Origin of the sequence: Roseibaca sp. Y0-43 (genome assembly GCF_020667835.1) — a bacterium.
In the GTDB taxonomy this organism is placed as follows: Bacteria; Pseudomonadota; Alphaproteobacteria; order Rhodobacterales; family Rhodobacteraceae; genus Roseinatronobacter.
In genome coordinates this window covers 332,391-384,375 of record NZ_JAFMPR010000002.1, presented here as the reverse complement: position 1 = coordinate 384,375, position 51,985 = coordinate 332,391, and the positions used below count along the sequence as shown (strand labels likewise).

Here is a 51,985-nt window from a genome sequence, read left to right as displayed (position 1 = left end):
GCTGTTCATCATGGCCATTCTCAACGCTTTCAGCCAGCGCCCAGACAACCAGATCACGCCTGACGCCGTCTGAATGGATTGTTCAGAACGAACTATTTAGGGAAAATCGTTTTAATCTGCATTTCGCGGGATTTTCTGCTTAATGTCTCAACCTGTGCGCGCAGGTCTTTGATATCCCTTAAAACTTCACTCTGATCAGATCCATTTCCTGCTTTTAACGCCTCTTCAATTTCTTCAAGCTTGCTCATCACGTCTTGGTTTGCCTCTCCGAGGTCCGATGATTCCTTCCCTTCAACCCAATGGGTTATAGCTCGATTTATAATCTCCGAGATACTACTCTGAACGCCGCCCACGAGTGCTTCAATCTTAGTTACAGTCTCATGTGTCTTTTCACTTGCTTCAACAGACTTTGTATAGAATTGCCAAGACAACCAAGCCATAAAGAAAGAAATGAGTAGTGCCGTAATTGTCAGGCCGAACGAAAGCAGTGAAAAAATATCAAATGAGTATAGCTTTGGAGCCGTATCGATGGCTGGATTCTCGGCTTTCGCTCCAGTGGCGATGAATATGTATAATACGGCAAGAGACGTCGCCAGAGAATGCCTATTCATTTCCGTATTTTGTATTTTTTTGGACTAAACATCAAATCGCTGCCCTCTCTTTCATCGGAGTCTCTTAAATTCTTAGAAGCCTCGTGCTCTTGGCCTCAAAAAACATGGACACTATGGCATCACGATATTCAATAGAAAAGTTCTAAAAGTGGTGTTCGTAGAGTAACCGGTCGCTTTTTGACTGGGCGCTTCAGGTGCATTTCAGCTGCCCTGATCGATACCATAGGTTCTTCAACAGCGATCGAAGTCCAGAGAAAAGGGCGGCGGTCTGTTGCGCTTGGCTTACAGGTCAGCTTAGGGCTAAGCCCAGATATCATGTTCGCGCGGTGTGGCCGGCAGCTCAGCGCCGAAAATTTGCAAACGATGCGTCAAGCAGCGTCACCGGTCGCCACCGCCACCTTCCCCTAGGTCAACCGCCCCTTTTCTGCCCCGCGCCGCTTGACTCTCAGCGCCCGGCGTCGTCCTCTAACCCCATGGGGCGCATGGTCGCAGGGGCAACCCTGCCCATCCGCGCGCCTTGAAGCCGCCCGCTCAGTGGTGGCGCAATCAACCTGGAGGATATGATGAACAAGCATCTTACAGCCGGCGTTTTCGCCTTTGCCACCGCATTCGGTGGCGCAGCCGTGGCGCAGGACCAGACATTCATTTCCATCGGCACCGGCGGTGTGACGGGCGTGTATTACCCCGCGGGCGGCGCGATCTGCCGTCTGGTCAACCGGGACCGCGCGGAACACGGTATCCGCTGCGGCGTGGAATCGACCGGCGGGTCGATCTTCAACATCAACGCCATCCGCTCGGGCGAGCTGGAATTCGGCGTGGCCCAGTCGGACTGGCAGTTCCATGCGTTCAACGGCACGTCCAGCTTTGAAGAAACCGGCGCGTTCGAAGACCTGCGCGCGGTCTTCTCGCTGCACCCCGAACCCTTCACCGTGGTCGCGCGCGCCGATGCGGGCATCACCAATTTCGAAGACCTCGCCGGCAAGCGCGTGAATATCGGCAACCCCGGCTCCGGCCAGCGCGGCACCATGGATGTGGTGATGGAAGCGATGGGCTGGACCACCGACACCTTCGCCCAAGCCACGGAACTGCCGCCCGCAGAGCAGTCGCTCGCGCTGTGCGACAACAACGTGGACGCGATCATCTACACCGTCGGCCACCCCTCGGGCGCGATTCAGGAAGCGACGACCGCCTGCGACACCGTGCTGGTGAACGTGGACAATGACGCCATTCGCGGGCTGGTGGCGGATCGCCCCTATTACCGCATGGCGACCATCCCCGGCGGCATGTATCGCGGCAACGCCGAAGACGTGACCACCTTCGGTGTGGGCGCGACCTTCGTGTCTTCGACCGCCGTGTCGGATGACGTGATGTATAATGTCGTCAAGGCGATCTTCGAGAATCTTGACCAGTTCAAGTCGCTGCACCCGGCGCTGGCCATTCTGGACCCGGCCACCATGGTCACGGACGGCAATTCCGCCCCGATCCATGACGGCGCGGCACGCTACTACCGCGAAGCGGGCCTGATGGAATAATCGGGCATATGCCAAAACATCGCCATGGCCCCGGTTGGGGCCATGGTGCGCGGGACTCGCGCCAAGTCACGATAGCGAACCGGGGGATGGACCATGTCGCAAACGCCAGACACAGAACGCCGCTTTTCCGATGAAGAGTTGCAGGATCTTGTCGCCAGCACGGATTCAGGCGGGCGCGAGCCGACGAACCGCTCCGTTGCCCTGCTGATCGCGAGCGTCGCCTTCATCTGGTCGGGCTTTCAGGTCTGGATCGCCGATCTGCAATTCCAATTCGCCCAATATATTCCCGGCGCGCGCATCATCGGGTCTGACCAGACGCGGCCCATGCATCTGGCCTTCGCGCTGTTCCTGGCGTTCCTGGCCTATCCCGCCTTCAAGAATTCCCCGCGCAAGCATATCCCGATCCTCGACTGGATCATGGCCATCGTGGCGGGGGGCTGCGCGTTTTATGTGCTGTGGTTCTCCAGAGAGATTTCCGACACCGCCCGCGCGGGCCTGCCCACGCAGACCCAGATCTGGGTCGGGATGGTCGGGCTTGTGCTGCTGCTCGAGGCCTCGCGCCGCGCGCTCGGCCCGGCGCTGACCATCGTCGGCGGTGTGTTCCTGGCCTATAGTTATTTCGGCACCGGCTGGCTGATCCCGGACCTGATCGCGCATGAGGGCCGGTCGTTCGACGCCATCATCAACACGCAATGGCTGTCCACCGAAGGGGTGTTCGGCATTCCGCTGGGGGTGTCGACGGCCTTCGTGTTCCTGTTCGTGCTGTTCGGCGCGCTTTTGGACAAGGCGGGCGCGGGCAATTACTTCATCAAGCTGGCCTTCGCGGGCCTTGGCCATTTGCGCGGCGGACCTGCCAAAGCGGCCGTGGTCGGCTCTGGCGCGACGGGGCTGATCTCTGGCTCGTCCATCGCCAACGTGGTCACGACCGGCACCTTCACTATTCCGCTGATGAAGCGCGTGGGCTTCACGTCGGAAAAAGCGGGCGCGGTCGAGGTGTCGTCTTCGGTCAACGGGCAGATCATGCCACCCGTGATGGGGGCGGCGGCCTTCCTGATGGTCGAATTCGTCGGCATCTCGTATCTCGAGGTCATCAAGCACGCCTTCATCCCGGCGATCATTTCCTACATCGCGCTGATCTACATCGTGCACCTTGAAGCGCTGCGCAACGGGATCCCGGCGCTGGGGCAGGGCGGCTCGCTTCTGGTCATGCTGGGCAAGGTCGCGATCGGCTTTGTCGGTGCGGGCGTGATGTTCTACGGCGTCATCCTTGGCGTGAACGGATTGCGCGCGGCGGCGCCCGGTATCTCTACCCCGGTCATTCTTGCCGTGCTGGCGGCGGTCTATTTCGCCTGTCTGTGGGTTTCCGCAAAGCGACCAGAGCTAGAAATGGACGACCCCAATGCCGAAGAGGTCAAGCTGCCCAAGATGAACGAGGTCGTCCCGACCGGGCTGCATTACCTGCTGCCCATCGTCGTTCTGGTCTGGTTCCTGATGGTCGAACGGCAATCGCCGTCGAAATCGGCCTATTTCGCCGTGCTGATGATGCTGTTCATCATGCTTACTCAGCGCCCCATCAAGGCCATGCTGCGCGGTGAAGGGGATTTCATGACCCATCTGCGCGCAGGCTTTGCCGACCTGATCGAGGGCATGATCGCGGGCGCGCGCAACATGATCGGCATTGCCGTGGCCACGGGGGCCGCGGGCATTATCGTGGCGACCGTCACGCGCACGCCCATTGGCACGGAACTGGCGGGGCTGGTCGAACTTCTGTCCATGGGCAACCTGTTTCTGATGCTGCTCTTGGTTGGCTTCTTTTCGCTTGTCTTGGGTTTGGGCTTGCCGACCACGGCCAATTACATCGTGGTGTCGTCGCTGATGGCGACCGTGGTGGTCACGCTGGGGGCCAGTGAAGGGCTGATCGTGCCCCTGATCGCGGCGCATCTGTTCGTGTTCTATTTCGGGCTGATGGCCGATGTCACGCCGCCCGTCGGTCTGGCCAGCTTCGCCGCCGCCGCCGTGTCGGGGGGCGACCCGATCAAGACCGGCTTCACCGCGTTCTTCTACAGCCTGCGCACGCTCGCGCTGCCCTTCCTGTTCATCTACAACCCGACACTCATCTTGTATGGGGTCGATCTGGGCACCACGGCGGGCATCTTGCAGGCGGTGTTCATCTTCGTGATCGCAACCTTCGCGATGCTGCTCTTCGCCGCGGCAACGCAGGGCTATTTCCTTGCCCGCTCGAAGCTGTGGGAATCGGCGGCGCTTCTGCTGGTGGCCTTCACACTGTTCGTGCCGAATTTCTGGCTGGACCGCATTCAGCCGCCGTTCGAGGATTTGCCGGGCACCCAGTTCGAGGAGTTGCTGACAAATGCCCAGCCGGGCGATGAGTTGCGCCTGTTCGTGGAAGGGCCGGATTTCAACACCGGAGAGCCGCGCTCGACCACGCTGCGCCTGATCGTGGATGACACAGCCCCCGCGCAACGGCTGCAAAACACCGGTCTGTTCCTGCTGCCCTCGGAAGACGGCATCGCCATGGAAGAGCCGATGTTCGGCACGCCCTATCAGGAAAAGCTGGCCGATTTCGACTTCTACGCCGACCAGCAAGTTCAGATCACGACCGTCGCGCGCGAGGCGGACCGCCTGCCGCAACAGATTTTCTACATCCCGGCGCTTCTGTTGCTGGGGCTGGTGATCGTGCTGCAACGGCGGCGGCAGACCCAACCGGCGTTCTAGGCAGGGCGCAGGACCAAGGCACCGGGGGCATGTCGGTTTCTGTGGCCATGTCCCCGGCTTTTGGATATAAAGGCCGAAAAGCGCAGTCATAGCGCGGGTTTGCGGGGGGAAGTTGGATGATCCGGTCGGAACTGATCCAGAAAATCGCGGAAGAAAACCCACATCTGTTCCAGCGCGATGTCGAGCGCATTGTCGCCACCATCTTTGACGAGATCACCGAAGCGCTGGCGCGTGGCGAACGGGTCGAATTGCGTGGTTTCGGAGCGTTTTCGGTCAAGAAGCGCGACGCCCGCGTGGGCCGCAACCCGCGCACTGGCGAAAGCGTTGAAGTGGCCGAAAAGGCCGTGCCTTTTTTCAAGACCGGAAAGCTTCTGCGCGACCGGCTCAACGGGATCGAGGAGTAATTCCAAATGATGGCATATCTGCGAATCGGCCTGTCCGCCCTGCTGGCGGTGCTTCTGGCGACCATCGCGCTGGCCAACCGCGAGATGGTCACGGTGCAGTTGTTCCCCGAAACGATCGGCAACCTGATCGGGTTCAATTTCGGCTTCGGGCTGCCGCTGTTCATCCTGCTGGGTCTGGCCATCGGCTTGGGGCTGATGCTGGGCTTCATCTGGGAATGGCTGCGAGAGCATAGCTACCGTGCCGAAGCCGCCCGCCTGCGCCGTCGCGTGGCCGCGTTGGAAAGCGATATGGCCAAGCTGGAAAAGGCCGCACCCGCCGCCGTTGCCCAGAAGGACGACGTTCTGGCGGTTCTGGAAGCGAAATAGTCCTCGAATGCCGTTACCGACATGTGTGAAGATCTGCGGGCTGACCAGCGCGCAGGACGTGGCCCATGCCGCGCAGGCCGGGGCCAGCTACGCGGGCTTCGTGTTCTTCCCCAAATCGCCCCGCCATCTGGAAATTGCCGCCGCACGCGCGCTGGCGCTCTATGCGCCGATCGGGCTGGCCAAGGTCGCGCTGGTGGTGAACCCAGAGGATGCGGCGCTGGATGCGATCTTGGCCGAGGTGCCCATCGACATGATCCAGCTGCACGGGGCCGAAACACCCGCGCGCGTGTCGGAAATTCGAACGCGCTACGGCCTGCCGGTGATGAAGGCCGTGGGCATCGCCTCCGCCGACGACCTGCCGAAACTTGCGCAATATGAATGCGTGGCCGACCAGATACTGGTCGATGCCAAACCCGCCCAAGATGCAGTGCTTCCCGGCGGCAATGGTCTTGCCTTTGACTGGCGGCTGATCGCCGGGCGCGACTGGTCCAAGCCGTGGATGCTGGCCGGCGGCCTGACACCCGAGAACGTGGCCGAAGCCATTCGCCTGACCGGCGCGCGGCAGGTGGATGTGTCCTCTGGTGTGGAAAGCGCGCCGGGCGTGAAGGACGGCGCGCGCATCGCGGCTTTCGTGCAGGCCGCGCGCGCCGCCTAGCGTCCGCGTGACCAGTCCTTGTCGGCAAAAGGTTTGCCCGCGCGCACCAACAAGGCCACCAGCGCATAGGTTGCAAATCCGGTCGGGTCGGCCTTGGCCAAGGCCATTATGTCAGGCCGGGCCTTGCCCTCGTTCGGCAAAAGCTCTGGGTAGCGCTTGGCAATCTCTGCCGTGCCCATGTCCTGCCTGCGCCGCACGCGCACCAGCCGCGCCAGCCCTTCGACCATGGGCCAAGTGTAGTCGGCGGCGACCTGCACGCGCTCTTCGGGGGCGAATTGAAGCCGCACGAAAGTGTCATCGGCAATGACATGCGGGAATTTGCCCCAGCGCGCGCGCCCGGTGGCATTGACGGCAAACAGCCCGAAGCCGGGGGCGTTGCTTTTGTTGAAGGGCACGCTTTGCCAGAACCGCGCATAGGCGCGGGTCACGCGGCTTTCGGGCGGGGCGATACGCGGCGTGCCGGTCGCATAGCGCGGGTTGGGGTTGCTCAGCACCTCGATCAATTGCCCCAGCAGCAACGGCGAGACGCGCACATCGGCATCCAGATAGACCCGGTAGCGCCCGATCGCCGCCACATCGCCCGCGTTCAGCGCCTTGATCTTGGAGCCTTCTTTCAGATCGAGCACTTTCAACGTCCAGCCGCGTTCGCGCGCGGGCATGTCGTAGCGGCGGGCCACCTTGACCGTGTCATCGGTGCAGCCATTGGCGACAACGATCAACTCCAGCGCGTGGCCCGGCACCGGGTCGCTGTCCAGAAGCGCGGTCAGGCATTGGCCGATATAGCGCGCCTCGTTGCTGGCGGGAATGATGATCGAGATGACGACGCTCATCGTGACACCTGTTCGGGGTTGAAGCTGACCAGTGCATCCCAACGCGGGTTGTGGTCGGTCAGATGACGCAACGCGCCGAAACTGCCCCAGCGGCCCGGCGCGCGAATATCGGTGAAATGGGCGAATAGCCCGCCGCCGCCGCGCACCCAGCCTTCCAGCAGCATGGTGTAAAGCTCTGCCATGCCCTGCGAATAGTTCACGTCGATGAACAGCGCAGTCAGCGCCGCATCGTCCATATGTGGCCCCACGCCCACCAGATGCGTGCCGCCTTCATAGGCGACCAGCTCCAGCCCCCAGCGGTCGGCCACGGCGCGGTGATAGGGCAGGTCGGTGTCAATAAAATGCGCGACCGTGTTGCGCCGATCACCGCTGATGGACCCGTCACGCAATTCCGCGATCATGCGCGGCCGCAGGATGTCATGGGCGCGGCTGCGTGTGAAATCGGCCAGCGCGTCGCCCGACAGCCCTTGCGCGCGGCCCTCTTCCTCGGCGAGTGCCGTGGCCTCGCGCAGCCAGCCTTGGGTCATGGCGATCTTCTCGTCATTGCCCAGAAGCGCGCTGAAATAGCCGGTTATGGCATAGGCGTCGAACAAGGTGGGCGGTGCGGGGTTGGCGGGGCTCTCGGCCTGCCAGCTTGGCGACAGTAGCTGCTCTTCCAGCCCGTGCCAGCCGGTCTGCGTGGCCAGAACGCGCATCAGGCGGTCCTCTTGGCCTGCGAATTCGCGGTTGAAGATCTGCACCATCTGCGCCGCGCGCATGGCGTTCCATTCCTGCCAGCGATTGCCATCGCCCCAGCGCGCCTCTGCCTGCGCGCGGGCATGGTTTGCTTGTGGGAAGGACCAGTTCCATGTCTCGTTCGAATACTCGATCCACGCGCGCAAGCCGGGGTCCAACTGGTCGCGTATCAGCCGCGCCATCTGCGCGATGAAATCGTCGCTGGCCAGATGCGGGATTGTGAACCACGGCTCGGTGCCGGTTTCATTGGCCAGCCGGATCATGACCTCCAGCGGCACACCGCGCGGAGTGTAGGTGTAGTCAGAGGGCAGGGGCCGGTCGGCCCAGTCGGAGAGCGTGGTGTAATTGGTGTTCATCCATTCCATGACGCGGAACACCGCCATGCCCTCGACCCGCGCCAGCCAGTCGGGGTTGAAGATCTGGCCCGCGTCATGCGCGTTGACATGGCGCTGATGGACCACTGAAATATCGCGGATCGGGTCGGCTGGGTCGATGTCGCGCACCTGCAGTTCTACCAGACCGGGGCCGGGCGATGTGCTGAACCACAGCTCGCGCGGGCCAATGCGGCGCGTGCCGCCCACGCGGCCTGTGATCTGCACATCCGCTTGTCCCGCCCATGTCACGCGGTAATTGCCCGCAACACCACCCGCATCTTCGGCCAGATCGACCAGCATCAGGCTGGCCAAGGCGCTGGCACCTTCGGGCACGAACAGGGGCCAGCCGTGCGCGTCCAGTGCGCCCAGCGCAATCAGGTCGCGTTCCTCGAACCCACCCCATTGGCCGGTCCGGTGTGCCATCCACGCGCGCGAGGTTTTCATGATGTCGATAAAGGGCAGCTGTGGCTGGTAATCGCGCAACTCCGTCATGTTCATGCCCAGCCAGCGCGGCGCGCCCGCGTCGCGGGGCGAGAGATAGCCCTCGGCCCATGCCGTGACCGGAAGCAGCAGCGCGAGCAGGGGGGCAAGCCACCGCATCAGCTTTCCCCCGCCGTTTGCGCCACGCCGCTGGAGCGCGTGGCGCGCACCACGTCCCATGCGATCTGCTGCATCAGCGCCGCCACCCCTGGCGCAGGCGCATCCGCAAGGGTGCCATCGGCGCGCAAAAGCTGATGGGGCAGGCCGCGAGGGTCGGCGTGGTAGAGCGTTGCGTAATGCACCAGCGCGATCAGGTAGGCGGCCTTGTCGCTGGGGTGAATGGTGTCGCGGGTGCCATCCTCGGCCAGTGCAAAGAGCGCGTCAGTGTCGGGCATACCGGGCAGGCCGCCGCGCGCGCGCAATTCGCGGGCAAACGCGGCCATTGCGCGCCCGGCGGGGATGACATGGATCGTGCCCACGCCGGGATAGGCCTTGGCCTGCGCCAGAATCGTGCCTTCCCAAAGCGCCTCTGCGTCGCGGTCGATCCGGTCCAGCCAATCGGCTGCGTCATGGTGGTTATGCCAAGTCTCGTATTTGTAAATTCGTATCTGGGGCGCATGTTTTCGGGCCAGTTGCGCCCAAAGCGCGGTGTAGCGCCCCGAATCGTGCCAGCGGATCGCGTCTTGCAGGTCGATCATCTCTGTCAGCACCAGCGCATCGTACTCGCCGCTTTCCAGTGCGGGTTTGGCGGGGCGGTAGGCGGGCGGCTGGTTCATGGCGTCATAGCCCGCGATGGCCTCGTCCGGTTCCCAATGGGTGCGCAGGCTTGCCCCCCAGCCAAGTTGGCTGTTGTAGAAAGCGCGCGCATGGCCTGCGGCTTGCGCCAGTTGCGTGACAAAGGCGGGAATATCAGGCCCGATCAGGCTGTGGCCCAGGTAATAAACACCCAAACCTGCCTCCGGCGCAGGCAGCGGCGTGTCGTAATGCGACAAACGTTCGGCCCGGTCCAGCGGGGCCGGGGCGCGCAAGGCCCAGCCAGCCGCAGCCAGCGCGGTGGCAAGCACCACGGCCATGGCCAGCAGCTTTTTCAGGTCAAATCGCATTTCGCACCAGTATAGAGGACGGGCCAGATTTGCCCAAGGATTGCGGCAAGAATGCGGAACTTGTGGGGTATCTTCGCCTAACGATCGCGTGAGCGGCCGTGGCGCAGCCGATGACGCAGCGCGCGCACCAGAAAGCTGGCATTTCCCAGGATGTAGCGCGCGAACATGCGGCGCGGTTCCAGCGCCAGCCGCCACAGCCATTCCAGCCGCGCGCGGCGCAGCCACAGCGGCGCGCGCGACACGCGGCCCGACAGGAAATCGAACAGCGCGCCCACGCCCATGACATAGCGCGCATCGAGCGCTGCGGCGTGCTGCGCCAGCCACAGGTCTTGATGCGGCACGCCCGTGGCCATCCAGACCATATCGGCCCCGCTGGCATTGATCGCGGCAATCGCGGCTTGCGGGTCGTGCAGCCCCGCGAACCCGTCGCGCGTGCCGGCAATGCGTAGACCGGGTGCCAAGGCTTGCAACTTGGCCGAGGCACGCTCTGCCACGCCCGGCGCAGCCCCCAGAAGGAATAGCGACAGCCCGCGCGAGGACAGCGCGCGCGCCAGTTCCGGGCCAAGATCGGTGCCGTTCAGATTGGCGACAAAGCGTGCGCCATGCAGCTTGGCCGCCAGTTCCAGCCCCGCGCCATCGGGGAATAAAAGATCAGCCGTTTCAAGTGCTTGACGATAAGCGCGGTCCCGCGCGGCGACATTCACGCAATGCGCATTCACAAAAGCCACACGCGCGCTCGGACGCGCCAGCAGGGCCGCAATCGCATCGGGCATGGGGGCCGAGACGAGGTTCAGGTCGAACAGGCGGATCGTGGGCAGGTCGGGCACGGGCGGCATATCTGGCTAGGGTCACATCAGGCCTAGCCACCAAACCCCCTTGGTTCAAGCAAAGAACGCGCGCCGGAGTGAACAGTCCCGGCGCGCGCTGGCTGTCTGGGCAGCGTGTTACATGCCCGGTGCCATGACAGTCATGTCGCGGAGCGCCACGTCCAGACCGTCAATCTCCCAGCTTTGCGTGACCATGCCGCTGTCCAACGAAACGGTATGGATCGCGCCATTGGCCGACAGCCACGCGGTGTTGGTGCCCATCGCATCTGTGGCGATGTCGAAAGCGACCGGCCCCTCCAGCATCGCGCCCAGCTCGCCAATCATCACGTTCGTGCCGTCATTCGGCGCGGTCTGGCGCAGCAGGGCATGGGCATTCGTGTCGATGTTATACATCGCCGTGGCCTCGGGCCGCCCGAAAGAGTTGCTGTAGGCCGTCGCCCCCACCATCGGCGCGCCATCCATGCCGTCCCAATGCAGGCTGCCATCGACCATGACGGCCCCGGTGCTCAGGTTCACGCGGTGGTTGGTGGTCCCGGACATGAAGCGCAGCGCATCGGCGGCGGGGTTGATGTCGACGATCACGGGCGCACCATCGGCAATGGGCAGGGGCGTGTCCATGGTCACAAGCGGCGTCACCATGCCGGTCATGGCATCAATGTTGACGACCTCGAACGCCTCGGTCACGCCGATCAGCGTGTTGGTATTGGGGCGATAGTCGATGCCCAGCAAGCGGCCTTCGACCATCACCTCTTGCATCCCGGTGACGGCGCCCGCGCCTAGGTCGATCATCGTCAGCGTGCGATCGCCGCTCAGCCCGATTGCCGTTTGCGCGGCCAAGGGGGCGGCGGTTGCACTCAGAAGGCCCGTCAGAAGAAGCGTGTGTTTCATCAGTCTCTTTCCCTTTTGTCAGTAGACATGCAGGAAACGAGACCGTGTTCAGGAAAGTTTCGCAGCCGCGTATCACGGCTGCGTGAGGGTGTGGATCAGGCGGCTTCCGGCGCTTTGAACGTGCGAGAGCCGGGCTGGCATTGCTGCGGCAGATGCGGCCCTTCCAGTTGCAGGATATGCTCCAGGCCCGAATTGCACTCGACAAGGTCGGACAGGTACAGGTCGTCCAGCGCGCTGTAGAAATTGTCCACCGCGCGTTTCAGATAGCTGCCCATCCGGCAATGATCTTTCAGCGGGCAGGTGTTCTTGTCCGAGAAGCATTCGATCAGCGGCAACTCTGCCTCGAACGCGCGAAACACTTCGCCGATCCCGATGGAACTGGCCGCTTTCGCAAGGCCAAACCCCCCGTGGCGGCCGCGTTGCGTGGTGATAAACCCGTCCTGCGCAAGCTTGTTTATGACCTGCGCCAGGTGGTTCTCAGAGGCGTTGATCGCCTGCGCCACATCCTGCTTGCGCACCAGCCGGTCAGTGTTGACGGCGCAGACCATCAATGTGCGAAGCGCAAGATTGGTTCGTGTGGTCAGACGCATACTTACTCCTTCCGGGCCAAATCCGCCCGTCGTTCCGAAAATGTCCCTGAGAAACACAATAATCGACATGGCCGGTCGCGAACCTTGATCGAAGTCAAGTCACGGCATGGGGCGTCATGGCATTATGTCGCAGGGATGATTCATGTTTGCCCGCTTGAATGCGCACAAATTCAGATGTAGTGATGTGTTCAAGTATCCAGATGTATACCGACCTTGTGGGGACGCTATGAACAAATTCGAACTGGGCCAGCTAAGCCGCCGTGGCTTCATGAGCCTTGCCGCCGGTGGCGCGGCCCTTGCCACCACTGGCGCGTCTGTCAAGGCACAGACCGTCAAGACCTCTGCCCGGATCGTGATCCTTGGCGCGGGTGCGGGCGGGGCGGCCATTGCCAACCGTTTGGCCGGTCGTCTGGACGGCGCGCAGATCACCGTCATCGACGGGCGCGCGGAACATTGGTACCAGCCGGGCTTCACGCTGATCGCGGCGGGTCTGCAAGGCGCGAACTATTCTGTCAGCCGGACGACCGACTGGCTGCCCAAGGGCATCAATTTCATTGCCGATTACGCCGCTGAAATCGACCCAGAGGCCAACCGCATCACCACCTTGGGCGGCGAGCGGGTGGAGTATGATTACCTGATCGTCTCGACCGGGCTTGTGCTGGATTGGGATGCGATCGACGGGTTCGACCTGGACATGGTCGGGCCGGAAACCGGGATTACCGCGCATTATGCCGGGCCGGAATATGCCGCAAAGACTTGGGCCGCGCTCGACAAATTCACCACCGAAGGCGGCGTCGGCCTTTTCGGTCGCCCCGCGACAGAGATGAAATGCGCGGGCGCGCCGCTGAAGATCACCTTCCTGGCCGAGGACATCGCCACCCGCAAGGGCAACCGCGACAAGGTCGAGCTGATCTACAACAGCCAGGCCGACAACCTGTTCGGTGTGCCCGTCGTGGACCACCGCGTGCGCCAGTTGTTCGACGATCGCGGGGTGGAGTATCGTTGGAGCCATGTGCTCAAGGCCGTCGATGCAGGCGCGAAAACCGCGACCTACGCCACGCCCGAGGGCGATGTGACGACCGCGTTCGATTTCATCAACGTCATCCCGCCGCAGCGTGCCCCGCAGGTCGTGCGCGACTCTGGCCTGTCCTGGGCCGATAAATGGACCGATCAGGGCTGGATCGAAGTCGATCAGCAAACCCTGCGCCACCTGCGCTATGCCAATGTGTTCGGTATCGGCGACATCAACGGCGTGCCCAAGGGCAAGACGGCGGCCAGTGTGAAATGGCACCAGCCGGTGGTCGAAGATCACCTTGTCAGCGAGATCGCGGGCCGCGAAGGCACCAAGACCTTCGACGGCTACACCTCTTGCCCGCTGATCACCCGCATCGGCCGCGCCATGCTGATCGAGTTCGACTATCACAATCACCTTGTCCCGTCCTTCCCCGGCGTCATCGCGCCGCTGGAAGAGCTGTGGGTGTCGTGGCTGATGAAGGAAGTCGCGCTGAAAGCCACTTACAACGCCATGTTGCGCGGGCGCGCCTAAGCTCGCGAAAGGAGTTTCACCAATGGAAGAAATGACGCTGGGCACGATCCTTGCCGTGTTCGAAGAAATTTTCGGCAAAGGCCTGTTTTGGGCGATGGTCGCGGTGGCCGTGGTCATTACCGTGGCTTATATCTACGTGCTGATCCGCGACCGCGAGATGTCGATGCGCAAGTTCCTGCTGGCACAGCTGTCCATGCCCATCGGTGGCATCGCGGCGGTGTGGTTCGTTCTGGCCGTGACCCGCTCGGGGTTGCAGCATATGGGCGGGCCGATTGATGCGCTGCTGCTCTTGGGCATTTTCGGCGCGGGCGCGGTCGGTTTCGCGATCCTCGTCTATGTCGCGCAATCGCTTGTTCGTGGCAAGCAGACCGAGAATTAGGAATATCACGGGCGGCGCGCGCCTCCCCGCAAAGCCCACCCGTGATCTTTGGCCCGCGCTCCTCCCAGGCGCGGGCCGTTTTCGTCTTGGCAGGGTAGGGCGGCGGCGTTAGGGTCCGGGCCATGACCCGCTTGACCATTACCCTTTGCTGCTGCATGTGCCGCTGACGGCTTTGGCGGGTGGTTTTTGGTATCTGATCCCTCCCGCCACGGCATCGCGCCCGAGTGGACCGCCCGAGAGACCCAGATGACCCAGATCACGCTGCACAACACCCGCACCCGCCGGAAAGACCCTTTCGCGCCCATCGACCCCAAGAATGTGCGGATGTATGTCTGTGGCCCCACGGTCTATGATCGCGCGCATCTGGGCAATGCACGGCCCGTGGTGGTGTTTGATGTGCTCTATCGGCTGTTGCGCCATGTCTATGGCGCGGATCACGTCACCTATGTGCGCAATTTCACCGATGTGGATGACAAGATCAACGCGCGGGCGCGGGATATTCAGGCGCAGGACGGGGGCGACCTGAACGCCATCATCCGCACGCTGACGGATGAAACCATCGGCTGGTATCATGCCGATATGGACGCGCTTGGCGCGCTGCGCCCCAATGTGGAGCCGCGCGCGACCGAGTTCATCGTCCAGATGGTGGCGATGATCGAAGGGCTGATCGCCAAGGGCCATGCCTATGCCGCCGAAGGGCATGTGCTGTTCGATGTGCGGTCATATCCCGAGTATGGCCGCCTGTCGGGCCGCTCGGTCGATGACATGATCGCGGGCGCGCGGGTCGAAGTGGCCCCCTACAAGCGCGACCCGATGGATTTCGTGTTGTGGAAGCCCTCGGCGGCGGATGAACCGGGCTGGGACAGCCCTTGGGGGCGCGGGCGTCCGGGCTGGCATATCGAATGCTCGGCCATGGCGGATGAACTTCTTTGGAAGAGACCGCTTTCTGAGGGGAACCTCAGCGTAAGCGCCCGTGAGCGACCACACGAGTTTGACATCCACGGCGGCGGGATAGACCTGCAATTCCCCCACCACGAAAACGAGATCGCCCAGTCTTGCTGCGCCCACCCCGATGCGGGCTTCGCGAATTTCTGGCTGCACAATGAAATGGTGCAGGTCGAGGGCAAGAAGATGTCCAAAAGCCTGGGCAATTTCTTTACCGTGCGGGATTTGTTGGAACAGGGCTGGCCGGGCGAGGTGATCCGGTTTGTCATGCTGTCCACGCATTACCGCAAGCCGATGGATTGGACGGAAGAGAAGGCCAGACAGGCACAACGGACGTTGCAGAAGTGGCGATCCCTCGTTGAAGGTGTCAAACCGGGTACAACCCTAGCTATAGAAGCAGCGCCTATTTTTGACGATTTGAACACACCTGACGCAATCCAACGGTTGCGATCAGTTGCTAGAGCGATTGAGCTTGGGAAGAACAATCCGGAAGGTACCATTACGAAAGAGAACTTTTTGGCCACAGCGCGCCTTTTGGGCTTGCTCGAAGATGGCGTGGAAAACTGGAAAGTACCGAGTTTCGATTTTTCTAGCTTGGTTGACCTAGTTTCTGAAGAGCGCGAGAAGGCAATGCAGATTAAAGACTTTTCGCAGGTCGATCTTCTCAAGCAATCCCTCATTAATGCTGGTGTCGAAGTCCGTATGTCGAAAGCGGGGGTCGAGCTTGTCCCCGGCCCCGATTTCGACCCGTCCAAACTGGAGGGCTTCGAATGACACCGAAGCCTGCATTGCGTGCAACACAGGGCAGCGCCCGGCCCGCGCGGGGGGGAAGCGAAGCGCCCGCCCCGCGGGGGGGCGGGACGGGCGCTGCCCGTTTCGCAAGCGAAACGGGCTTTGGGGTCAACCGTTCACCGTTCGACAATAACGCTATACCCGCCCCGGGCTTGACCCGGGGCCTCGCGGCTGATCGGGACACCACCCCAGAGGCCCCGGGTCAGGCCCGGGGCGCGGGGTGCGCATGACCCGCGAGCGCCTCTACCTCTACGACACCACCTTGCGCGACGGGCAGCAAACGCAGGGCGTGCAATTCTCGACCGCCGAGAAGCACCAGATCGCCGCCATGCTCGACCACCTTGGGGTCGATTATATCGAAGGCGGCTGGCCGGGGGCGAACCCCACCGACAGCGAGTTCTTCGCAAGCCCACCGCAGACCAAAGCCACGCTCACCGCCTTCGGCATGACCAAGCGCGCAGGCCGCTCGGCGGAAAATGACGATGTGCTGGCCGCCGTCCTGAACGCGGACACGCCTTCTGTCTGCCTTGTCGGCAAGACGCATGACTACCATGTCACCCATGCGCTTGGCATCACGCTGGACGAAAACCTTGACAATATCCGCGCATCGATCACCCATTGCGTGGCCCTTGGCCGCGAGGCGCATTTCGACGCCGAACATTTCTTCGACGGCTACAAGGCGAACCCTGACTACGCGCTGGAATCCCTCCACGCCGCCCATGACGCGGGCGCGCGCTGGATCGTGCTGTGCGACACGAATGGCGGGACGCTGCCCTCTGAAATCCACACCATCACGCAAGCCGTCATCGCCAGCGGCATCCCCGGCGACCGTCTGGGCATTCATTGCCATGACGACACTGGCCAAGCCGTCGCTTGCTCGCTCGCGGCGGTAGAGGCCGGCGCGCGCCAGATACAAGGCACGTTGAACGGCTTGGGCGAGCGGTGCGGCAACGCCTCGCTGACCACGCTGATCCCCACGCTGGTGTTGAAGCCCGCCTATGCGGAGCGCTTCGACACGGGCGTCAGCCCGGACGCGGTGCGCGGTCTGCTCCGCATCTCGCGCAAGCTTGACGACATCCTGAACCGCGTGCCGCTGCGCAGCCTGCCCTATGTCGGCGCCTCGGCCTTTGCCCACAAGGCGGGGCTGCACGCCAGCGCCATCGCCAAAGACCCGGCCACCTATGAACATATCGACCCCGCGCAGGTCGGCAATGCCCGTATCGTTCCCATGTCGAACCAGGCGGGGCAGTCGAACCTGCGCATGGTGCTTGCCGATATGGGCGTGAGCGTCGCGCGCGACGATCCGCGTTTGCCGGCCATTCTGGAAGACATCAAGGCGCGCGAGGATGCAGGCTATGCTTATGACAGCGCACAGGCCAGTTTCGAGCTGCTCGCGCGGCGCGCCTTGGGGCAGGTGCCGCAGTTTTTCGAGGTCAAGCGCTACCGCGTGACGGTCGAGCGGCGCAAGAACAAGTATGACCAGATGGTGTCCTTGTCCGAAGCGGTGGTGGTGCTGAAGATCGGGGATGAAAAGAAACTGTCCGTGTCCGAGTCGATGGATGCCGAGGGCCATGATCGCGGCCCGGTCAACGCGCTTGCCAAGGCGCTAGCTAAGGATCTCGGCCCCTATCAGGGCGCGATCGACGACATGAAGCTGGTGGATTTCAAGGTCCGCATCACCCAAGGCGGCACAGAGGCCGTGACCCGCGTCATCATCGATTCAGAGGACGGGCAAGGGCGGCGCTGGTCGACCGTGGGCGTGTCGCCCAATATCGTCGATGCCAGCTTCGAGGCGCTTCTGGACGCCGTCACATGGAAACTCTTGCGCGATGGGGTGCAACAATGTCCGAACTGACCCAAGACGAAGCCTTCCTCACGCTTTACAGCGACCTTGCCCGCGAAGGGCCGGGGGCTGCGGCCGATCTGGGCTGGGCGCTGTCGGTGGCGGGCACGCCCGCGCAGGCGCGCATCTGCGATGCGGGCTGTGGGTCGGGGGCCGATACGCTGACATTGGCCAAAGAGCGCCCGCAAGCGCAGATCACGGGCGTGGACAAGATCGCGCAATTCGTGGCTGCCGCACAAAAGCGTGTGGCCCCTTTTGGCGAGCGTGTGCAGATCCGGCAAGGCGATATGGCCAGGCTGGATGGCCCCTATGACCTGATCTGGTGCGCGGGCGCGCTGTATTTTCTGGGCGTGACCGAAGGCTTGCGTGCATGGCGTGGGGCGCTGGCAGAGGGCGGGCGCGTGGCCTTTTCCGAACCCTGCCTCTTGGCGCGCCCGTCAGACGCGGCGCGTGCCTTCTGGGCGGAATATCCGCAAATCACCGATATGGCGGGCATTCGCGCGCGGATCGCGGATGCAGGCTACCGCGTGCTGGGTGAAAACCTGCAAATCGGCGCGGCATGGGAAAATTATTACCTGCCGATGGAACGCCGCATCGCCAGCCTGCGGCCGGGTGCCACCGGCCCCTTGGCCGATGCGCTGGACGCGGCAGAGGCCGAAATCGCCCGCTGGCGCGCGGCACCGTCGGAAATCGCCTATGCGCTGATCGTCGTCGCGCCGGAATGAGCGAAACGCTTGAAGACAAGGTTGCGGCGTCCGACCCAGACCGCCATGCGGCAGGCCTGCTTGCGCCGCCCGATGCGCGGTCGAAGCTTTGGGTGCTTTACGCGTTCAACCTTGAAATCGCCCGCGCGCCTTACCTGACGCAGGAACCCCTGATCGCGCAGATGCGGTTGCAATTCTGGACCGATGTTCTGGACGATGTCGCCGCGGCCAAGCCCCCGCGCGCGCACGAGGTGGCCGAACCCTTGGCTGCCCTCTGGGCCGAACACGCGCTGCCCGTGGAGCTTGGCCAGCAGATGATCGCCGCGCGCCATTGGCATATAGACCGCGCGCCCTTTGCGAGCGCGCAGGCGTGGCTTGACCATATCGACCACAGCGCGGGCAACCTGATGTGGCTGGCCGCGCGTGTGCTGGGCGCGCCCGACGGGGCCAAGGCCGCCTGCCGCGCCATGGGCCGCGCGATGGGGGTCGCGCAATGGCTGCAAGCGGTGCCCGCACTTGCTGCGACGGGCCGCGCGCCCTATCCGCAGGGCACAAGCGGGGCCGAAATGGCGCAGGCGGGGCTTCAAGCGCTGGCAGACGCGCGGGCCGCGCGCGGCACGGTTCCCAAAGCCTGCGCCCCCGCGCTTCTGGCCGGGTTTCAGGCCGCCGCCGTCCTGACCCGCGCGGCCCAAGATCCCGCCCGCATCGACGCGGGCGCGCTGGCCCCGTCCGAATTTCGCAGGCGCGGCACTTTGCTTGTGGGTGCGCTATCCGGGCGCTGGTAGACGCGCCCGGTTCGCCTTGCCAAGGGGTGCGGCGGATATTAGGGTGCGCGCAAATTCGGCCCCGCCAAGGGGCCGGTTCTTCATGCCTGCCCATCCGGGCCAAAACCAACAGGAGCTTTCATGTTCGTCACCCCCGCTTATGCGCAAGATGCCGGTGCCGCCGGTGGTCTGATCTCGATCATCCCCTTCGTTCTGATCTTCGTCATCATGTATTTCCTGCTGATCCGTCCGCAGCAGAAGAAGCTGAAAGAACATCAGAACATGGTCGCCAACCTGCGCCGGGGCGATCAGGTCGTCACCCAGGGCGGGGTCGTCGGCAAGATTTCCAAGGTCAAGGAAGATGGCGAGATCGAGGTCGAGATTGCCGAAGGCGTGCGCGTGCGCGTCATCAAGCAAACTATCGCAAGTGTGATCTCGAAAACCGAACCTGCGGCCAAGGAATAAGCTTGGCCCCCTTGCGCCCGCTGGCCACAGCCATTTGATACGCATGAACCGAGACGGAGCCTGACACATGCTGCATATTCCGATGTGGAAACGCATCCTCATCTGGGGCACCTGTGCGCTGGCGCTTCTGATCGCGGTGCCGAACCTGTTCTATGCGCAGGTGGAACGGCATAACGATGCCGTGACCGCGCAAGAACGCGGCGACAGCTTCTCGGAAGAGGATATGGCGGCTTGGCCTTCGTTCCTGCCGTCTTTCTTGGTCAATCTGGGTCTGGACCTGCGCGGCGGCGCGCATCTGCTGGCAGAGGTGCAGGTCTCCGATGTCTATGCCGACCGCATCGACGGGCTGTGGCCCGCCGTGCGCGACCGTTTGCGCGAAGAGCGTGACACGGTGGGCGCGGTGCGGCGGATGCCGTCCGAGGATGCGGGCGAATTGCGCGTGCGCATCGGCACGCCCGAAGCCGTGAACACGGCGGCGGGCTTCGTGCGCGAACTGGCGCAGCCTACGCAAAGCCTGACCGGCTTTGGTGCGGCCAATGATCTGGACGTGCGGGTCGAGGGCGAGGAAATCGTCGTCACCCTGTCCGAAGCCGAACGTTTGGCGACCGATGAGCGCACCATGCGCACCTCGCTGGAAATCATCCGCCGCCGCGTGGACGAGGCGGGCACGCGCGAGCCGACGATCCAGCGCCAGGGCGAGGACCGCATCCTGATCCAGGTGCCCGGCATCGGCTCTGCCGAGGAACTGAAAGCGCTGATCGGGACCACCGCGCGGCTGACCTTTCACCCCGTCGTGGGCATTACATCCGACCCCGACCAAGTGCCCGCGCCGCGCAACGCGATCTACCCTTCGCTTGACCAGCCGGGCACCTTCTACGAGGTCGAACAGACCCCGGTTGTGACCGGCGACCAGCTGGTCGATGCCAGCCCCGGCATGGACCAGAACAACCGCCCCGCCGTGAATTTCCGCTTCAACGCGCAGGGCGGGCGGGCGTTCGGGCTGTATACGGCGGAAAATATCGGCAGCCCCTTCGCGATCGTTCTGGATGGCGAGGTCGTCTCGGCCCCCACCATCCAAAGCCATATTCCGGGCGGCTCAGGCATCATCACCGGGCGCTTCACGGTCGAGGAATCGACCCAGCTTGCCGTGTTGTTGCGCTCTGGCGCGCTGCCTGCCGAGATGGAATTCCTCGAAGAACGCACCGTCGGCCCGGAACTGGGCCAAGACAGTATCGACGCGGGCAAGATTGCCGCCATCGTCGCAATGGCCGCCGTGCTGATCTTCATGGTCGCGAGTTACGGCATTTTCGGCGTGATCGCCAATATCGCGCTGTTGCTGAACGTGGCGATGATCTTCGCGCTGCTGTCGCTTATCGGGGCCACGCTGACACTGCCGGGCATCGCGGGGATCGTGCTGACTATCGGGATGGCGGTGGATGCGACCGTCCTGATTTTCGAGCGTATCCGCGAAGAGTTGAAAACCGCCAAAGGTCCGGCCCGCGCCATAGAGCTGGGCTATGAAAAGGCGCTTTCGGCCATTCTGGACGCGAATATCACCACCTTCCTGACCGCGCTGATCCTGTTTGCCATGGGCTCTGGCCCGGTGCGCGGCTTTGCCGTCACGCTGGGGCTGGGGATCATCACCTCGGTCTTCACGGCCCTTCTGGTCACGCGCGTGATGATGGTGATGTATTACGAGCGCCGCCGCCCCAAAACCCTTGCGATATAAGGAAAGCCCATGCGCCTGAAACTTGTCCCGCAAGAGACCAATCTCGATTTTTTCCGCTTCTGGCGCTACACCTTCGGCGCGTCGGTGCTGGCGATGGTGCTGTCCATCGTTGCCTTCTTTGCTATGGGCCTGAATTTCGGGATCGACTTCAAGGGTGGCACAACCATCCGGACCGAGGCCGTGCAGCCCGTGGACATCGGCGCCTATCGCGGCGCGGTCGAACCCTTGGGCTTCGGCGATGTCGCGATTACCGAAGTGTTCGACCCGACCTTCGGGCCAGAGCAGAATGTCGCCATGATCCGGATCGAGGCGCAGGAGGGCCAGGAAGCCAAGACACCTGAGCAACTCGCCGCGATCCGCGCGGCCCTGCAAGAAGTTGACCCGTCGCTGACCTTTGCCTCGGTCGATTCCGTCGGGCCGAAAGTGTCGGGCGAATTGGTGCAATCGGCGGTCATCTCTGTTCTGTTGGCGCTTGGTGCGGTGCTGTTCTATGTCTGGCTGCGGTTCGAATGGCAGTTTTCCGTGGGCGCGGTGGCCGCCCTTGTGCATGACGTGGTGCTGACGATCGGGCTGTTCGCGGCGCTGCAAATCCGCTTCGACCTGGCCATTATCGCGGCCCTTCTGACCATCGTGGGCTATTCGCTGAACGACACCGTGGTCGTGTTCGACCGCGTGCGCGAGAACCTCATCAAGTTCAAGAAGCGCCCGCTGCGCGAAGTGCTGAACATGTCCATCAACGACACGCTGTCGCGCACGATGATGACCTCTGTCACCACGCTGATCGCGTTGATCGCGCTCTTCGTGCTGGGGGGCGACGTGATCCGGGGCTTCGTCTTTGCGATGATCTGGGGCGTGATCGTTGGCACCTACTCGTCGGTCTTCGTGGCGTCGGTGGTGCTGTATCGCTTTGGCGTGAAACGTGACTGGTCGAAAGTGTCGGGCGACACGGCAGGCACGCAATTCGGGGTGAAAGAGGGCTAGGCCATGCAACTATCCGAGATCGAGTTCGGCAATGCGAAACCGATCGAGGGGTATGGCCCCGATTTCTACCGGCTGGACGGCCAAGCGCACCCGGCGCCGGTGCTAATCATGGCAGGCCAAGCGCTGTCATGGGGCGGGCTGGGCGATGCCGACACGCTTCTGGCGCTGGCCGGCCGGGTGGATGTGCTGCTGGTGGGAACGGGCCCGCAGATCGCGCATTTGCCCAAGGACTTGCGCATGGCGCTGGAGGATGCGGGCATCGGGGCAGAGATCATGGACAGCCCCGCCGCCTGCCGCACCTATAACGTGTTGCTGTCGGAACAACGCCGCGTCGCGGTAGCCTTGCTGCCTGCGGTCTAACTGCGCGGGGGGCGGCTTCTGTAGACGGGCAGGTTCCAGCCGAACAGCATCGACCCCGCGCGCAGGCAGAAGGTGGCCGCGCCGCAGGCGACAAGCGCCGCGCCATTCGGAAGCCCCAAGGCCACCGCTCCCAAGGCCACCAGCGCGCCCGCCAGCGCCGCCGTGGCGTAAAGCTCGCCCTTCTTCAGGATCAGCGGCACCTCGTTGCAGACCACGTCCCGCATCAGCCCGCCAAAGGTGCCGGTCGCGACCCCCATGATCGCGACCACGATCCATGGCGCGCCCATGCTCAGCGCGAGGCCCACGCCCGCGGGCACGGCCACCCCTAGCGCCACGGCATCCAACCATTCCAGCGCGCGCAGCCGCGATTCGAGCAGGTGTGCCGTGAAAAACACCAGAAAGGCGGCCAAAGTGGCCGACACGATCATCAAGGGTTCGGCCACCCAGAACACCGTCTCGCGCCCCATGACCACGTCGCGGACCGTGCCGCCACCGACCGCTGTCAGGCAGGCCAGAAAGATGAAACCCACGATGTCCAATTGTGCGCGGCTGGCCGCCAATGCCCCGGTCAGCCCAAAGACGAACACCGCCGCCAGGTCGAGCGCTTGCAGAAAGCTCATGGCTTGCCCGGTTTGAACGGGGCCATCCCTGCGCGCGCGAGTTCATCGGCGCGTTCGTTTTCCGGGTGGCCGGCATGGCCCTTGACCCATTCCCATGTCACGTCATGGCGCGCCTGCGCTGCGTCCAGCCGCTGCCACAGTTCCACGTTCTTGACAGGCTTCTTGTCGGCGGTGCGCCAGCCATTGCGCTTCCAGCCGTGCATCCATTGGCTAATGCCGTTTTTCACATAGGCGCTGTCGGTCACGATGGTAATCGCGGAGGGGCGCTCCAGCGTCTCCAATGCGGTGATCGCGGCCATCAGCTCCATCCGGTTATTGGTGGTCTGCGCCTCTCCGCCCTGCAATTCGCGTTCCTTCAGGATCGTGCCATCACGCTCTGCGCGCATCAGCACGCCCCAGCCGCCGGGGCCTGGATTGCCGCTGCACGCGCCGTCGGTATAGGCGACCAGCCGGGTCATGCGCCCAAGGGGGCGTAGCCGGGCAGGGCGGCCACGCGGTCCAGCCATGCGCGTAAGGCGGGGTAGGGTGCCAGGTCATAGCCGCCGCGTGTATCGGCGGTATGAGTGTAGGCATAGAGGCATATATCCGCAACGCTCGGCGCATCGCCCACCAGCCAGTTGCGCGTTGCCAGATGGTCTTCCATGATGTGCAACAGCGCATTGCCCTGCTCTAGCAGTTGCGCCAGCCGCTCGGGCGTGGCCTGCGCCGCGCGGTGGGGGTAGGTCCGCAAGGCCGCGCGCACGGCGATGACGCCCTCGTGCTGGTTTTGCTCCCAGAACATCCACGACAGGGCTTGGGCTTGGGCAAGCGGCGCGTCCGGCATGAACGCCGTTCCCTGCGCCAGATGCCACAGGATGGCGTTCGATTCGGGCAGGTGGGTGCCATCTTCCAGCACCAGAACCGGGGCCTTGCCAAAGGGTAGCGCGCCCGTGGCCTTCGCCTGTTCCAGCGCCGGGTCGCCATATTCCACGTCCACAAGATCGGCCTTCTGGCCGGTCAGCGCCAGCAGCAGCCGCACCTTGTAGCTGTTGCCGCTGGACGGCATGTTGTAAAGGATCATGGCGCGCGCCTTTCAATAAGGATACGCGCAAGGGCTACCCCAGCCAGATGCCCGCGACAAGGCAGAGCACGACACCGGCGGTCAGCAATAGCCGCAATTTCATCCACCAAGGCGGGGTCAGCCCCCACAGGCTGAATTGCTGGTCGATGACCAAGAGCACGATGAAACCTGTCACCAGCGCCGCCAGCGCCTGCTGCGCGCCACCGCCGACCATGAAAAACGCCCAAAGTGCCGGGCCGACCGATAGCGCGTAGCCAACCCATGACCGCTCTGCGCCCTTGGCGGCAAAGCCCCAGAGCACACCCGACATGAAGCACAGGATGACCGTGCCATAGGCAATCAGCATGTATTGCCCTGCAAAACGCGGGCCGATGGTGCGGATCGTCGCCTCTGCCAAAGCGGGCGACAGGATCGTGGCCAGACCGTAGAAGAACGGCAAAAGGCCAGCCAGACCAAGCGCTAAGGCTGCGCGGGGGATCATGCGCGCTCCATCGCAAGGCGCGCGGCGAGCGCGGCAAAGACGGTCGCGAAAGCGCGGTTGACCCAAGCCATGACCCGCGCGCTGCCCAAGAGCCAGTCGCGCGCTTGTGCTGCCGCCACGGCATAGACCGCGAAAACGGCAAGGGTCAGCGCCATGAACACGCCGCCCATCAGGGCCAGTTCTTGCGTGGCGGTGGCGGGATTGCCGCTGAGGAAGGGCGGCAGAAGCGCAACAAAGAAGATCGACAGTTTCGGGTTCAGGATATTCAACAACGCCCCGCGCTTGGCGATGGTCAGCCCGGACATCGGCACCGGGTTTTCCTGCACCCGCAGCGCGCCGCCCTCGCGCAGCATTTGCCACGCAAGATACAGCAGATAGCCCACGCCCGCGAATTTCACGATCTGGAACAGCAGCGCGGAACTGTGCATCAGCGCGGCCAGCCCGAACATGGCGGCCAAAAGCGCGGGCAGAATGCCGAAGGTGCAGCCCAAGGCCGCCCAGAGCCCCGCGCGGCGGCCTTGGCCAAGGGCCACGGCCAGCGTGTAGACAACGCCCGTGCCGGGGGCGAGCACGACCACCAGCGCGGTCAGCAGGAATTGGGTCGAGAGCATGAGGCGTCCTTTCGCGTTCCCGCCAAGGATGGCGCGCGGGCGCGGGCAGGGCAAGAGGCGACGGAATAATTTTGACGGGCCAAAGGTGGTGCCTGCCCCGGACCTGATCCGGGGCCTCGCCGCCCGCGAGGTCCGCGAAGTCCGCGCCGACCGCAAGGCCCCGGATCAAGTCCGGGGCGGGGGGTGCGTGCGGCGGATGATCCAAGCCGCTTTACGCGGTTTCGCGCAGCACCCGCGGCACCTTGAACTCCACCCGCTCTTTCGCGGTCTCCACCAGTTCCACCGTCACGTCATAGCGCGCGCGGAAGGCGTCGATCACCTCGTTAATCAGCACTTCCGGGGCCGATGCGCCAGCGGTAATGCCGACCGACGTCACGCCGTCCAGCGCGCGCCAGTCGATTTCCGTCGCGCGCTGCACCAGTTGCGCATAGGCGCAGCCCTTGGCGCGGCCCACTTCGACCAGCCGTTGCGAATTCGACGAATTCGGCGCGCCGATGACCAGCAAAGCGTCGATCTTGGGCGCGATGGCCTTGACCGCTTCCTGCCGGTTGGTGGTGGCGTAGCAGATGTCTTCCTTATGGGGGCCGACAATGGCCGGGAAGCGCGCTTTCAGCGCCGCCACCACATCGGCGGTGTCATCCACCGACAGCGTTGTCTGGGTGATGAAGGCAAGCTTTTCAGGGTCGCGCACCTGCAAGCCCGCCACATCCTCGGCGGTTTCGACCAGCAGCACCTCGCCTTCGGGCAACTGCCCCATCGTGCCCACGGTTTCGGGATGGCCCGCATGGCCGATCATGACCATCTGCAAGCCGTTTTCGTGGTGGCGCTCAGCCTCGATATGGACCTTGCTGACCAACGGGCAGGTGGCATCTACATAAAGCATCTGCCGCGCCTCTGCCGCCGCTGGCACGGATTTGGGCACGCCATGGGCCGAGAAGATGACTGGCCGGTCAGCCGGGCAGTCGTCCAGTTCCTCGACAAAGACCGCGCCTTTCCCGCGCAAGCTGTCGACCACGAATTTGTTATGCACGATTTCGTGGCGCACATAGACCGGCGCGCCCCATTTTTCCAAGGCCATCTCGACGATCTTGATCGCGCGGTCCACGCCCGCGCAAAAGCCGCGCGGGGCTGCCAGATACAGGGTCAATGGGGCCATTGGGTCTGCCTTTCGGGCAAAAAAGAAGGTCTTGAGCTTTCGCCCAAGACCTAACCTTTGCGGGCCTGCGCGTCCAGTGGAATAGGCTTTCGCGCGCTTCAGCCTTGGGCGCAATCGGCGATGGATCGCGCCATATTGCGCATCAACGTGGGATACAGGTCCGCGCCGGGGTCGAGCAGGCTGCCTGCCGGGTCGAGCGTGTCGCCCATACGCGCACCCGTCCCCTCGATCATGGTCGTGACCAGCGCAGGGTCATGCGCGGCCTCTGGAAAGATGCAGACGGCAGCATCGGCTTCAAGTTCCGCGCGCAGCTCTGCCAGACGCTGCGCGCCGGGGCTGGCGGCATCGCCCAAGGCGATAGACCCGGCCTGGGTCAGGTCGAACTGGTTGACGAAATAGCCGTAAGCGTCATGGAAGGTGACGAAAGCCATGTCCTGCGCGGGGGCAAGGATGGTTTCCAGTTCCGCCGTCAGTGCGGTGATCCGGGCCTTGGCCGCTTCGGCATTGGCCGCGAAATCGGCGGCGTGGTCGGGCATGTGGTCGGCCAGTTCGGCGGCGATCAAGTCAACCCAGATCGCGGCATTGCGGGTGTCAAGCCACGCATGGGGGTCAAGCCCGCTATGGTCATGCGCGTGCTCGTCGGCGTGGTCATGGCTGTGGTCATCCTGCGCGTCCTTGGCCTGTCCAAACTCGCGCAGCATCGCGCCCTCGACCTCCAGCAAGGCAACCGCGTGGGCGTCGCCGCTCAACCCCACGATCGCGCGGCCCATCCATGGTGTCATGGTCTCGCCCATCCAGACCACGATATCGGCCTCTGCCATGGCTTGCGCCTGGCTGGGGCGCAGTTGGTAGGAATGCGCGTTCGCGCCCCGGTCCAGCATCAGATCGACCGCGCCCAGATCGCCCAGCACCATCGACACCAGCGAATGGGCGACCGGAATATCGGTCACGACCCGGATATCCTGCGCGGCAAGCGGTGTTCCAAGCATTGCGGCGGCCAAGGCGATAGAGTAGCGCATGAGAGTTCCTTGTGTTACATAGTTACAGTCTCTATCTAATGTTATATCATAACAGTCAAGGCCCAACCCGATGACCCAGCCCAGCTTTTGCTGCCCGGACCACAGCGGCGCGCAAGACGCCGCCAGCATTCTGTCGCAAGCGCAGGCGCGCGCCGCCCGTCTGGGCCTGCGGCTGACCCCGGTGCGCCTGCGCACGCTCGAGATGCTGATCGCCGCCCATGGCGCGCTTGGGGCTTATGACGTGCTGGAAAAACTGGCCGCCGAGGGCTTTGGCACCCAGCCGCCCGTGGCCTATCGTGCGCTGAACTGGCTGGTCGAGCATGGCTTTGCCCACCGCATCCGCCGGCTGAACGCCTTTACCGCCTGTTCGCACCCCGCGCATGACCACGCGGCGGCCTTTCTGATCTGCACCGCCTGCGACAGTGTTACCGAAGCGCCCGCGGCAGAGGTCACGGCCGCCCTGACCGATGCCGCCGGGCAGGCCGGATTCGCCATTGACCGCGCCACAATCGAAGCCGTGGGCCGTTGCCACGCCTGCACCGGGGCCGCTGCATGAGCCTGATCGCCGCCGAACATCTGGCCGTGCGCCTTGGCGGGCGCGAGGTGCTGCACCATGTCGACCTGAGCATTGACGCGGGCGAGATCGTGACCATCGTCGGCCCCAACGGCTCTGGCAAAAGCACGCTGTTGCGCGCGCTTTTGGGCGTGGTCCAGCCGTCCAAGGGGCGGATTACCCGCAAGCCGGGGCTGCGCATCGGCTATGTGCCGCAAAAGCTGCATATCGACCCGACCATGCCGATGCCGGTCGCGCGTTTCCTGTCCCTGCCGGAGCGCCAGAGCGCGCAGGACATGGCGCAAGCGTTGGAGCGCGTGGGCTTGCCGGATGTGCTGCATCAGGATATGACCACGCTCTCTGGCGGGCAGTTCCAGCGCGTCCTTTTGGCGCGCGCGCTGCTGTCGCGTCCCGACATCCTGATCCTGGACGAGGCGACGGCGGGGCTGGACCAACCCGGCACCGCCGCCTTTTACCGCCTGATCGAGGATGTGCGCCGGGACCTGGGTTGCGCCGTGCTGTCGGTCAGCCACGATCTCCATGTGGTGATGAGCGCGTCTGACCGCGTGATCTGCCTGAACGGGCATATCTGCTGCTCTGGCGCGCCGCATGTGGTGCGCAATGCCCCGGAATATCGCGCGCTGTTCGGGCATGGCACGGGCGGGGCCTTTGCGCTTTATCAGCATGAACACGACCATGACCATGACCATGACCACGAAGGACACGCCCATGCTGGATGATTTCCTTCTGCGCGCGCTGCTCGCGGGGTTGATGGTGGCACTGGCGGCTGGCCCCTTGGGCTGTTTCGTCGTCTGGCGGCGCATGGCCTATTTCGGCGATGCAACCGCGCATGCAGCACTTCTGGGCGTGGCGCTCGCGCTTGGCTTCGCGTTGAACCTGTATCTGGGCATCGTGATCGTGGCGCTCGCCATGGCGATGACGGTCGCCGCGCTTGCGGGGCGCGGCTGGGCCATGGACACCACGCTGGGGGTGCTGGCGCATTCGGCGCTGGCCTGCGGCTTGGTGGCGGTGTCCTATCTGCCGGGCGTGCGGGTGGACCTAACGTCCTATCTGTTCGGCGATATTCTGGCGGTGTCGCGCGCCGATCTGGGTATCATCGCCTTGGGGGCGGGGGCGGTTCTGGCGCTGCTAATCTGGCGCTGGCGCGCGCTCCTGACCGCCACCCTGTCCGAGGATCTGGCCCATGCCGCCGGGATAGACCCCGCGCGCGAACGACTGGTTCTGACCGTGGCGCTGGCGATTGTCGTGGCAGTCTCGCTGAAAATCGTCGGCGCGCTTCTGATCGCGGCGATGCTGATTATCCCCGCCGCCGCCGCCCGCAACCTTGCCCGCGGGCCAGAGGCGATGGCGCTGGGGGCCATCGGCTGTGGCGCACTTGCGGTCTGGGGTGGGCTGCAACTGTCACTGGCCCAAGACACGCCGTCCGGCCCGTCGATCGTTATGGTGGCGGCGGGGCTGTTTCTGGTCACGACCTTGGGCCGCGCTGTGCTTCAGAAGCGATCCACGCGGTAGGGCGCGGGGTCGAGCATCGGGGCGCGCCCCTCGATCAGGTCCAGCACCAGTTGCGCCGTGACGGGGGCCAGCGTCAGGCCCAGATGGCCGTGGCCATAGGCGTGGATCACATCGGCCCCCTGCCGCGACGGGCCGATCACCGGGCGCGAGTCGGGGATCGAAGGGCGAAAGCCCATCCAGCGGCGCGATGGGGCGGGCAAGTCTGGAAGGATGGCCCGCGCGCCGCGTTCCATGACCGCCCAACGATGCGGCGCGGGCGGGGCGGTCAGCCCGCCCAGTTCCACCGTGCCCGCTACGCGCAAACGGCCCTGCATGGGACAGAAATACCACCCGCGCGCGACGGGACTGGTTTGGCGGGTGAGCGGGGTCTTTGGCAGGTCATATTCCAGATGATAGCCGCGCTCGGTATCAAGCGGCACGCGGTCGCCCGCTAGCGCGGCCAGCTGCTTTGACCACGCGCCCGCCGCCAGCACGACGCGACCGGCGCGCAGGCTCAGGCCGGGGCCGGAAAGGGTGATGCCCTGCGCGCCGCGTTCCAGCCGCTCGACCCGCGCCGCGATGCGCGGCACTTCCGCGACCGCAGCCCGCAAGGCGCGCAACAGCGTGGCCGGGTCGTTCACCGTCTGTGTGTTGGGGAAAAACGCGCCGCCCGCATGGCCGCGCAGGGCGGGTTCCAACTGGCCCAACTCGGCCCCGCTCAGCGCTTCGACCGTCACACCTAAAGAACGACGCGGCGCAAGGTCGACGGCCTGCTTCGGTGTTTCATAAAGGTAGATCGAGCCATGCGCCTTGAGCTGCTCCCGCGCTCCGATCTCTGCCGCCAGATCGCGCCACATCTGCGCCGACGGGGCCAGAAGGGCCGCGATCGCCTGCGCATTGGCCCGTGCGCGACCGGGCAGGCATTCGCGGGCGAAGCGCAGCAGCCACGGCGCAAGCGTGAGCATCGCGGCATGGCGTATGGCTAAGGGGCTGTCCCGGTCGAACAGCAGGCGCGGCAGGTCGCGCAGTACGTCGGGCGTGCCCACGGGCATAACGGCATAATCGGCGATTACACCGGCATTTCCGTAGCTTGCGCCAGTTTCTTCATCTTCCGGCGCTACAATGACCACCTCATGCCCCGTATGATGCAGCCGAAGCGCGCAGGCCAAGCCCACAACGCCCGCGCCGATCACGGCGATCTGGGCCGTGGCTGTCATGTCAGACCGGGTTCAGCAGGGGCTGCCCGTCCAGATGCGCGATGGCGTTTTCGACGGCCATCAGCCCCATCTCTTCGCGGACATCCAGCGCCGCCGTGCCCAGATGCGGCAGCAGCACCACGTTTTCCATGGCGCGCAAGGCGTCGGGCACTTTGGGCTCAAATTCATACACGTCCAGCCCCGCACCCGCGATCTGGCCCGCTTGCAGCGCGGCGATCAGCGCGTCCTCGTCCACCACATCGCCGCGCGCGATATTGACCAGATGCGCATGGGGGCGCATGGCCGCCAGCGCCTTGGCCCCGATCAGGTGGCGGGTCTCTGCGCCGCCGGGCACGGCCAGCACGACCACGTCAGACGCGGCCATCACATCGGTCAGGCTGTCCATCTGCGTGGCGGGCATGTCCAAGGCTTTGGGTGAACGGTTGTGATAGACCACCTTCATCCCCAGCCCGTAATGCGCGCGCCGCGCAATCGCCTGACCGATCCGGCCCATGCCAATGATCCCGCAGGTCTTGCCCCCCAGATGCAGCCCCAGCATCTGCGTCGGGTGCCAGCCCTGCCATTTGCCCGCGCGCACCAGCCGCTCGCCTTCGCCCGCGCGGCGCGCGGTCATCAGCATCAGCATCAGGGCAATATCGGCGGTGGCCTCTGTCACGGCGCCGGGCGTGTTGGTAACGGCAATGCCCATCGCTTTCGCGGCGGCCACGTCGATATGGTTATAGCCCACGCCGAAATTGGCCAGAAGCTTGCAGCGCGCGCTTTCCATGCCCTCGAACACCTCGGCACTGAACATGTCGCCCAAGGTCGGCAGCACCACGTCATACAGGACCAGCGCCGCGCGCATCTCGCCCTTTTTCAGGGGCGTCGTCTGCTCGCGCAAGGTGACGTTGAAACGCTCGCGTGCACGCGCCAGCACGCGGTCGGGAAGGGGGCGGGTGATGTAAAGCTCTGCCATGGTCCCAGTTTAGTGCATTCTTGCGCCCAAAGGCACGGGGTGGTCGGGCGCGATAAGCGAGATATTGCCCGCGTCATCCGCCGCGCCCAGCACCAGCACTTCGGACATGAAGGGGCCGATCTGGCGGGGTGGAAAATTAACCACGGCCATGACCTGCCGCCCGATCAGCGCCTGCGGGTCGTAATGCGCGGTAATCTGGGCCGAGGATTTCTTCTCGCCGATCTCTGCCCCGAAATCTATCCACAGCTTGATCGCGGGCTTGCGCGCCTCTGGAAAGGGTTCGGCGCGGGTCACGCGGCCCACGCGGATGTCGACCTTCAGGAAATCGTCGTAGGTAATGGTCATTCGGCCAGTTCCTTCGACCGGGCGGTCGCGGCCGCGATCGCGCGCGCCATCAGGGGCGGCAGGCCGTCCGCGTCATCCATCAGCACGGCCAGGGCGGCGGCGGTGGTGCCATTGGGGCTGGTCACGTTCTGGCGCAGGGTCGCGGCGCTGGCGTCGCTGCCCTCTGCCAGCCGCGCCGCGCCGATGACGGTGGCGCGGGCCAGCTGCATCGCCAGTTCGGGGGCCAAACCCTGCGTTTCGCCAGCGGCGGCCATGGCCTCTATCAGGTGGAACACATAGGCGGGGCCGGACCCGGACAGGCCCGTGACGGCGTCCATCTGGCCCTCATCCTCTAGCGTGACAACCGCGCCCACGGCGGATAGCAGCCGCTGCGCTTGTTCCAGGTGTTCCGCCGTCACATGCGCGTTGCCGATCATGGCGGTAATGCCTGCGCCCACGGCTGCGGGCGTGTTCGGCATGGCGCGGATGATGGGGCTTTGCGGGCCGAGCATATCGGCCAGTTTCGCCAGCGTTGTGCCCGCCGCGATAGACACGAAGAGCGTGTCGCCATCGCCCAACGCGGCCAGTTGGGGCAGGGCGGTGCCCATCATCTGCGGCTTGACCGCCAGAATCGCCACGGCAGGCGCGGGCGGCAGGCCGCTGTTGATCTGCACGCCCGTGCCACGCAGCCAGTCCGAGGGCGCGGGGTCAATCACATGCACCGCGCCGGGTTCCACCCCTTGGGCCAGCCAGCCCGCCAACATGGCAGATCCCATCTTGCCGCATCCCAGCAGGACAAGGCCGCGCGCGTTGATGTCTTGCATTAGCTCACCCCGGTTGTTGCAAGCGCATCATGCGCGCGCGGCGAACCGGGTTCAAGAGGGGATCAGGCGCGCCCGACCGCGTCGGCAAGCGCAAGGTCCAGCGCCGCCTCGGGGCTATGCCCGGCCCAAGCAACCAATTGAAACGCGGGGTAAAACCGTTCCGCCGCCGTGATGGCAGAACGCAGCATCCGGTCGATCTGGTCAATGCCCGCCGGTTGTTCGTCCGACAGAAGCAGGCCGTAGCGCCAGACCATCAGGCGTTGCGCTTCCCAATAGCTGAACGAGCCCGCCCAAACCATGTCATTGGCACGGCTGAGCGCCTCGTAAAGCGCGGGCATGGCGGCTTCGGGCGGGTCCATCTCGAAGGTGCAGATCAGGCGCAACACGTCGCCACCCGGCGCAAGCGCCAGCGACAGGCTGTAGCTGCGCCATTGGCCTTCGACCACCATGGCGATCTGGTCCTCGGCCAGGCGGTCGAAATCCCAGTCATGATGGGTGGCCAGCGTTTCGACCATGTCGATGGGGTGGATATCGTCATTCGAGAGGTAAAGTTCCGCCGCTGACATGTCCGCCTCGCATTTCCGTCGTGACTTGTGCGTGTTCCACAAGCGACAGTGCTAACCGCTAATTGTTTGAACGCCTCTGTGAGCGCTTACTAGATATGGTGTCGGCAAAGCAAGATTCTGTAAAGCGTTTTTTGGGCGGGGCCGAAATTAGCTGTGGAAAACGCGGGAATTGCGTGCAGAACGGGGCTGCGTGTCCGGACGTTGACAGCGTGCTGCCGCCTGTCCATCATGTTGATTATCGCGCGTAAAGTTTTTGGAGCTGACCCATGCGGCAGGAAAAAGTCAAGACGATGGAGGAGCTTGCCTCTGTCAGCGGCATTTCGCGCCCGACCTTGTCCAAGTTTTTCAACGATCCGCAATCCGTGCGCGCCACGACCCGCGCCCGGATAGAGCAGGCGCTGGAGCGCTATGACTACACGCCCAATGTCTACGCGATCAACCAGAACCGGCAATCGACGCGCAATATCGGCATCGTGGTGCCCTATCTCGCCGACCCGTTTTTTGCCGAGGTCGGGCGGAATCTGGAAATCTTGTGCAGCAGCGCGGGCTTCAACCCGATCGTGCTCAGCTCGCATGGCGACCCCAAGCGCGAGATTGAAAATCTTGAAAGCTTGCGCGGGATTCGTCCGGCGGGCGTGTTGCTGGCAGCACTGGGGCGGCGGTCGCAGCGCGACGCGATCGAGGAGTTTACCCAAGACGTGGCCACGGTGCTGTTCGACTATGATGTCGAGGGCGTGGGCGATGCGATGTTCGGCACCGATCACGCGCAAAGCACTGGTTTGATGGTGGAATATCTGTGCCGCTCGGGCGAGGCGCCGGTGCTGTTCGAGATGGCGCGCGCGCCCAACCCCAACGCCAACAAACGCCGTGCCGCCTATGAAGCGGCCATGCGGGCGGCAGGGTATGAGCCGATGATCCTGGCTGTCGAGGGCACCGGCTGGGCATTTGAAGAAATCGCGCATCGCGAAGCCATGCGCCTGATTGCCGAGCGCCGCCTGCCCACCAATACCGTGTTTTGCAGCAATGACCGCTTGGCCATCGGCTTTCTCGCGGCGGCCTATGAAAGCGGGTTGCGCGTGGGGGTGGGCGAGGGCTGCGCCCTGCGCGTGGCGGGCCATGACGACCACCCGTTTTCCCGCTTTACCTGCCCGTCGCTGACCACCGTGTCGCAGGATTACGACCAGATCGCGGGGTCCAGCCTGGATCAGCTTTTGACCATCATCGCCTCGGGCGAGCGCCCGGCGGTCAAGCGCTCGACCTTGTTCAACGGGTCTTTGGTCATGCGGAAGTCGGCTTAAAAGTTATCGCGCGTAAAAAATAAGATTGACGCGTATTTAGGTATGCCGTAGAACACCGGTATTACATCCAATCAGGGAGGATACCGGATGTCTTTGAAGCGCATTCTCTGCGCCACCACGGCGCTGACGCTGTGCAGCACGGCTGCATTCGCCCAGGACACCACGATCACCATCGCCACCGTGAACAATGGCGACATGATCCGTATGCAGGGCTACACCGATCAATTCACCGCCGAAACCGGCATCGGGGTTGAGTGGGTGACGCTGGAAGAGAACGTTCTGCGCCAGCGCGTGACGACCGATATCACCACCAAGGGTGGCCAGTTCGACATCATGACCATCGGCATGTACGAAACCCCGATCTGGGGCGCGAATGGCTGGCTGGTGCCTCTGGACGACCTGTCCGCCGACTATGACGTGGACGACATCCTGCCCGCCATGCGCGGTGGCCTGAGCCATGACGGCACGCTTTATGCGGCCCCGTTCTACGGCGAAAGCTCTATGGTCATGTATCGCACCGACCTGATGGAAGCCGCCGGTCTGGAAATGCCCGAAGCCCCCACGTGGCAGTTCATCCGCGAAGCGGCGGCGGCCATGGATGACCCGGAAAACGGCGTGAACGGCATCTGCCTGCGCGGCAAGCCCGGCTGGGGCGAAGGCGGTGCCTTCATCACCGTGACCGGCAACTCTTTCGGGGCGCGCTGGTTCGACGAAGAGTGGAACGCGCAGTTCGACCAGCCGCAATGGGCCGAGGCGCTGAATTTCTACGTCAACCTGATGAACGACTATGGCCCCGACGGCTACGAGACCAACGGCTTCAACGAAAACCTGTCGCTGTTCCAGCAAGGCCTGTGCGGCATGTGGATTGACGCGACCGTGGCCGCATCCTTCGTGACCAACCCCAATGACAGCGAGGTGGCCGACAGCGTGGGCTTTGCGCTGGCCCCGAACAGCGAAGGCGTCGAGAAGCGCTCGAACTGGCTGTGGGCTTGGGCGCTGGCCATTCCGGCAGGCACGCAGAAAGCGGATGCTGCAAAGCAGTTCATCGAATGGGCGACCTCGAAGGACTATATCGAGCTGGTGGCAGAGAATGAGGGCTGGGCCAACGTGCCGCCGGGCGCGCGCACCTCGCTTTACGAGAACCCGAACTACATCAGCGTGCCCTTCGCGCAGATGACGCTCGACTCGATCCTTGCCGCTGACCCGAACAACCCGACCGTGGACCCGGTTCCCTATGTCGGCATCCAGTTCGCCGCCATCCCGGAATTTGCCGGTATCGCGACAGAGGTCAGCCAGGAATTCGCCGCCGCCTATGCCGGTCAGCAGAGTGTCGAGGAAGCGCTTGAAAAGGCGCAGGCGATCACCAATGAAGCGATGGAAGCTGCGGGCTACCGCTAAGCGACCCCTCGCGAACGTGGAAGGCGGGCCTTTCCGCCTTCCACCACCCTTGACCCCCGAAATCATGCTACCGTGACGCGGACGGGTCCAAGGCCCGCCACAGGGAGGATTTTGCCATGGCGACCCAACATTCCCGCACCGCCGCGCGCATCATGATGGCCCCGGCCGTGTTCGTGCTTCTGGTCTGGATGCTGGTGCCCCTGTCGATGACGCTGTGGTTCTCGTTCCGGCAATACCTGCCGCTGCGCGGCGGCGATCAGGGCTTCGTGGGGTTCGACAATTTCGTGCGCTTCATCTCGTCCAGCGCGTTCTGGCCCTCGGTGCAGACAACGCTGTTCATCGTCGGCGGTATCCTTCTGATAACGGTTGTGCTGGGCATCTTGCTGGCGCTGCTGCTGGACCAGCCGATGTGGGGGCAAGGGGTTGTGCGTATCCTTGTCATCGCGCCCTTCTTCGTCATGCCCACGGTGTCGGCGCTGGTGTGGAAGAACATGTTCATGGACCCCACCAATGGCCTTCTGTCGCATCTGTGGCGCGCCTTCGGGGCCGATCCGGTGGTGTGGCTCAGTGATGTGCCGACCTTCTCGATCATCCTGATCGTGTCCTGGCAATGGCTGCCCTTTGCCACGCTCATCTTGCTGACCGCCGTGCAGTCGCTTGACAGCGAGCAGCTAGAGGCCGCCGAGATGGACGGCGCGCCGCCCCTGCGCCGCTTTGCAGAGATCATCCTGCCGCATCTGGCGCGTGCGATCACCATCGTGGTGCTGATCCAGACGATTTTCCTGCTGTCGATTTTCGCCGAGATTTTCGTCACCACCGGCGGCGCTTTCGGCACCCGGACGCTGACCTACCTGATCTACCAGCGCGTTCTGGAAAGCCAGAATGTGGGCCTGGGCAGCGCGGGCGGGGTCTATGCGATCATCCTTGCCAATATCGTCGCGCTGTTCCTGATGCGCATTGTCGGGAAGAACCTCGATGCGTAAGCCCATTGCGCCCCGTGCCCCGGGCTTGACCCGGGGCCTTGCGGCTTGCCAAGCCTACCACGCCAACCACAAGGCCCCGGATCAGGTCCGGGGCGGGAGGAGCTGACATGGCCCGCGCCGTCACCACCCAGCGCAAGGTGCTGAACACCACGATCGCCTGGATCATCGGGCTTGTGATCTTCTTCCCGATCCTCTGGACGATCCTGACCTCGTTCAAGACAGAGGCAGAGGCCATTGCCAACCCGCCGCTGTTTCTGAATTTCGACTGGACGTTGGAAAACTATGCCGTGGTTCAAGAGCGCTCGAACTACATGCGGTTCCTGTGGAATTCGGTCATCATCGCGGGCGGCTCGACGCTGCTGGGCATCCTGATCGCGGTGCCCGCCGCGTGGTCCATGGCCTTTGTGCCGTCCAAGCGGACCAAGGACATCCTGCTATGGATGCTCTCGACCAAGATGCTGCCGGCGGTCGGAGTGCTCTACCCGATCTACCTCATCTGCATCGAGCTGGGCGTGCTCGACAATCGCTTGGCGCTGGTGGTGATCCTGATGCTCATCAACCTGCCGATCATCGTCTGGATGCTGTATACCTATTTCCGCGAAATTCCGGGCGAGATTCTGGAAGCCGCGCGCATGGACGGGGCCAGCCTGAAGGAAGAGATCCTCTATATCCTGACGCCGATGGCCGTGCCCGGCATCGCCTCGACCGTGCTGTTGAACTTCATCCTTGCGTGGAACGAAGCCTTCTGGACGCTGAACCTGACCGCGGTCGATGCAGCGCCACTGACGGCCTTCATCGCCAGCTATTCCAGCCCCGAAGGCCTGTTCTTCGCCAAACTCAGCGCGGCCTCGACCATGGCCATCGCGCCCATCCTCATCCTTGGCTGGTTCAGCCAGAAGCAACTCGTTCGCGGCCTGACCTTCGGCGCGGTGAAGTAAGGAGACCTCTTATGGGACAGATCACGCTTGAAAAGGTCACGAAAAGCTTCGGCGATGTGAATGTCATCCCGCCCCTGGACCTGACGATTGAGGACGGTGAATTCTGCGTCTTCGTCGGCCCCTCTGGTTGCGGCAAATCCACCCTTCTGCGGCTGATCGCGGGGCTGGAGGACATCACCTCGGGCACCATCCGCATCGACGGGGTGGATGCCTCTAACACGCCGCCCGCAAAGCGCGGTCTGGCGATGGTGTTCCAGTCTTATGCGCTTTACCCGCATATGTCGGTGCGCAAGAACATCGCGTTCCCCATGCGCATGGCGGGCATTCCGCAAGACGAGCAGAACCGCCGGATCGAGGCCGCCGCCAAGGCGCTCAACCTGACCGACTACCTGGATCGCCGTCCCGGCCAGCTTTCGGGCGGTCAACGGCAGCGCGTGGCCATTGGCCGCGCCATCGTGCGCGAACCGGCGGCGTTCCTGTTCGACGAGCCGCTGTCGAACCTTGACGCAGCCTTGCGGGTGGGGATGCGGCTGGAAATCAGCGAACTGCATGAGCGGCTGAAAACCACCATGATCTATGTGACACATGATCAGGTCGAAGCCATGACCATGGCCGACAAGATCGTGGTTCTGCGCGCGGGCCATATCGAACAGGTCGGCAGCCCGCTGGAACTGTATCACGCGCCGCGCAACCTGTTCGTGGCGGGCTTTATCGGCAGCCCCAAGATGAACCTTATCGACGGCAACGCCGCCAGCCAGCACAACGCCACCACCATCGGCATCCGCCCCGAACATATCGACGTGGTGGAAAGCGGCCCGTGGCAGGGCACCGTCGGCGTGGCCGAACATCTGGGGTCCGACACCTTCCTGCATGTCCATGGCACCGGTCTGGCAGAGGTCGTGACCGTGCGCGCCACGGGCGAAATCGGCCTGCGCCATGGGGACAAGGTCAGCCTTGCCCCGCGCGCGGACCAGATCCACCGCTTTGACGCTAAAGGCCTGCGCATCGCATGACACGGCTGGCCGGCAAAAACGCCCTGATTACCGGGGCCGCGCGGGGCATCGGGCTGGCTTTCGCCCGCGCCTATGTCGCCGAAGGCGCGCGCGTGGCGATTGCCGATATCGACATTGCCCGCGCCCGTCAGGCCGCCGCCGATCTGGGGCCGAACGCTATCGCGGTCGACATGGATGTGACCCGCCAAGACAGCATCGACGCGGGCGTCGCGGCGACAGTCGCGGCTTTCGGGCAGATCGACATCTTGGTGAATAACGCCGCCATCTTCACCGCCGCGCCCATTGTCGAGATCACGCGCGAGGATTACGCGCGCTGCTTTGACATCAACGTGGCGGGCACGCTCTTCACCTTGCAAGCCGTCGCGCGCCATATGATCGACGCGGGCGTGCAAGGCCGCATCATTAACATGGCCAGCCAAGCCGGACGCCGGGGCGAGCCGCTGGTCGCCGTCTACTGCGCGACCAAGGCCGCGATCATCAGCCTGACGCAATCGGCGGGCCTGAACCTGATCCGCCACGGCATTAACGTGAACGCCATTTCGCCGGGCGTGGTCGATGGCGAGCATTGGGACGGCGTCGATGCGTTCTTTGCCAAGTATGAAAACAAGTCACCGGGCCAGAAAAAGGCTGAAGTCGGCGCAGCCGTGCCCTTTGGGCGCATGGGCGTGGCCGAAGATTTGACCGGCATGGCGGTGTTCCTGGCCAGCGACGAGGCCCGTTACATCGTCGCACAAACCTATAACGTGGATGGCGGACAATGGATGAGCTGATGACGAAAACACCTGTCCAATTGCGCAACGCCACCTTGGGCGACATTCCCGCAACCGTTCTGCGCCCGTCTTACGCGCGCGACAGGCTGACGCCGGGGATCGTGCATATCGGGATGGGCAATTTCCACCGCGCGCATCAGGCGTGGTATCTGCACCGCTTGATGCAGCAGGGGGCAGCGCAGGATTGGGCCATTATCGGCGCGGGCGTGCGCGCGGGCGACGCGGTCATGCGCGAGAAGCTTCTGGCGCAGGATTGCCTGACAACCCTGATCGAGCTGCGCCCTGATGGCACAAGCGCCGAGATTTGCGGGTCCATGATTGGCTTTCTGCCGGTCGAGGCGGAAAATGCCGCTCTCATCGCGCAAATGGCGGACCCGGCTATCCGCATCGTGTCTTTGACCGTGACCGAGGGGGGTTATTTCGTGAACCCGGCCACCGGCAGTTTCGACCCGACAAGCCCAGACATCGTCCATGATGCGGCCAACCCGGAAGCGCCCCGCACCGCGTTCGGGGCCATCGTGGCCGCGCTGCGGCTGCGGCGCGCGGCGGGGGTGGGGCCATTCACCGTGCAAAGCTGCGACAACCTGCGCGGCAATGGCGACATCACCCGCGACACGGTTCTGGGGCTGGCGCGGCTTTCGGACCCGGCCTTGGCTGACTGGATCGCGCAAAACTGCACCTTCCCCAATTCCATGGTGGATTGCATCGTGCCCGCGACGGGCGCGGCTGAAATCGCCGCCGCGCGCGCCTTTGGCATAGACGATGCAGCCCCCGTCACGCATGAAAACTTTCGCCAATGGGTGATCGAGGACAAGTTCTGCGCAGGCCGCCCCGATTGGGACCGGGTCGGTGCAACCTTCACCGACCGCGTGCACGACTACGAGGCGATGAAGATCCGCATCCTGAACGCGGGCCACCAGGTGCTGGCCAATGCGGGCGACTTGCTGGGGCTGGTGACCATCGCCGATTGCATGGCCGACGCCGATGTTCTGGCCTTCTGGCGCAAGGTCGAGGCGACGGAAATCGTGCCCCATGTCGCGCCCGTGCCCGATATGCAGCCGATGGACTACATGCACCTGATCGAGCGGCGCTTTTCCAACCCCGCCATCCGCGACACCACGCGCCGCGTGGCCTTTGACGGATCGTCGCGGCATCCGGGCTTCGTGCTGCCCATCCTGCGTGATGCGCTTGTTGCCGATGCCCGCCTGTCGGGCCTTGCGCTGGTCGAAGCGCTCTGGGCGCGCATGTGCGCGGGCACCCGCGAGGATGGGTCAGAAATCGAGCCGAACGACCCGCAATGGGACGCGCTGCGCGCGCAAGCACAGCTTGCCCGCAGCCGCCCCGCCGCCTGGCTGGAGCAGCAGGCCATCTATGGCGGTTTGGCCCAAGAGCCGCGCTTCGCGCGCGCCTTCACCCAATGGCTGGACCTGATCTGGCAAGACGGCGCGCGCGCGGCCCTTGCGCTTTATACGGCGGATATGTGACCCCTGCCTCGACGGGCAATCACGGTCGGATAGGATAGGGCATGTATCTGGGGATTGATCTGGGAACCTCGGCGGTCAAGGCCTGCGTGATCGACACGCAGGGCAATCTGGTGGCCACCGCCACGGCGCCGCTTGCCGCGCAGCACCCCTTTGCCGGGGCCAGCGAACAGAACCCTGCCGATTGGTGGGCGGGCGTCATCCGCGCCTGCGCCGATTTGCCCGCCGACCTGCGCGCCCGATTGCGTGCGATCGGCCTGTCGGGGCAAATGCACGGCGCGGTGCTGCTGGATCGCGACAAAACCCCCATCCGCCCCGCGATTTTGTGGAATGACGGGCGCGCCAGTGTCGAATGCGACGCGATCAGCGAAGCCGAACCGCAAGCGGGGCTTTTGTCGGGCGCGCCGCCCATGCCGGGCTTTACCGCGCCAAAGCTTTTGTGGGTCGCGCGCCATGAACCCGCGCTGCACGCGCGCATCGCCCATGTGCTTTTGCCCAAGGATTACATCGGCTTTCGCCTGCATGGCGCGCTTGTGACAGACCCGTCCGATGCGGCAGGCACGGGCTGGCTGGATCAATCCACGCGCGGCTGGTCGGATCGGTTGTGCACCGTCTCGGCCACCCAACCGGGCTGGTTGCCGCGCATCCGCCACGGGGCAGAGGTGGCGGGCGCGCTTCGGCCCGACGTCGCCGCAGACCTCGGCCTGCCCGCGGGCATCCCCGTGGCCACGGGCGCGGGCGATGCGGCGGCGGGCGCGGTGGGCATTGGCGCGGTCAACGATGGCGACGGCTTCATCTCTCTCGGCACCTCGGGGCAGTTGTTCGTGACCACCGACAGCTACCGCCCGAATATCGAACACCGCCTGCACGCCTATGCCCATACCTTGCCCGACCGATGGTTCCAGATGGCGGCCATGCTGAACGGCGCGCGCCCGCTTGCATGGTTTGCAGAGCTTGTCCGCCGCCCCATCGCGGATCTGTTGACAGAGGCAGAGGCCGCCCCCGTCGGCCCCCTGTTCCTGCCCTACCTGACGGGCGAGCGCACGCCGCATGGCGATGCGTCCATCCGCGCGGGGTTCGCGTTCATGGACGAGCGCACCAGCCAGGGCAGCCTGATGCGCGCCGTGGTCGAGGCCGTGGCCTTCACCTTTGCCGATGCGCTGGCCGCGCTTTCGGCTTCGGGCACGCGACCTGCCCGGTTGATGGCCATCGGCGGCGGCACGCGCAGCGATTTCCTTATGCAGATGATCGCCGATGCCACCGGCTGCACCCTGACGCGGGTGCAAGGCGGCGAGGTTGGCCCCGCCTTGGGGGCCGCGCGTCTGGCGCAGGTGGCGGATGGTGGGAACGCGGCACAGGTGTTCGCCAAGCCCGCGCCCGCCCGCACCTTCCACCCCATCCCGATGTCCGAGGCGCAGACGCAACGCCTTGCGGCCTATCGCGCGCTTTATCCGGCGCTGAAATCGGTCTTGCAGACGTAATTCCGGCGCGAAGGTGCTGATCTGAAACAAGGGTCCGTTCGCTGCACGCGTGACCCACGGCATAACGTGGCAAAGCCTCTGCGCCTAGTTGCCGGTGAAATCTGCCCGCCACAGAGTATCCGTCACAGGTCCGCCAAGCAGTCCAAGATCATCGGCCAGATTGGACACCGTCACCTTTTCGAAATACGGCGGCGGTGCCAGGTCCAGCCGGATCGCGACAGCACTTCCGGGGATCGCGCGAAAGCGGTCGCCATCGGGATGGACAAGACGCGCGCGATACTCGGCCGAGCGCAGGAAATCCTGCGGTTTCAACCGTAGGTTCCGCTCGCGCGCGATCGCGAAAAGCGCGCTTTCCAACAGCTCATCCCCCCAGCTTTCGGTGAAGGTATCCAGATGCACTTTCGTGCCGGGCGGGAAGCGTCCCGATTTGACGCCGCCTTCAACCGTGCGCATCAGGTCCAGATAGAACCCTTCGGCACCGTAGCCGTCGATCTGGCGACCGACCATTTCCGGGGCGTGCGCGGCCACGCCCGCGCGTGCGTCCGTGCGGTTGGCGATACCCCGGCGCGCGTTGCGAAAACCTCCGGCCTGTATCATCGTGTTGATCCAATCGGCGCCCAGCCCCATGCCCAAGGCCAGCTCATCGCCCGCACCCGGACCCAGCGAGTGAAGCGCCTGCCAACGCCGTCGCAGATCGGGCAAAAGCTCTGGCGCGGTGGCCTTGGTCAGGATTTCCAGCTCGGCCATCATCTCGCGCTGCCATCTGCGCCGATCTGCCCAGTATATGTCCTTGTTATACTCGGGCATGGCATTGCGCGGGATGGGTTTGCCCGCGTTGTTGCCGCTGGTGATCTTGGGGCGCTTTTGCAAGATCGCGGTGGAATGGGTCGCGATTACCCTGCGCCCGATTTCAAGACCTTTCGGCGCATGGTCGCGCGTAACCGCTTTCAGCACGACAGCTTCGATATAATGCACACCGCCGGTTCCGGCGGCGCGGGTCATGTCGGACAGAAGCAGCCGCAGATCGGCCAGTCCCGGCGGCAGAACGGTCGTCTGCATGATCTGGTCCAGCCACGCGCCCCGCATGGGCGGGGTCGAGAAGGTCGGGTCCGGCACCCAGCCCTCGGGTCGGGGCCGTGCATGCGTGTCACCGCGCCGGGCGGCCTGCATCGCGCGTCTGGCCTGAGTGGCGGCGCGCTCCAGCGCGGCGGCGGCGGCGCTGCGTCCAGCCTTGCCCGCCGCGCCAGAACCTAGACCGCCTGCCAGCGCCTTGCCGGGGGCGGCCGGGCCGCCGGTTGCGGGCGAGGCGGACGATGGCGCGGGCGCAGGCCCGCCGCCGCCTTTGGGGGCCATGCGGGTGCCGCGATTTGCCGTGCCCTGCGCGACTTCGGAAAACACCGCGTTTGGCGAAAGGGTGCCGCCGGGTCCGGGCATGGCAAGCTCTGGTCCACGCACCAGCGCTTCGGCAACGGCCTGGCCCATCTCGTCCAGTTGTTTTCCACCGCGTCGGGCCAGTTCGGTTGCCATATCGAGCGATTGCTTGGCCACCCGCGCGCCCACCCGTGCGCCGCCCTTCAGCGCGGTATAGCCGCCGCCGGTGAAGAACGCAGCGATCAGATCCGGCAGAAGCGAGCCGATCAGCTCGCCCGTGGCCTGCACGAATCCGTCGAATGGCCCTTCGGCGGCGCGGGCCATCTTCTCGACCAGCCCGCCGCCAACCGCTTCGCCCAAGGCAAACGCCTTGCGCATATCCGCCGCGATGGCCGCAATCCCGTCGCGGATCATGCCGAACAGGGCGCGCGCGTTCCAGATCATGTCCCACAAGCCTTTGATTTCATTCCATAGCCCCTGTGCGATGGCTGGGAACAGGATATGTGGGCGGGTGAGTGGCGCGGTTTGCATCCAGACCGCGTTTTCGAACCGGCGGCTGAATGTCTCGGTATCGGCGGGCATCAGGCCGGGGGCGCGCCCAATTTCCTTGCCGTCCTTCAGGATCGGTTTGCCGAACACAAGCCCCGACATCACACCGTCGATCAGATGCGGCGTGTTGTGAAAAAGCCCGGTGACATAGTCGATCCAAGCCTGGGGGCTGAAATAGCTTTCAGGCTCGGTGCCCCGGCTTTGGGCGGGTGGCAGGAACGGCTCGACGAATGTGCCGCCCATCTCAGTCGCCGTCTGCGACCGTTATGCCCACGCCGGACCCATCCACCCGGATATGCCGGTCTATGTCGGGATCGCTTGTGTCTTCGGCCTCCAGGCGCATGGCGCGGCGGATCAGGTCAAGCTGGCTGGCGCGCACACCGACCCCGGCGGCGGCGGCATCCATCGCGCGGTGGCGCAGTTTGAAATCCTCCAGCAGCGGATGCGCCCCCGGAAGCGCCTCGATGAACAACTCTCCCGTTGGCACGACAATCTCTGTCGAGACGCGATGCGCAACCGCAAGCGCGTCCATCAGCCATTCTGTCACCTTCTCGCGCCCCGCATCTGTCAGGCCGGGATTTTTCCATGCGCATTCGGCGATTTCCAGCGCTTCTGTCGCCGTGGGCAAGCGGGCCAGCGGGTCCGGGTCGAACAGCCCGAATTCGCCGTCAAGAAAGTCCTGCGCCAACCATGTCGTCAGGGCATTGTGCTCGGTCAGCGGAAAGACCGCGAGGTTCCCCCTGAAAGCCAGCGGGCGCTGCAAATTCGCAATCTCGTGCAGCTTGCGCGTTTCCCGAAAGCGCGGGGTCGCGAATTCGACCCAACCGCCCGTCATCTCTTCGGGTTTCGGGATGAAAGGGGGCCATGCGACATTGTCCAACGGTCCGGGCACCCATTCGCGCCCGGTCTCGACTACCGTTCCCGCGCGCGCACCCGGCCATTGAATGTCCATGTCATACAGCCGCAAATAGCGCGCATCGGGATGTTCGCGCATCCAGATCGCCTGCATGTAGTGGAAGATATTTTCTTTCACATGCAAGATCAGGCGGTCGATCTGGACGCGGCGGTTCAGCCGCGCCTCGACTGCGGCAACATAGACCGCGGTGGCGCGCTCCAGTGCCGTGACTGCCTCGCGCGCGGTGGCCTCGATCCGGGCCAGATCGGCCTCGGCCCAATCCAGAGAGGCGCGGGCGTTTTCGGCCTGGGCATCGGCGATCTCGCCTTCTGCGGCATAGATGCGTTCCCCAAGGGAACGGCCAATGCCGCCGCGTGTATAGGCCTCGCCGGCCTCGGCATAGCCGACCGCCGTAACCGCATCCTGCACCGCGAGCCTTGCGGCATCGCGCAGATCCTGATGCGCCGCCCCTTGCGCGCGCAGATCGGCCACGATCTGCAACTGCGCTTTCCATTGCTGCTCGAGGATCTCGACCGCGACCTCATCGCCCGCGAAAGTCTGCCCCAGATAGCCCAAGGCGGCGGCGAAACTGTCATCCAGCAGGGCATCGCGGATGATCCAGTCATGCTTGATAAGCCAGGCTTCGGTAATCTCGGACGGTTGCGGCATGTCATAGGCCACAAGGATAATCGGTTGCAGGTCATGCAGGCGTTCGGCCACCTCGTAGCGCCGTTGCAATTCGTAAAACAGGTAGGTGACTGTCAGCTCGTCATTTGGGTTCGAGATCTCGCGCGTTTCGGAATAGGTGCTCTCGTAAGAGGTTTCGCTTTTCACCTCGACCTTGCGCTCATCGCGATATTTCTGCGCGACCTTCGTCGTGATCTCACGGATTTCTTTCTTGGTGGCCTGCGACGCGCTATCCTGGCTTGCGTCGAAATTCGCCGAGGCGTTGACGGACACCACGCCGATCTCGCCGCCGCCGCTGACCTCGCCGCCCGCCGACAGGGCACGCTTGACCTCTTGGGTGATCTCGCCCTCGGCGCGGCGCTTCTCTTCGGTCTCGCGGCTGGATTCGGACAGGCGTTGCCGAGAGCGCTGGGTGCTGTCCTTGCGTGTGACCTTGCGCTCGACCTTGACCGAGCGTTTTTCGCCGGGGGCGAGCGGGATCGACCCGGCAAGATCGCCCACTTGATAGGCCAATGGCCGCCAGCGCTGCCGATAGGTCGCAAGCGTGCCGAAATTATACGATCCCGGCGCAAAGACATCGAATTGGTAGGGTTCGACCAGGCTTTCTTTCAACTCGCCGATCAGGCGCTCTGCGCGGCCCAGACGCGAGGCCGCATTGGTCGCGTAGGTGCCGGTCCCGGCCTCTTTGCGCGCGCGGGCGTCGTCCAGATCGACAAACGCCTCTGCGCGGTCCTTGAACAGGTTTGGCAAGGCTTGAAACGTGCTCAGGGGCAGCGTTTCGGGCACCCAGCCAGACGGGTAGCCGGGAAACAGCTTGCCCAGCTTCACGAAGACCCCCATGAAAAGATCGGGATCGCCCGCCATGTAGGTTTCGAGCTCTTTCTGAAGCAGGACGTAATCCTGCTCATTCTCGGTCAGCCAGCGCCACAAGGCTGCCACCTGCGGCACCCACCCGCTGATCCCTTCGGGCGGGGTGAACGTATGCGCGCCCAGCGTCTGCGAAGCCGCCGTCACTTCGTCGGCCAAGGTGTCCAACATCGCATGAAGCTCGTCGATCTCGGACAGATCGGCCTCGACCTCTTCCGGGTCGACCACCTCGACGATCAGCTCATACAGCTCTTTCATGCGGTCTTTCATCCGATCATCGACAACTGCGGTCCACGTATCTTGCCAGGCCACCTGAATGCTGTGGAAATCGTGAAAGGCGTCGACATCGGCGGGGCCAGAAGGCAGGTCGATGCTCAGGCTTGCGGTTAGGTCAGACGCGGTCGGGCGGCGTTCTGTGGTGCCAAGGGCTGCGTCCAGAACACCGGCGATGCGGGCCTGAAGCGACAGAGGTTCCGGGGGCGGCGCGACCGTGTCGGGGATGGGGTCGGGCTTGGGGTCCGGCGGTTGGGCCAAGGTCCGTGCCGCGCAATCGCGCAGGATTTGCTCGAAATTCGGCGGTTGGAACGCGCGCGGCCCCTGCCGGTCAAAAATCTGGCGGAACAGGGTGTTGTCCAGCCGCGACCCTTGTCTCAGCCGATATGCGCTCAAGGTGCCCGAACGCATGAGCACACCGCGCTTGCTTCGCGCGCCTATCGCGGCCGCGGTGGCCTCGATCACCGCATCTTGGCGCGGGCGCGGGTCTTGACCGGCGGGGACAAAGCCAAGATCGCCCGCCAGCTTGCGCCGGGGGCGTTTGCCCAACACCCCTTCGGCCAGCGCGCGCCCCCGCCGCAAGCGGCGCTTGCGCTCGCGGATTTCGCCCGCCGCTTCGTCGCGAACGGCGGCCCGTAGGCTGCGGGCATGTTCGATCCGACCGCGCAGACGCATCGCCGGGCCGGGCCGGTCGACGGGCGAGGGCGTGTCATTTCCACCGGGCGTCTGGCCGTCGCCGCCGCCCGGCACGGGTTCAGGCGGGCCGGGCTGGTCCAGGTTGCGCTCGACTTCGATGACCCACCATTTGCCAAGCTCTCCGACCGGGCGACTGTTGCGCGCGATGACCGCGCCGCTGTGGCGCAGTTCGGCCGCAACGATATCGGGCCCGGCCGGAAAGGTGATCTGCGCGACACCCTTGTTGTCAACTTGCCCCGAGAAGACTTCGTCGCCGCCTGCCGCGACCCGCAGGAGCAGCCCCGGCACAGGCTGACCGCGTTGATCTTTCACAACGATCCTGAACGACACTTCGCCCCGTGACGGCGGGCGTTCGGTCGTGTCGCCCCCCTTGCCGATCTCTATCTCGTAATGATCTTTCAGCTGCGCCAATTGTGTCGCGGGCGAGGTGAAGCGCACTGTGCCGCTCTCCATTTCCACGATCCGCAAACGCAATTGCTTCGTGCGGTCGGGCAGGTCGACAACCAGCTTGGCGGTTCCGTTTTGACCAATTGCCGTTTCGTGAATAAGCCTATCGCCGCGCGGCCCAAGCAGCTGGGCCGAAAGCTGCGTCAATGGCGGCTTTCCCCGTTCAGTCACTGCAAGAGAGAATTGCACCTTCATTGACGGGTCTCCTCTACATCGGCGCAAGCCGCAGTCAGGGGTTGACGCAGCGTAAGCCCGCCATGACAGCCTGTCTACAAATAGTTGAAGGCCACAATCCTAGCATGTGCTCTGCTTTGACTAAAAGGCGTTTGACAAATCATGGGGTCTGCCGCGCACGGTCGCAAACGGTCCGCCCCTCATTTTTTGCACCACGGGGCAGGGGATAGTCTCCGGCCCGAATGGCAGTGCTCTACGCAGGCGGGCCTTTCGCAACCCGTGCCCCGATGGAGAGAATTTCACGCCAAGGATCGCGACCACGAAGGCGGCGTGCCTGTCCATTGCGCCCATGACAGAGGGCGAAGATTATTTCGGTATTGCAAAGAGTTACGCGTTTTTTTGGGTGGCCCGTATGCGTGTTTTGATCGCGTGATTCCGTGGTCTCTCGCCGTTTCTGCGATGGCTCGCAAAACATCCGTGCACGGCGTTCTGGAACGCTGAAACCCGATCACGCTCGGGCTTAGGCAAAGCGCCTGCGGTCTCCCGCAGGCGCATTGTCTCACTCGCTGCGAACGATCTCGCTGTAGTTGCCGCGCAGCTGAAGCGTGATGGTCACGTCGGAATCGTCACGGTTGCGCCAGAACCAGCCGTGTTCGACGGGGAAGGGTGCCTCGATGCTGCCTGTGCCGTCGGTCGCGCCGCGGCCGCGGTCGTAGTCCACCGACTGGTCGTCGCCATGAGCGTGCAGGTCGAAGTTGACCCGACCGCCTTCAGCGACCCACGAGTATTCGAGGATATCGCCTTCGGCCATCACCATCTTGACCTCTGTGAACGTGTCCGGTGCCAGCGTGAAGGTGACAGTGTCGGTCCAGGCGTCCTGCGCATGGGGCGCACCGACGAAGAGGCCGAAGATGTCGTCCATGAGGCTTGACGACTGCTCGCCGCCGCCATGGACCGCCTCATCCGCCGCCGCCTCGCGGGCGAGCTGCTGCTTGATCTCGCCCATCTCGGTCAGGCCGAGGACATTGCCCACGCCGGTCGGATCGATCCCGTATTCGGCCGGCAGGTAGACGCCGACCCCGATGAAGGCCGCGCCGATCACGGCGGCCATAGTCGAGCGCCGCAGTTGGCGAGGTGTCGGCAGGAGCGCCGGATCGGGCTTCTCCGCGGTCAATTGCATCGTGTCACGCATTCTCTCGATGAGTTGCATATCGAATTCTCCTTATGCGGCCGCAAGGAAGCCGTTGATCTGGTAGACGGTGAGCCAGATGCCGAGGCCCACCATGATGAAGTTGGCGACGAAGGCCTGGTTCATGAACCGCTCGGAGCGGCGCCAGTAGCCCATCACGACGAGGATCGCGAAGAGCACGAGGATCTGGCCGACCTCGACGCCAACGTTGAACGCCAGCAGGTTCCACAAAAGACCATCCTCGGAGATGTCGTATTCGATGATCTTCGAGGCGAGGCCGGTGCCGTGGAAGAGGCCGAAGATCAGCGTCGCGGCCTTGGTGTTTGGCTGTAACCCGAACCACTTGCGATAGGCGCCGAGGTTGTCGAGCGCCTTGTAGACGACCGAAAGGCCTATGATGGCGTCGATGATGTAGGAATTGATGCCCCATCCCCACCAGACGCCGGCCAGCATCGTCACCGAATGTCCGACGGCGAAGATGCTGACATAGATGGCCACGTCCTTCATCCGGTAGAGGAAGAACACGACGCCCAGAAGGAACAGGATGTGGTCGTATCCCGTCACCATGTGCTTGGCGCCGAGATAGATGAAAGAGATGACATGCACCCCCCAGATTTCCTGGATGTAGCCCGCGTCACCGGGGGTGACGTCATGGGCGAGCAGCTGCGCCACGCTTGAGGCGTAGAGCGCAAGGGCTGACAGAAGGATGGCGGTCATGCGGCGCGAGGCAAGCGCATGAATGCCTTGTGAGTTGAAACTCATTGAAGGGACTCCGTTCGTGTTGATTTGATCGAGAAAGCCGCGCCAAGGCGCAGCGGCGATCAGACACGTGGAGGTCGATCTATCCGAAACTTGTGATGCGGACCGGGTTCAGAGCCGCGCAAACGCCAGATGTCCTTTGTTGATGGCCACGCGCTGCCCGATGCCACTGCGACAGCCAGGGCAGGATTGTGGTCATGGTCGACCGCGTCATGGTCATGCCCGTGCATCGCCCATAGAAGGTCTTCTTCGAACCCGTGAGAATGCCCGTGATCTGCGATCATCTGGGCATGATGTTCAAGGGTTTGAGCGACGCGTGGCACATGTGACATGCTTGGAACAACGCACCAGCCCAGCAGCGACAGGCACAGAAAGGCCGCCAGTAGCTGCTTTGCGAAGTTCCGCCCTGACCGCATCAGATTATCCTGCTTTGCGCGGTCGCGGTGCGCGGGTGGCACCATCTTGTTTTGATCCCCCTAGGGGGATACAAATTTACTATGACGAAACACCATGTTCATTCAACCCATCCAGCCCTTGTTGCACGGCTCAAACGCGCCGATGGGCATCTTCGTGCCGTTATCGCGATGATTGAGGCTGGAAAACCCTGTATTGAGATCGCACAGCAGCTTCATGCCGTCGAGAAAGCTGTCGTCAATGCAAAGCGGGCCCTGATCCATGACCATATGGAACACTGTCTGGACACGGAGCATTCGGAAGCGGACCGGGCCGAACTCAGGTCCATCGCCCGGTATCTATAGCAGGTATCATGCTGGAAATCCTTTCTGACCGCACCTACCGCCACCTGTTCCTTGCGCAGGTCGTAGCCCTGTTGGGCACTGGCATGGCGACGGTGGCCCTTGGCCTGCTGGCCTATGACCTCGCGGGCGACGGGGCGGCAATGGTGCTGGGCACGGTCTTCACCATCAAGATGGTGGCCTATGTCGGCATCGCGCCCGTCGCCAGGGCCTTTGCGGACCGAGTCAACCGCCGCGCGTACCTCGTCGGGCTCGACGTGGTGCGCGCGGGCGCGGCACTCTGCCTGCCCTTCGTCACCGAGGTCTGGCAAGTCTACGTCCTGATCTTCTTGCTGCAATCGGCCTCGGCCGCTTTCACGCCGACCTTTCAGGCGACGATCCCGGACGTGCTGCCGGAGGAGGCGCGCTACACGCGCGCGCTGTCGCT

General features: G+C 64.0%; 50 protein-coding genes and 1 pseudogene (1 of these 51 running past the window's edge). 28 read left to right on the top strand and 23 right to left on the bottom strand.

The features are described from left to right. Positions 1-92: 92 nt before the first annotated feature. On the bottom strand, positions 93-611 hold the full coding sequence (locus J1C52_RS04150) for a hypothetical protein (protein WP_227426658.1): 519 nt from the start codon (positions 609-611) through the stop codon (positions 93-95). Positions 612-1,174: 563 nt separating this feature from the next. Between J1C52_RS04150 and J1C52_RS04145 the strand changes: the two genes are divergently transcribed. The 5 genes from J1C52_RS04145 (at position 1,175) to J1C52_RS04125 (ending at position 6,301) form a co-directional block, all read left to right on the top strand. After that, positions 1,175-2,143 (top strand): TAXI family TRAP transporter solute-binding subunit, encoded by a 969-nt coding sequence (locus J1C52_RS04145; protein ID WP_227426657.1) that lies wholly within the window; start codon positions 1,175-1,177, stop codon positions 2,141-2,143. Positions 2,144-2,236: 93 nt separating this feature from the next. After that, complete coding sequence (locus J1C52_RS04140; RefSeq protein ID WP_227426656.1) at positions 2,237-4,876, top strand: TRAP transporter permease; 2,640 nt, start codon at positions 2,237-2,239, stop codon at positions 4,874-4,876. Positions 4,877-4,992: 116 nt separating this feature from the next. Further along, positions 4,993-5,280 carry an integration host factor subunit beta gene (gene ihfB / locus J1C52_RS04135; RefSeq protein ID WP_072247606.1) on the top strand — a complete coding sequence of 96 codons (288 nt, stop codon included), beginning with the start codon at positions 4,993-4,995 and terminating at the stop codon, positions 5,278-5,280. Between the two features lie 6 nt (positions 5,281-5,286). Next, positions 5,287-5,646 carry a lipopolysaccharide assembly protein LapA domain-containing protein gene (locus tag J1C52_RS04130; protein WP_227426655.1) on the top strand — a complete coding sequence of 120 codons (360 nt, stop codon included), beginning with the start codon at positions 5,287-5,289 and terminating at the stop codon, positions 5,644-5,646. Positions 5,647-5,653: 7 nt separating this feature from the next. Beyond that, the gene (locus J1C52_RS04125; protein ID WP_227426654.1) at positions 5,654-6,301 is read left to right on the top strand and encodes a phosphoribosylanthranilate isomerase; all 648 of its coding nucleotides are present in this window, start codon (positions 5,654-5,656) and stop codon (positions 6,299-6,301) included. On the opposite strand, the gene J1C52_RS04120 is transcribed toward J1C52_RS04125, so the two are convergent. From J1C52_RS04120 to J1C52_RS04095, 6 genes are all read right to left on the bottom strand, one after another. Next, positions 6,298-7,131: a glycosyltransferase gene (locus J1C52_RS04120; protein WP_227426653.1), complete on the bottom strand. Its 834-nt coding sequence runs from the start codon at positions 7,129-7,131 to the stop codon at positions 6,298-6,300. The two genes, J1C52_RS04125 and J1C52_RS04120, sit on opposite strands and share 4 nt — an antisense overlap. After that, positions 7,128-8,840, bottom strand: coding sequence for a hypothetical protein (locus J1C52_RS04115; RefSeq protein WP_227426652.1), 1,713 nt, complete (start codon positions 8,838-8,840; stop codon positions 7,128-7,130). Before J1C52_RS04115 ends, J1C52_RS04120 begins: the two co-directional genes overlap by 4 nt. Next, positions 8,840-9,823 carry a hypothetical protein gene (locus tag J1C52_RS04110; RefSeq protein ID WP_227426651.1) on the bottom strand — a complete coding sequence of 328 codons (984 nt, stop codon included), beginning with the start codon at positions 9,821-9,823 and terminating at the stop codon, positions 8,840-8,842. Before J1C52_RS04110 ends, J1C52_RS04115 begins: the two co-directional genes overlap by 1 nt. A 77-nt stretch (positions 9,824-9,900) precedes the next feature. Beyond that, positions 9,901-10,650 (bottom strand): WecB/TagA/CpsF family glycosyltransferase, encoded by a 750-nt coding sequence (locus tag J1C52_RS04105; protein WP_227426650.1) that lies wholly within the window; start codon positions 10,648-10,650, stop codon positions 9,901-9,903. Between the two features lie 117 nt (positions 10,651-10,767). Beyond that, on the bottom strand, positions 10,768-11,538 hold the full coding sequence (locus J1C52_RS04100; RefSeq protein ID WP_227426649.1) for a DUF4394 domain-containing protein: 771 nt from the start codon (positions 11,536-11,538) through the stop codon (positions 10,768-10,770). 95 nt (positions 11,539-11,633) lie between these two features. After that, positions 11,634-12,128 (bottom strand): RrF2 family transcriptional regulator, encoded by a 495-nt coding sequence (locus J1C52_RS04095; RefSeq protein WP_227426648.1) that lies wholly within the window; start codon positions 12,126-12,128, stop codon positions 11,634-11,636. A 226-nt stretch (positions 12,129-12,354) separates the two neighbouring features. Between J1C52_RS04095 and J1C52_RS04090 the strand changes: the two genes are divergently transcribed. The 10 genes from J1C52_RS04090 (at position 12,355) to J1C52_RS04045 (ending at position 22,636) form a co-directional block, all read left to right on the top strand. Beyond that, complete coding sequence (locus tag J1C52_RS04090; RefSeq protein ID WP_227426647.1) at positions 12,355-13,674, top strand: NAD(P)/FAD-dependent oxidoreductase; 1,320 nt, start codon at positions 12,355-12,357, stop codon at positions 13,672-13,674. A gap of 22 nt (positions 13,675-13,696) precedes the next feature. Continuing rightward, positions 13,697-14,053 (top strand): DUF5368 domain-containing protein, encoded by a 357-nt coding sequence (locus J1C52_RS04085; RefSeq protein WP_227426646.1) that lies wholly within the window; start codon positions 13,697-13,699, stop codon positions 14,051-14,053. Between the two features lie 246 nt (positions 14,054-14,299). Further along, positions 14,300-15,772, top strand: a complete 1,473-nt coding sequence (cysS, locus tag J1C52_RS04080) for a cysteine--tRNA ligase (protein ID WP_227426645.1) — start codon at positions 14,300-14,302, stop codon at positions 15,770-15,772. Positions 15,773-16,016: 244 nt separating this feature from the next. Continuing rightward, the gene (gene cimA, locus J1C52_RS04075) at positions 16,017-17,645 is read left to right on the top strand and encodes a citramalate synthase (protein WP_227426644.1); all 1,629 of its coding nucleotides are present in this window, start codon (positions 16,017-16,019) and stop codon (positions 17,643-17,645) included. Then, positions 17,633-18,358: a class I SAM-dependent methyltransferase gene (locus J1C52_RS04070; protein WP_227426643.1), complete on the top strand. Its 726-nt coding sequence runs from the start codon at positions 17,633-17,635 to the stop codon at positions 18,356-18,358. Before cimA ends, J1C52_RS04070 begins: the two co-directional genes overlap by 13 nt. Then, the gene (locus J1C52_RS04065; RefSeq protein ID WP_227426642.1) at positions 18,355-19,122 is read left to right on the top strand and encodes a squalene/phytoene synthase family protein; all 768 of its coding nucleotides are present in this window, start codon (positions 18,355-18,357) and stop codon (positions 19,120-19,122) included. Before J1C52_RS04070 ends, J1C52_RS04065 begins: the two co-directional genes overlap by 4 nt. A gap of 120 nt (positions 19,123-19,242) precedes the next feature. Further along, a complete protein-coding gene (gene yajC, locus J1C52_RS04060; protein WP_227426641.1) occupies positions 19,243-19,566 on the top strand; it encodes a preprotein translocase subunit YajC in 324 nt (107 codons plus the stop codon). A gap of 67 nt (positions 19,567-19,633) precedes the next feature. Next, entirely contained in the window at positions 19,634-21,295 is a 1,662-nt protein-coding gene (gene secD, locus J1C52_RS04055; RefSeq protein WP_227426640.1) for a protein translocase subunit SecD, read from the top strand. A 9-nt stretch (positions 21,296-21,304) separates the two neighbouring features. Continuing rightward, on the top strand, positions 21,305-22,276 hold the full coding sequence (gene secF / locus J1C52_RS04050; RefSeq protein WP_227426639.1) for a protein translocase subunit SecF: 972 nt from the start codon (positions 21,305-21,307) through the stop codon (positions 22,274-22,276). 3 nt (positions 22,277-22,279) lie between these two features. Beyond that, a complete protein-coding gene (locus tag J1C52_RS04045) occupies positions 22,280-22,636 on the top strand; it encodes an Mth938-like domain-containing protein (protein ID WP_227426638.1) in 357 nt (118 codons plus the stop codon). On the opposite strand, the gene J1C52_RS04040 is transcribed toward J1C52_RS04045, so the two are convergent. From J1C52_RS04040 to J1C52_RS04010, 7 genes are all read right to left on the bottom strand, one after another. Further along, on the bottom strand, positions 22,633-23,256 hold the full coding sequence (locus J1C52_RS04040) for a trimeric intracellular cation channel family protein (protein WP_227426637.1): 624 nt from the start codon (positions 23,254-23,256) through the stop codon (positions 22,633-22,635). The genes J1C52_RS04045 and J1C52_RS04040 overlap by 4 nt on opposite strands. Beyond that, the gene (gene rnhA / locus J1C52_RS04035) at positions 23,253-23,714 is read right to left on the bottom strand and encodes a ribonuclease HI (protein ID WP_227426636.1); all 462 of its coding nucleotides are present in this window, start codon (positions 23,712-23,714) and stop codon (positions 23,253-23,255) included. The genes J1C52_RS04040 and rnhA overlap by 4 nt, the downstream gene beginning before the upstream one ends. Further along, positions 23,711-24,316 (bottom strand): glutathione S-transferase family protein, encoded by a 606-nt coding sequence (locus J1C52_RS04030; RefSeq protein ID WP_227426635.1) that lies wholly within the window; start codon positions 24,314-24,316, stop codon positions 23,711-23,713. The genes rnhA and J1C52_RS04030 overlap by 4 nt, the downstream gene beginning before the upstream one ends. A 34-nt stretch (positions 24,317-24,350) precedes the next feature. Continuing rightward, a complete protein-coding gene (locus tag J1C52_RS04025) occupies positions 24,351-24,797 on the bottom strand; it encodes a DUF3429 domain-containing protein (protein WP_227426634.1) in 447 nt (148 codons plus the stop codon). Next, positions 24,794-25,408, bottom strand: a complete 615-nt coding sequence (locus tag J1C52_RS04020; protein WP_227426633.1) for a LysE family translocator — start codon at positions 25,406-25,408, stop codon at positions 24,794-24,796. Before J1C52_RS04020 ends, J1C52_RS04025 begins: the two co-directional genes overlap by 4 nt. 211 nt (positions 25,409-25,619) lie before the next feature. Further along, positions 25,620-26,564 (bottom strand): 4-hydroxy-3-methylbut-2-enyl diphosphate reductase, encoded by a 945-nt coding sequence (gene ispH, locus J1C52_RS04015; protein ID WP_227426632.1) that lies wholly within the window; start codon positions 26,562-26,564, stop codon positions 25,620-25,622. A gap of 98 nt (positions 26,565-26,662) precedes the next feature. Further along, positions 26,663-27,583 carry a zinc ABC transporter substrate-binding protein gene (locus J1C52_RS04010; RefSeq protein ID WP_227426631.1) on the bottom strand — a complete coding sequence of 307 codons (921 nt, stop codon included), beginning with the start codon at positions 27,581-27,583 and terminating at the stop codon, positions 26,663-26,665. A gap of 70 nt (positions 27,584-27,653) precedes the next feature. Here J1C52_RS04010 and J1C52_RS04005 point away from each other — a divergent pair, with 70 nt between their 5' ends. Genes J1C52_RS04005 through J1C52_RS03995 form a run of 3 tightly spaced genes read left to right on the top strand, consistent with a single transcriptional unit; the run spans position 27,654 to position 29,669 of the window. After that, positions 27,654-28,139 (top strand): Fur family transcriptional regulator, encoded by a 486-nt coding sequence (locus J1C52_RS04005; RefSeq protein WP_227426630.1) that lies wholly within the window; start codon positions 27,654-27,656, stop codon positions 28,137-28,139. Then, the gene (locus J1C52_RS04000; protein WP_227426629.1) at positions 28,136-28,876 is read left to right on the top strand and encodes a metal ABC transporter ATP-binding protein; all 741 of its coding nucleotides are present in this window, start codon (positions 28,136-28,138) and stop codon (positions 28,874-28,876) included. The genes J1C52_RS04005 and J1C52_RS04000 overlap by 4 nt, the downstream gene beginning before the upstream one ends. After that, positions 28,866-29,669, top strand: coding sequence for a metal ABC transporter permease (locus tag J1C52_RS03995; RefSeq protein ID WP_227426670.1), 804 nt, complete (start codon positions 28,866-28,868; stop codon positions 29,667-29,669). The genes J1C52_RS04000 and J1C52_RS03995 overlap by 11 nt, the downstream gene beginning before the upstream one ends. On the opposite strand, the gene J1C52_RS03990 is transcribed toward J1C52_RS03995, so the two are convergent. The 5 genes from J1C52_RS03990 to J1C52_RS03970 all read right to left on the bottom strand — a co-directional run bounded on the left by J1C52_RS03990 (position 29,648) and on the right by J1C52_RS03970 (position 33,534). Continuing rightward, a complete protein-coding gene (locus J1C52_RS03990) occupies positions 29,648-30,865 on the bottom strand; it encodes an NAD(P)/FAD-dependent oxidoreductase (protein ID WP_227426628.1) in 1,218 nt (405 codons plus the stop codon). The two genes, J1C52_RS03995 and J1C52_RS03990, sit on opposite strands and share 22 nt — an antisense overlap. 1 nt (position 30,866) lies before the next feature. Then, positions 30,867-31,820 (bottom strand): 2-hydroxyacid dehydrogenase, encoded by a 954-nt coding sequence (locus J1C52_RS03985; RefSeq protein WP_227426627.1) that lies wholly within the window; start codon positions 31,818-31,820, stop codon positions 30,867-30,869. A gap of 9 nt (positions 31,821-31,829) precedes the next feature. Beyond that, a complete protein-coding gene (locus J1C52_RS03980) occupies positions 31,830-32,165 on the bottom strand; it encodes a tRNA-binding protein (RefSeq protein WP_227426626.1) in 336 nt (111 codons plus the stop codon). Next, entirely contained in the window at positions 32,162-32,968 is an 807-nt protein-coding gene (gene proC, locus J1C52_RS03975; protein WP_227426625.1) for a pyrroline-5-carboxylate reductase, read from the bottom strand. Before proC ends, J1C52_RS03980 begins: the two co-directional genes overlap by 4 nt. Before the next feature lie 62 nt (positions 32,969-33,030). Then, positions 33,031-33,534: a YbjN domain-containing protein gene (locus J1C52_RS03970; RefSeq protein ID WP_227426624.1), complete on the bottom strand. Its 504-nt coding sequence runs from the start codon at positions 33,532-33,534 to the stop codon at positions 33,031-33,033. 266 nt (positions 33,535-33,800) lie between these two features. Between J1C52_RS03970 and J1C52_RS03965 the strand changes: the two genes are divergently transcribed. From J1C52_RS03965 to xylB, 8 genes are all read left to right on the top strand, one after another. Next, positions 33,801-34,832 (top strand): LacI family DNA-binding transcriptional regulator, encoded by a 1,032-nt coding sequence (locus tag J1C52_RS03965; protein ID WP_227426623.1) that lies wholly within the window; start codon positions 33,801-33,803, stop codon positions 34,830-34,832. An 87-nt stretch (positions 34,833-34,919) separates the two neighbouring features. After that, positions 34,920-36,230 (top strand): ABC transporter substrate-binding protein, encoded by a 1,311-nt coding sequence (locus J1C52_RS03960; protein WP_227426622.1) that lies wholly within the window; start codon positions 34,920-34,922, stop codon positions 36,228-36,230. A gap of 116 nt (positions 36,231-36,346) precedes the next feature. Beyond that, a complete protein-coding gene (locus J1C52_RS03955) occupies positions 36,347-37,213 on the top strand; it encodes a carbohydrate ABC transporter permease (protein WP_227426621.1) in 867 nt (288 codons plus the stop codon). Between the two features lie 107 nt (positions 37,214-37,320). Continuing rightward, positions 37,321-38,151 (top strand): carbohydrate ABC transporter permease, encoded by an 831-nt coding sequence (locus J1C52_RS03950; RefSeq protein ID WP_227426620.1) that lies wholly within the window; start codon positions 37,321-37,323, stop codon positions 38,149-38,151. A gap of 11 nt (positions 38,152-38,162) precedes the next feature. After that, a complete protein-coding gene (locus tag J1C52_RS03945) occupies positions 38,163-39,164 on the top strand; it encodes an ABC transporter ATP-binding protein (protein WP_227426619.1) in 1,002 nt (333 codons plus the stop codon). After that, on the top strand, positions 39,161-39,934 hold the full coding sequence (locus J1C52_RS03940) for an L-iditol 2-dehydrogenase (protein ID WP_227426618.1): 774 nt from the start codon (positions 39,161-39,163) through the stop codon (positions 39,932-39,934). Before J1C52_RS03945 ends, J1C52_RS03940 begins: the two co-directional genes overlap by 4 nt. Continuing rightward, entirely contained in the window at positions 39,934-41,418 is a 1,485-nt protein-coding gene (locus tag J1C52_RS03935; protein ID WP_227426617.1) for a mannitol dehydrogenase family protein, read from the top strand. The genes J1C52_RS03940 and J1C52_RS03935 overlap by 1 nt, the downstream gene beginning before the upstream one ends. Positions 41,419-41,459: 41 nt before the next feature. Beyond that, complete coding sequence (xylB, locus tag J1C52_RS03930; RefSeq protein WP_227426616.1) at positions 41,460-42,896, top strand: xylulokinase; 1,437 nt, start codon at positions 41,460-41,462, stop codon at positions 42,894-42,896. Between the two features lie 84 nt (positions 42,897-42,980). Here the strand turns inward: xylB and J1C52_RS03925 are convergent, their stop codons facing one another. The 4 genes from J1C52_RS03925 to J1C52_RS03910 all read right to left on the bottom strand — a co-directional run bounded on the left by J1C52_RS03925 (position 42,981) and on the right by J1C52_RS03910 (position 50,806). Next, complete coding sequence (locus J1C52_RS03925) at positions 42,981-45,059, bottom strand: hypothetical protein (RefSeq protein ID WP_227426615.1); 2,079 nt, start codon at positions 45,057-45,059, stop codon at positions 42,981-42,983. A gap of 1 nt (position 45,060) precedes the next feature. Next, complete coding sequence (locus J1C52_RS03920) at positions 45,061-48,828, bottom strand: hypothetical protein (RefSeq protein WP_227426614.1); 3,768 nt, start codon at positions 48,826-48,828, stop codon at positions 45,061-45,063. 586 nt (positions 48,829-49,414) lie between these two features. Further along, positions 49,415-50,065 carry a transmembrane anchor protein gene (locus J1C52_RS03915; RefSeq protein WP_227426613.1) on the bottom strand — a complete coding sequence of 217 codons (651 nt, stop codon included), beginning with the start codon at positions 50,063-50,065 and terminating at the stop codon, positions 49,415-49,417. Between the two features lie 12 nt (positions 50,066-50,077). Then, positions 50,078-50,806: a HupE/UreJ family protein gene (locus tag J1C52_RS03910; protein WP_370633224.1), complete on the bottom strand. Its 729-nt coding sequence runs from the start codon at positions 50,804-50,806 to the stop codon at positions 50,078-50,080. A 494-nt stretch (positions 50,807-51,300) separates the two neighbouring features. On the opposite strand from J1C52_RS03910, the gene J1C52_RS03905 reads away from it, so the two are divergent. Both J1C52_RS03905 and J1C52_RS03900 read left to right on the top strand, forming a co-directional pair. Beyond that, positions 51,301-51,561 (top strand): metal-sensing transcriptional repressor, encoded by a 261-nt coding sequence (locus J1C52_RS03905; protein WP_227426612.1) that lies wholly within the window; start codon positions 51,301-51,303, stop codon positions 51,559-51,561. A gap of 8 nt (positions 51,562-51,569) precedes the next feature. After that, a pseudogene (locus tag J1C52_RS03900) lies at positions 51,570-51,985 on the top strand (MFS transporter); it runs 903 nt beyond the window's last position.

Coding starts and splice junctions, on each gene's coding strand:
- J1C52_RS04150 (WP_227426658.1), bottom strand. CDS start 611: ATGAATAGGCATTCTCTGGCGACGTCTCTTGCCGTATTATACATATTC.
- J1C52_RS04145 (WP_227426657.1), top strand. CDS start 1,175: ATGAACAAGCATCTTACAGCCGGCGTTTTCGCCTTTGCCACCGCATTC.
- J1C52_RS04140 (WP_227426656.1), top strand. CDS start 2,237: ATGTCGCAAACGCCAGACACAGAACGCCGCTTTTCCGATGAAGAGTTG.
- ihfB (WP_072247606.1), top strand. CDS start 4,993: ATGATCCGGTCGGAACTGATCCAGAAAATCGCGGAAGAAAACCCACAT.
- J1C52_RS04130 (WP_227426655.1), top strand. CDS start 5,287: ATGATGGCATATCTGCGAATCGGCCTGTCCGCCCTGCTGGCGGTGCTT.
- J1C52_RS04125 (WP_227426654.1), top strand. CDS start 5,654: ATGCCGTTACCGACATGTGTGAAGATCTGCGGGCTGACCAGCGCGCAG.
- J1C52_RS04120 (WP_227426653.1), bottom strand. CDS start 7,131: ATGAGCGTCGTCATCTCGATCATCATTCCCGCCAGCAACGAGGCGCGC.
- J1C52_RS04115 (WP_227426652.1), bottom strand. CDS start 8,840: ATGCGGTGGCTTGCCCCCCTGCTCGCGCTGCTGCTTCCGGTCACGGCA.
- J1C52_RS04110 (WP_227426651.1), bottom strand. CDS start 9,823: ATGCGATTTGACCTGAAAAAGCTGCTGGCCATGGCCGTGGTGCTTGCC.
- J1C52_RS04100 (WP_227426649.1), bottom strand. CDS start 11,538: ATGAAACACACGCTTCTTCTGACGGGCCTTCTGAGTGCAACCGCCGCC.
- J1C52_RS04095 (WP_227426648.1), bottom strand. CDS start 12,128: ATGCGTCTGACCACACGAACCAATCTTGCGCTTCGCACATTGATGGTC.
- J1C52_RS04090 (WP_227426647.1), top strand. CDS start 12,355: ATGAACAAATTCGAACTGGGCCAGCTAAGCCGCCGTGGCTTCATGAGC.
- J1C52_RS04085 (WP_227426646.1), top strand. CDS start 13,697: ATGGAAGAAATGACGCTGGGCACGATCCTTGCCGTGTTCGAAGAAATT.
- cysS (WP_227426645.1), top strand. CDS start 14,300: ATGACCCAGATCACGCTGCACAACACCCGCACCCGCCGGAAAGACCCT.
- cimA (WP_227426644.1), top strand. CDS start 16,017: ATGACCCGCGAGCGCCTCTACCTCTACGACACCACCTTGCGCGACGGG.
- J1C52_RS04070 (WP_227426643.1), top strand. CDS start 17,633: ATGTCCGAACTGACCCAAGACGAAGCCTTCCTCACGCTTTACAGCGAC.
- J1C52_RS04065 (WP_227426642.1), top strand. CDS start 18,355: ATGAGCGAAACGCTTGAAGACAAGGTTGCGGCGTCCGACCCAGACCGC.
- yajC (WP_227426641.1), top strand. CDS start 19,243: ATGTTCGTCACCCCCGCTTATGCGCAAGATGCCGGTGCCGCCGGTGGT.
- secD (WP_227426640.1), top strand. CDS start 19,634: ATGCTGCATATTCCGATGTGGAAACGCATCCTCATCTGGGGCACCTGT.
- secF (WP_227426639.1), top strand. CDS start 21,305: ATGCGCCTGAAACTTGTCCCGCAAGAGACCAATCTCGATTTTTTCCGC.
- J1C52_RS04045 (WP_227426638.1), top strand. CDS start 22,280: ATGCAACTATCCGAGATCGAGTTCGGCAATGCGAAACCGATCGAGGGG.
- J1C52_RS04040 (WP_227426637.1), bottom strand. CDS start 23,256: ATGAGCTTTCTGCAAGCGCTCGACCTGGCGGCGGTGTTCGTCTTTGGG.
- rnhA (WP_227426636.1), bottom strand. CDS start 23,714: ATGACCCGGCTGGTCGCCTATACCGACGGCGCGTGCAGCGGCAATCCA.
- J1C52_RS04030 (WP_227426635.1), bottom strand. CDS start 24,316: ATGATCCTTTACAACATGCCGTCCAGCGGCAACAGCTACAAGGTGCGG.
- J1C52_RS04025 (WP_227426634.1), bottom strand. CDS start 24,797: ATGATCCCCCGCGCAGCCTTAGCGCTTGGTCTGGCTGGCCTTTTGCCG.
- J1C52_RS04020 (WP_227426633.1), bottom strand. CDS start 25,408: ATGCTCTCGACCCAATTCCTGCTGACCGCGCTGGTGGTCGTGCTCGCC.
- ispH (WP_227426632.1), bottom strand. CDS start 26,564: ATGGCCCCATTGACCCTGTATCTGGCAGCCCCGCGCGGCTTTTGCGCG.
- J1C52_RS04010 (WP_227426631.1), bottom strand. CDS start 27,583: ATGCGCTACTCTATCGCCTTGGCCGCCGCAATGCTTGGAACACCGCTT.
- J1C52_RS04005 (WP_227426630.1), top strand. CDS start 27,654: ATGACCCAGCCCAGCTTTTGCTGCCCGGACCACAGCGGCGCGCAAGAC.
- J1C52_RS04000 (WP_227426629.1), top strand. CDS start 28,136: ATGAGCCTGATCGCCGCCGAACATCTGGCCGTGCGCCTTGGCGGGCGC.
- J1C52_RS03995 (WP_227426670.1), top strand. CDS start 28,866: ATGCTGGATGATTTCCTTCTGCGCGCGCTGCTCGCGGGGTTGATGGTG.
- J1C52_RS03990 (WP_227426628.1), bottom strand. CDS start 30,865: ATGACAGCCACGGCCCAGATCGCCGTGATCGGCGCGGGCGTTGTGGGC.
- J1C52_RS03985 (WP_227426627.1), bottom strand. CDS start 31,820: ATGGCAGAGCTTTACATCACCCGCCCCCTTCCCGACCGCGTGCTGGCG.
- J1C52_RS03980 (WP_227426626.1), bottom strand. CDS start 32,165: ATGACCATTACCTACGACGATTTCCTGAAGGTCGACATCCGCGTGGGC.
- proC (WP_227426625.1), bottom strand. CDS start 32,968: ATGCAAGACATCAACGCGCGCGGCCTTGTCCTGCTGGGATGCGGCAAG.
- J1C52_RS03970 (WP_227426624.1), bottom strand. CDS start 33,534: ATGTCAGCGGCGGAACTTTACCTCTCGAATGACGATATCCACCCCATC.
- J1C52_RS03965 (WP_227426623.1), top strand. CDS start 33,801: ATGCGGCAGGAAAAAGTCAAGACGATGGAGGAGCTTGCCTCTGTCAGC.
- J1C52_RS03960 (WP_227426622.1), top strand. CDS start 34,920: ATGTCTTTGAAGCGCATTCTCTGCGCCACCACGGCGCTGACGCTGTGC.
- J1C52_RS03955 (WP_227426621.1), top strand. CDS start 36,347: ATGGCGACCCAACATTCCCGCACCGCCGCGCGCATCATGATGGCCCCG.
- J1C52_RS03950 (WP_227426620.1), top strand. CDS start 37,321: ATGGCCCGCGCCGTCACCACCCAGCGCAAGGTGCTGAACACCACGATC.
- J1C52_RS03945 (WP_227426619.1), top strand. CDS start 38,163: ATGGGACAGATCACGCTTGAAAAGGTCACGAAAAGCTTCGGCGATGTG.
- J1C52_RS03940 (WP_227426618.1), top strand. CDS start 39,161: ATGACACGGCTGGCCGGCAAAAACGCCCTGATTACCGGGGCCGCGCGG.
- J1C52_RS03935 (WP_227426617.1), top strand. CDS start 39,934: ATGACGAAAACACCTGTCCAATTGCGCAACGCCACCTTGGGCGACATT.
- xylB (WP_227426616.1), top strand. CDS start 41,460: ATGTATCTGGGGATTGATCTGGGAACCTCGGCGGTCAAGGCCTGCGTG.
- J1C52_RS03925 (WP_227426615.1), bottom strand. CDS start 45,059: ATGGGCGGCACATTCGTCGAGCCGTTCCTGCCACCCGCCCAAAGCCGG.
- J1C52_RS03915 (WP_227426613.1), bottom strand. CDS start 50,065: ATGCAACTCATCGAGAGAATGCGTGACACGATGCAATTGACCGCGGAG.
- J1C52_RS03910 (WP_370633224.1), bottom strand. CDS start 50,806: ATGAGTTTCAACTCACAAGGCATTCATGCGCTTGCCTCGCGCCGCATG.
- J1C52_RS03905 (WP_227426612.1), top strand. CDS start 51,301: ATGACGAAACACCATGTTCATTCAACCCATCCAGCCCTTGTTGCACGG.